Below are 57,465 nucleotides of genomic sequence, written 5' to 3'. Positions count from 1 at the left end.
GTTACTCCGTTTGTATAATAATAATCATCTTTTTCTATAGAACTTACATCGATATTATTTTCTTTTAAAAAGTTATATAAAACTTTAGTTTCACGAGCTGTTTTAGTAATAATTCCTATAGATTTAAACTTCTTTTTTGAATAAGACTTTATATCTTCAACCAGTTTTTCGTTCATAGAAAGTTTATCTGAGAAAGAAACTATAGTAGGTTCATCACCGTGTCTTTCAACGCACTCATCATCTATATTTTCACTAAGAAGATTTCTTGAAAAATTAGTGATTTCCATAGTTGAACGATAGCTCTTTGTTAGGTTTATTATGCAAGTGTCATTTTGGGATATATTATAAATGTTGTTATAGTTTCCAACATTCATAAATGGGTTAATTGATTGATTTAAATCCCCTAATATAGTCATATTAGCAGATTTAAAAAGTTGATAAAAAATTTCATACTGCAATGGAGTATAATCTTGTGCCTCATCTATAATTACGTACTTAATTTGAGAAGTAGTTGGAATATCTCCAAGTGCTCCTTTTAAGTATAAAAGTGCAACTTGATCTTCGTAATTAAGTATCCTTGCATTTAAATTATCTATTGTGTAAGTTTTTATATGATTTATAAAACTATCATCATATTCAACATTTATTTCATTTAAAAATGTATTTAAATTTTTAAATAGATCTTTGTAAATTTTAATTAAATTAAATTCTGTCATTTTATAAATAGAATCATATACATCTCTTAAATTTTCTTTTACAATTAGCGTACTTTTTTCTATCATTTCTTCTTTTTGTATAAAGTCTCCAGATTTAAAAAGTTCTTCATATATTTCATCAATCCAAGATTGTTCATATGGTTCAATAAGGAATATAATTCTTGATTTAATTTTTTCTAATCTTCTTTTAATTGGAAGATTTGAATAATCAGTAAAAAATAGGTTTTTATATCTTCAGAGGAAATTATTAACTTACCCCTTACAACAATATCTTTAAAACTTCTACCTACTGTTTCTACGTAACTTATATACTGTTTTAGAATTTCAACAAATTCTACAGATGTTTTAAATTTTATATTTTTGATTCTATCTTGATATGTTAATTTTTCATTAGAACTAAGTATATACTCCATCATTTCTGAAGGTGATTCTTTCTTAAATTCATGCACTAATTCTTTATGCATATAATCTTTAAAGGTTGTTTGATACATATTATCTTCACCAAGTTGAGGTAATACATTTGAAATATAATCATTGAAGACATTATTTGGAGAAAATATTATTATATTTTGAGGTGTTACTTTATCTCTATGTTTATATAATAGATATGCAATTCTATGAAGTGCAACAGAAGTTTTTCCACTTCCAGCAGATCCTTGAACAATTAGGTTTTTATAATTTTCGTTACGAATTACTTGATTCTGCTCTCTCTGAATAGTTGTAACTATACCTTTCATCTTATCATCAGCATTTTTGCTTAGAAGTTCTTGTAACATTTCATCATCAATACTTAGGTTACTATCGAACATATAGTCAATTTTACCATTATTGATTTTATACTGTCTTTTACCAGTGATTTCTCCAGATATTGTACCTTCTGGACATTCATAACTGGCTTGTCCAGTTTCATAGTCATAAAACATATTTGAAATAGGTGCTCTCCAGTCATACACAAGAAAATCATAATCCTCATCAACAAGATTTGATAATCCAATATAACACTTTTGAGTATCTGATTCGTTATCTTCAACAAAATCGATTCGACCGAAATAAGGAGATTCAAGCATTCTTTCATACTTTTCTTCAAGTTTTTGGGTAAATTCATGACTTCTTTTTTGATTTTTCATAATATCCATGAATGACATAAAATCTGAAAGTTGATCTAATCCATTTTCTATAGAAACAGATCCTAAATCACTCCAGAGTTCTCTTTGTGTTTCTATAGCATCTTTTTTAAATCTATCTTTAGCACTACGTTTTTCATCAAGCTGTTTCTTAGCCTCAGTAAGAACTCTTTGTAACCATTCGTTTTCAAGATTCAATTCATAATTATTTAGACTCATAATATACCCTCCTTGATTATATAAATTAGCTTGTTTAATTTGCTCTATAAATTATATAGGAATGAGGGTATATTCATAGTCTTAAAAAATTTAGTTATTTATGGTATAATTATAGTAGAGAGAGTGATACTAGCCTCTTTGATAATGAAAATGTAGTTTAAATCATTATAAAAAACACACTCAAAAATGTCTAGTAAAAAAGCCATTATAGTCCTTTATTAGGATTATAATGGCTTTTAATTTATTGTATTAATTATTAAAATTCAAATATAAACAACTTTTCAATTGGAGTATTTAATTCTTTTGATATCCTCATTGCCAGTTCAAGAGAAGGGTTGTATTTAGCATTTTCTAACCGAGCTATAGTCTCTCTTCGAACACTAACTTTATTAGCTAGTTCTTCTTGAGTTAATTCATTAAATTGACGATACTTTTTTAAATTACTAATAAACTTTGTCATAGATTTAAACCCCAACATCAAATTTGTAAGTTAAAAATGCCCATAAATTTGCTGCTAGTGCAAATGAAATGGATAATATTAATAGTTGAAGTCTATAAAGTTTTAATATATCTACTGTATATAGTCTAATTAATACACTTGCAACTATTGCTAATGGAAGGCAGACTCTAAGTGCTATATAACCTGCCTTATGCTTATTACAAATAAAGCGCTCATCTTCACAATCCCCTAATTTATACCACCAGATATTACCTAAAAATGAAAAGAATCCAAAGTATAGAAAGTCTAATGGGTCACCATTTAATCCATTAAATCCTTGTAAGCCAAACAAACAAAATAGAAATGAATATTTATTTATATATTTCATAAATTAATCCCCCTTGATAATGTGATATATTTATATCTTTATATTACATATATATCACGTTAACTTTGAGATTATTACTTAAAACTGAAAAATATAACTAACTATGAAATTAAATAAAGATATCTCAATTTTAAATTTTACAAGTACGATTCTAGTCTAGGATTACTGTTTGCAATAAATAAAAAAGGCAATAGAATCGATTCTATTACCTTTTCATTGAAATATATATGGTTATTACTATTTATAATCTTAAAATATCTATAACTTGATTTTATGAAAATAAGTTATGCAATTAAAAGTTTTCTCCAGATGGAAGTACTAAACATAGAATTATATATATTATTATACTGACACCACCTAGTACGAATAAAACTCTAATTAGTGTAGGGCTAATGCCTGTTAATTCTCCTATACCCCCACAAACACCACCTATCATACGGTTATTTTCTGATCTATATAATTTACATTTACTCAAAATTAACGCCTCCTTTTTTAATCTACAAAATAAAATATTGGTTTTAATATGCTGCGAGCATTATTTAAAAATGTATCTTGATTTAAAGTATGATCTATAATTAAACTTTTTGAAGTTACTGCAATTAAAAATATAGAAATTAATATGAACAAACCAACTCTAAATGCAGTTCTAAATAATTTCCAACATATAGCAAGTATCAAAAAGATTATACTTAGTATTATTAAAAGAATAATTGTCATATACTCACCTCTCTCTATGCTTTACAAATATTATTATAAACATAGAATCTTAATTGAATATAAAAACAACCTTAAAAAACATTAAATAATTAGATTTTAAAATTACTTTATACAGCAAAGCTATTTGAAATATACGAAAACTGATTATTAAACTGAGTATATTTCAAAAGTATATAATAAAAATATCTTCAATTTTATAAATATAGCTATAAGGGGTAAAAGCTTTTATTGTAACTAATATTTCAACTGTAGTACTATTAATTATTTATTTAATTTGCAAAAGTAGGAAAATGAGAAGCAATTAAGCTATTTTCAGGTGGCCATAAATTAATTTGATTATATAGAAAAAACCTTTAGAATCTATTAATTTTGATTTTAAAGGTTTTAACTTTACTGCTTATGTTGTTTAGCATCTTGTATTATTGATTTTAAGGAATTTATAAAAATACGTATTCCTGGTATAATTAAAATTATTGTTAAAATACTTATCGATGGTTTGCCATCTGTTATACATGCAAATAAAATACAAGCTATTCCTAGGATACTTAATATTAAATTAAGTTCGTTTGATAACATATAACTTAACCCCTTTTAATATGAAAGTATATTATACATATTATCATTTTAAACTTTATAACGTATAAATTTGGATTAATATATGAATATTCTGGATTAAAATCATAAAATTTATATAAAACTATTAGAACAGGTTTATAACTATTTCTTGATTAGAGGTTATTATAGTAACATGTGAAACCAAATTAAAAGAATTAGTATATTAAATTAAACAATAAATCTGGGCAACTAGCCAAATACAAATCAGTAATAAATTTACTAAACAACTAAGCTTTTCAACAGAAGATAATTCATTATATTGATAAGATATTTCGCTAAACACTTTAAATTCAGGAAAACTTAATTTAAGTAAATATAATAAAGAAAAAGGAATAAATATTATAGAAATTGAAATATTAAACCCTTTTTGTGAATGGAAGACAAAACTTACTAAAGTAGCGCAAATTAATAAAATTGAAAAAAGAAATCTTTTAATATTAATGCCCATAGTAAATCACCACCTTATAAAATTTAATGGACTCAAATATAGTTTATCATATTATTTTGATTATTTTCTAAATTAAATCTTAGATTTATAGTGATATAATCAACTTTTATTTTGAATATAAAGGAATTTAGAAACTGATACTGTAATAAAAATATACAATGGATATCAATTAAAAAAGGGGGACTACGATGAAAATTGCAATAGTAGGATATAGTGGAAGTGGAAAATCTACAATGGCTAAGCAACTATCAAGTTATTATAATACTCCTATTTTACACCTTGATACAATTCAATTCACACCAGGTTGGGTTGAGAGAGATAAGGATGAGGGTCGCACCTTAACTAAAGAATTCATGAAGAATGAATCTTGGGTTATAGATGGTAACTATAGAGGTTTTTATCAAAGAGAAAGATTAGAACAAGCGGATAAAATAATTTTTCTAAACTTTCCTCGTAGGATATGCTTTTTTAGAGCGTATAAAAGATATCTAAATAACAAAAACAAAACACGTGAAGACATGGCAGAAGGATGCGAAGAAAAATTCGATTTAGAATTTGGATGGTGGATTATTCATAAAGGAAGAACAAAAGAAATAGTTAATAGATATAAGCAAATAGAAGAAGAATTTAAAGATAAAGTTATAGTTTTAAAAAGTCCAAAAGAAGTTAGCGCATTTTTAGAAAATACAACTCAGATTTAAAACTATATAAAATGTATTATAAAAAAGTCATGAATATCCTAGTTATTTAGGTTTTCATGACTTTAATTTTAAAAAAGTTTAACCATAGTAAAACAGTTAATAATATTTGGATAAAAATTTATATGTTTTTATTTAGTTCTCGTTATTTATAACTAAAGTATCTCTATAAGGGAAAATCTTTATTTCTGTAGAATTTAAATCTTCCTTATTCATATCTATAGCATTTATCTGATTATTATTGTATGTATTGTAATAATAGATGCATTTATCTTGATTCATACAAGTAGTATATTGAGTCAGATCATATTTACCTTCTGGAGTTTTTACAGCGCCATTTAGCATAGCGACATTATTTAATATATGGAAAAACTCACTTACCCCACAAAATTCTATATCTGAAGACTCTAAGCTAGATTTATAGAAAGCAGCTCTTATAAATCTAGATGCAGATGAAAAATCACCAGGGATTCCAAACATACCTAGACCTTGAGATTGAGGAGATAAATTTAGTCTACTCCATTTAGTATTCTGAGGTTGATCAGCATTTAAACCCATATACTGAATTAGGTTTGTTGTATGCCAATTAAAAGTTGGTGCATTTGTTAACACCCCTACTTCATTATCATAAATGCTTAACTTTTCTTTTGTATTTTCAATAACCAAGCAATTGCCGTTTTTATCAGAAACAATCCAATGAAGTGTTGGTAATGGTGTAGATGAATTTAACTGTATATTTACTAGGTTTATATTTTCTAGTTCAGGTTTTAAATCTTCTATAGTCTCGAAATTTGATAATATCCATAGTATTAAATCATATGGAGGTAAATTATTTTTTCTATCTATTAAATTATCTGAATGATATGCAAATCCAGGAAAATTTAAACCTGCGCAAGCTAATCCTTTTTCATTCATTGCTTCAGCAAATAATGGATGATTACCTATTATAGTTGCCATACCCATAACTGCATATTTTGTAGAGTTAGTTTCATTAGTTGCTACGTTTTTATATTCAAAATTTCTAGGAACAAGATGAACAGCTTGATTAAAGTTGTACTCTATATCCATATTTCTTCCAAATAAATGTTGCCCGTCTTTTGTTTTTAATGTTAGTGCTGTACACATTTTTTACACTCCCTTTTTATCGTATAAACTAGTTTAAATATATTTATATTGTTTACCCTATTGGTTGATAAATAAACCTAGAATAAAGGGAAAGCCCTTAAAATCCATCAATTTAGATTTTAAGAGCTTATTTCTTGCTACTATCTAGTGCAGCTCCAATAGCAATGCCTACACATAAGCATAAAGCTAATTTGTCATATATCATACCAAATGTAATACCTACACACATGCAAAGTAATAAATAATTATTACTATTTTTATTATTACCATTTTCACCCATAAGAACATCTCCCATTACTAAATAGAAAAAATTTTTATATTTTTAGAATAAATCTATTTCTTTTTCAAAAACAATTTGATAACAATATGGACATGACACACCTGAATCTGGTAGGCCAGTTTTTACCTTGAAACCTCTATTAATTGGAACTTTTATAAATTTATATTAATATATAGAGTTCTCTTCCTTAATAAATTTAAGTTTAAATTAATTGTATCAGATTTATAAATTGATATATGTTCAACAAAATTGAAATTACCCCATATATGCAGTAATAATTATTATAGAAATTATCGATACTATATCTACTATAAACATTAAAATGTAATGGATGGCTAATTTAATATTTTTATTTGTAGCCCAATAAATAATAGATAAAGCACAATAAGATAAAAATGCCCCTAGAACTATCATTGGAATTTTATATGGATTAACATAAGGATTAATAACAAAAAAATAGGATGGTCCGTATAAAAAAAGATAGTTACAATTAATCCTATAACCCAATCAATCAGTTTTCTATATTTACTCATTTTTAAATCACTCCATTCGAATTAACAATAAATTAAACTGCTTACGTAAATTAAAAATAACATTGTTAATCAGCTTAAGGACAATTATACAAGAACAGTAGATAGATAAATTAAAATTGGATTAATATAGATTTATTTTGGAGTGAGATTTATAATTTTAAATATATAACTAAATGTTTTTTAAGTAGTTTAGGAGAATCTTAAGGGGGGATACTTATAAATAACTATAAATTTAAATTTGATACTAAGCAAAAAATAATCGAAATTATAAACCTATCATTATTAATTTTTATGATAGCATATTTAATCATTAACTGGAATAATATAGGAGAAAATGTGCCGATTCACTATAACTCAGCAGGTCAAAGTGACTCATTAGGAAGCAAAAGTAGTTTAATAGTACTACCTATAGTTACAATTATAGTAAATATATCTATGAGCGGAGTATTACTTTGTCCACAAGCTCTAAATGTACCTATAAAACTAACTGAGGAAAATTATGTTAAGGTTTATGACTTAACGAGAGATTTGATGAATTTTACTAAGATAGCAATTAATATTTCATTTTTATACATGACCATTATGTCAGCAAATTTTAAACCGTTAGGGACTTGGTTTTTACCAATTTTTTAACCATAATATTTATGCCAATATTTATATATTATATAAAAATAAGAAAATTATAGAAAAAATACTTTAACATTTTATGGTATAATAAAAATCAGGAATTGAAATCTATAGAGTGGTGTTCCATTAAACTTTCTAGCCTACTTCTAAAAGGAAGGAGGTGAGAAGTATGGAACTAAAGATAATTGTTAGTGCTATAAGCACTATATGTATTGGTCTTTTGACTAATTACATATATGACAAATTAAAAAACCACTCTAGTCGCCCAACTAAGAGTGGTATAGAACTTGATATAAAAATCAAATTCAAGCATTTCAAATAAATTAATTTGGAATATCACTCTACTGCGAATAGACTTCAATTCCTTTTTTATATTTATATTATATCACAATTCAACATCTTTTAAACTTAATTTTTAAAATAGATAATCAGGATTTAAAGATCTTTATAATTTATAAATTTTTCTTCTCCAGATATCATATTTTTAATTTTTATTTCATTATTATCAACTTCACTTTCCCCAATAAATATTACATTATTTATATTTAGTTTATTTGCGTAACTTAATTTTTTCTTTAAACTATCGTCTTCAAAATAAATACTTACGTTGTATCCTTTTTCATTTAAGTCTGACATAACTTTTCCGCTATATTCAAGTGTATCACCTATTGGTATTATTAAATAATCAGAACTAGACTTTATATTATATCTATCTATGAATCCAATTTCTTTTAAAACAAAGAATAATCTTGTTAATCCAATAGATATCCCAACTCCAGGTAGTATATTATTTGTATAATTCTCGGCTAAATTATCATATCTACCCCCGGAGCAAATAGATCCAAATTGTTCATTACCTATAAGGAAAGTTTCAAACACACTTCCTGTATAATAATCCAATCCTCTAATTATCTTTAAATCAACTTCAAATTCATTATCTTTCACACCTAAAATTTTCAATGTAGATACAACTTTTTTTAATTCATCTAATCCTTCAGAGAAAAACTCATTTTGAATGTTTAAATTAATCAACTTATCTAATAGAATTTCATTTGATCCTTTAAAGTTTAGTAAGTTAGTTAAGTAACTACTTTTTTCATCTCCAACAATGTCACGTAAACTATCATTAAAATTATCTTTACCTATCTTATCGTATTTATCTATCAGTGTTATAACTTCTTGGACATCGACTATTTGTAATTGAGATAACACTCCTTTTAATATTTTTCTATTACTAATTTTAAACTTATAATCGTCTAAACCAATAGACCTAAAGGCTTTAGATGCTAAACTAATTACCCATGCATCATTGTAGACACTTAGCTTATCTTTTCCAATGACATCTACATCTAACTGATAAAATTCTCTGTATCTACCCCTTTGATTTCTTTCGCCTCTATATACTTTACCTAGCTGATATTTTTTGAAAGGAAATACTAGATCGTTATAGTGTTGTACTACATATCTTGCAAAAGGCACTGTTAAATCAAATCGTAAAGATAAATCATTTTTCCCTTTTTCAAATCTATATACTTGTTTTTCTGTTTCACCACCGCTTTTAGCAAGTAATACACTTGATTTTTCTATTATAGGTGTATCAATTGCTAAACACCCATTATTTTCATATATATTTGTTATTTTGTTTACTATATCGTTAAAAATTGCTTGATCATAAGGTAGTAACTCCATGAATCCTGGTAAAATACTTGGTTTTATATAGTTGTTTTTCATATAATATCGCTCCTATTTGAATAAATTATTTTTAATATTAAAAAGCCATGTAGGCATATATCCCACATGGCTTAATAAATTATAAATACACTTAATTTATCATTCCTAGAGATACAAGCCTACGCGAACAGACTTGTATCTGCTTAAACAGACCAAGTCTCTAGAAATGGTGATGTATTAAATTCAATCTAATAAGTGTATTCATAATAATCCTCCTAAAAAATAATTTATAAAGATAATAGTCTAATAAATACAAAAAGTCAATAATAATTTTAAATTATTTATATAAAATTATAGATAATAAACTTATTCAAATTTAAAGTTTATTATCTTTACCCCAATCGCACATATTATCAAGTATTGGGATGAGGGAGAGACCTCTTGCTGAAAGAGAATATTCTACTTTAGGTGGAATTTGAGGATATTCTTTTCTATTAATTACTGAATCAGACTCTAGCTCTTTAAGGGTTTTACTTAATGTTTTATGCGAAATATTATTTATTTTTCTTTTTAGTTCACTGTATCTTACTACTTTGTATTTTGACAAACAGTACATAATTTCCATCTTATATTTTCCACCAATAATTTTTAAAGTATATTCAAAAGGTGTCCCTTTAATTGTACTGTTTTTTTGTACATCTTTTTTATTTTCTATATTAATCACTCTCCTTTAGGTTAGTATATAACTAAAATGTTAGTTCTTCACTTTTTAATAATCTTAATATAACATAAAAGTAAGTGCACTATATTTAAAATTTGTTTTTATTAGCTAATAAAAATTTAAAAAAGAGAGGGTGAATGGAGACATGAAAGAAATAAAAAATCGTAGAAGCATACGTAAATATAAAAAATATAGAAATTGAAGAAAGCAAAATAAAAAATATTAGAAAGTGCTATGCTTGCGCCTTCAGGATCTAACACTCAACCATGGAATTTTATTATAGTTAAATCCGAAGATACAAAGCAAAAGATTGCAAAAGTTAACCATAAACAAGGTTGGATGATTAATGCTCCTCTTATGATTGTGTGTGTTGCAGATATTGAAAGTAGAATAGAAGATACAACTGGAATTTATTTAGATGAACTATCACCTCAATTTGAACTAAAGCAAATTATTAGAGATACATCTATTGCTATTGAACATATGGTTTTACAAGCAGAGCATTTAGGACTTGGAACTTGCTGGACAGCATGGTTTAAACAAGACGATGTTAGACCGATTCTTAATATACCTAATGATAAATTTGTAGTATGTGTTTTAACAGTTGGTTATGCTGATGAAAATCCAAAACAACGCCCTCGTAGATCCTTAGAGCAGATGGTACGTTATGAAAAATGGGAATAAAGTGTTCAAATACTAAGAGATTTAATCTTAGTTTTATAATAAATATAAAGAATTAAGGATGTGTTAAATTATGAAATATGTATTAGTACGAGTTTCCGCATCAAACTCCGAGCAAAGACTGTAATTCATACACGAATTGTTAGGGGCTTTACTAAAAAATATAAAATGTGTGCAGTCTTTGTTCATTTGCTATAAGTAAAGCAATAGGAGCATGGATTATGAAATATAAAAAAGCACAAAATGTACTTCCAGAAGAGATATTAGAGTTAATTCAAAACTACGTAGATGGAGAGTACTTATATATTCCAAGAAAATCTAAAAATAAAAAGTCTTGGGGGGAGTTAAGTGGAACTAAATTGGATTTAAGAAATAGAAATTTAGAAATAGCTGCTAAGTATAAAGAAGGGTGTTCTATTAAAGAACTTGCTAAGATATACTTCTTATCAGAAAGCAGTATAAGACGAATAATTAGAGAATACAATTATTAAAAGTAGAGCACTTAGATTTAAGTGCTCTACTTTTAATTGATCATAAATAATTCTTAATTGTTTTTAAAATTCTAGGAGGATAATAAATATGATAAACTTTTATTATTATATAAAAAATAAGCAACTTAAAGAGGTGATTTTATGAAAGAAAATAAATATGATGATTTAAAATTTTTCGATAAATATAGTGAAATGCCAAGGTCTAAAGATGGATTAGAATCTGCAGGTGAATGGCCAATATTAAGAGAAATGTTACTAAAATTCAAAGATAAAAGTGTTCTTGATATTGGTTGTGGGTTTGGTTGGCATTGTAGATATGCTAGTGAAAAGGGAGCAAAATATGTATTAGGAATTGATATTTCAAAAAATATGATAAATAGGGCGAAAGAAACTACTCATCAGAGTAATATTGAATATAAATGTATTGCTATGGAAGATTTAGACGTTAAAGATAAATCATTTGATTTGGTAATTAGTTCATTAGCACTTAATTATGTAAAAGACTTTGAGAGCATATGTGAGAAGGCCTATAATATTTTAGAGAAAAATGGAGATTTTATATTTTCAGTGGAACACCCTATATTTACAAGTAATGAGAAACAAGACTTTGAGTACACTGATGATAATGAGATAAGCCATTGGCCAATTGATAACTATTTAGATGAAAGTATTAGACATACTAATTTTTTAGGTGAAGATGTTGTTAAATATCATAGAACAGTAGAAACTTATATAAATACGCTTATAAAAAATGGATTTATCATAAATGAGATTTCAGAGTTGTTAGCTTTAAATGATATGGTTGATGAAAATACTTATCTGATTAATGAACTTAAGAGACCTATGTTCCTTTTAATTTCAGCTAGTAAATTTAGATAAAAATCGGTTTTTAAAAATTTATGAAAAAGTTAATGCCTCTATAATATAATTTATTAAATTGTATTATAGAGGCATTAACTTTTTGAATTAAATATATTAATTTAGAGATTGAGTTAAATACTTTTAGGGGTGTATTAATTTTTTTCATTTTCCTATTTTTGTTCTAAATAAATTCTCATGCTTTGAAATTTCTAAAATTAAAACATGTATACTTTTGTAACCTAACACTATAACACCCCCACTTTAATAATCATAAATACTAACTCTAAAATTCTAAAACAACAACTGCAAATAGAACTATTGTTGATAGTGCAAAAAATATCAATGAAACTCCAGCTTTCTTTTTTCTAGATTCAATTATTTGTTTATCTGTATCACTCATATTAGACAGATATTTCTTTCTTCCTATCAAATATAATAATAAACCACTACTGTTGTTTCCACCAAGTGCAAAAAATCCCCAAGCTTTTGGATGCTTAAATCCTCTACTTTTTGCATCAAGTTCTGTCATTTTAAAAACCTGATAAGCAAGAGTTGATGCTCCTAAGAGTGAAATAAAAATCAATACAATTAAATACCATCTCATACAAACTCTCCTTAAAATTTCTTGATTATTTGGTAAAATAATGATGTTATACTTAAAATTCCAATTGATGCTGCACCTATTATAAGATAATTGTTACTTGAAATTACGCCATTGAAAAAATAAATAAAATAAAAAATATTATATTTATACCAAAGGCTATTAAAAGTTTTTTATTGCTACTAACAATATTTGTGCTTTCATCCAAATGTTTTATCATTTCAGAATCTCCTTTTAGTAATTCATCTAGACTAACATTATATAAATCACTTAGTTTAATTACACTTATGATATCGGGGTAAGATTTTTCATTTTCCCAATTTGATATAGTCTGTCTAGAAACTTGTATTTCTTCTGCTACATTTTCTTGAGTTAACTTAGATTCTAGTCGTGATTTTTTTAATTTATTTCCAATTTCCATAATGTTTCTCCTTATATCAAAATTTTGTCATATTTAATTAAATTCGTCTATCAAAATACCTTTACACAGTGTATTTTATAATGTCAAAATTATTTTACATGGCTAATTTTCAACGATTTTCAATGAATATATAAGTAAATCATAACATATAACAAAATAATATTTTATAAATAAGTTACTAGATGTATAAGCAAAAAAGATCTTTAAATCTAACAATTTGAATTTGTTTAAAGTGTAAGTAGTATATAAAAATTGTATAAAGTATAAGAGTAAGCTGTATACATGGGTTATAGAAATACTGTAAGATTAGGTACTTTATTAAACTTAAGAAAAATTATATAATAACTAAATTGTTATATATTAAGGGGAATTATATATGAAAAAATTAAAAAAATATTTAATTCATACAATCCAAATTATAGCTGTAATTAGTGTTTTCTTTTTTTTGTTTCTTAATATAAATATTGATGAGAATAAAAATAAAAAGAAGTTAAAATAGGTCTTTATTAATATGGATATTATTATTTTTTGATAAAGGATCAAAGCCTAATGGTTATTACAATGATTTATTGAAGAATTAGAGCTCTTTACTATAAAACAGAGTTGATAATAAATGAACTTAATTATAATTGACAGAAAATACTATCTATTATTAATTATATATGTTATAATAATATTTGTAGAGATACAAAAGTAAATCAAGATTAGGTCTTGATATGGTTAATAGGAGTACATTTCAATGGAAAATGGAATAGTAAAATGGTTTAACAATGAAAAAGGATTTGGTTTCATAACAGTAGATGGAGGAGAAGATGTATTCGCTCATTTCTCAGCTATACAAACTGATGGGTTTAAATCATTAGAAGAAGGTCAAAAAGTAAGCTTTAATATAGTTAAAGGTGCTAGAGGTCTTCAAGCAGAAAACATAACTATATTATAATATATATATTCATGTTAATTAAAAAGACACAAAAAAAGTGTTCTTTTTATAAAAATTTTAGATTATACAATATATAATCTATTAGGTGGTGAGCTTAATGATTAATTTTACAAACGAATTAATTTTACAAACATTAAATACATTTTTTTTAGTTGGAGTTTTATTTATTGGATATAAATTAGTCTGTTATATTGAAAAAAAGATAACTCTACTTATAGAAAAATATATATAAATTAATCCTTTCAATATTATTATTTACATGTTGAGTATCAAAGTTAACATCTAACATGGGATTTGAGAATTAACATACGGTATCTTAATACATTTCTAAAGTAACAGTCCTATTATTGTTTAAATTTATTAATTAATTTCAGTTAAAACAATAAACTTGTAATTACTATTTACTATCAATATGTTCAAATTCAAATTTTTACTATCCAAAATATGTATATGTAAATTTGCAAATTAAATTTATTCTAAATACCTTTAATCTCAGCATTTAGAATAACGTTATATTAAAAAGATTTAGAATAAATTTTTTACAAAAGTACTATTAGTATGAATTTCTAAAATGTATAATTATAATTGGGAATACTAGGATATAGCTTTATACATTAAGGGGTGAATAAAAGTGAATAAGTTTAATTGTTTAATTTGTAATGAGGAAGTGCTTTATGAAAATGAAAGTAAGGAAAGAGTATGTTATTTCTGTAAAAAAACTTACGAATCAGCTATAGTATGTAAAAATGGACACTATGTATGTGATTCATGTCATAGTAGTGATGCGCTTACGGCTATAACTAACTACTGTTTAAATAGTGATAGTATAAATCCATTAGAAATGGCAGTAGATTTAATGAAGCATCCAGCAATTAAGATGCATGGACCAGAGCATCATTACTTAGTCCCAGCAGTATTAAGCACTGCATTTTTAAATAAAACTAATGAAAAAGAAAAGTTGAAAAGTTTATTAGATGAGTGTCAAAAAAGAGCTAAGAACGTATTAGGGGGATTCTGTGGATTTTATGGAGCATGTGGAGCTGGAGTAGGTTGTGGGATTTATACTAGTTTAATACAAGAGTCAGGACCTATGAATAAAGAGGAATGGGGACTTTGTAACTTAATGACATCAAAGGCACTTGAAAACATAAGTAAGTATGGAGGGCCAAGATGTTGTAAAAGAGATTCTTTTACAGCTATAGAAACAGCAATAGATTTTACTAAAGAACATTTAAATGTAGATTTAGATAAAACTTTAGATTTAAAGTGCAATTTCAATAGTTTAAATAAAGAATGCTTAAATTCAAAATGCAAATTTTATACTGACAATGAATTAGTCTTAGAGTTGAATTAGACTATTAATATATCAATAAAAAAGTATATCCCAAAGGATATACTTTTTTATTAATTGTTTCTATTTAATAGCTGTAACTGAGGCAGACATAATATACTCACCTACGTTTAAGTTATGACCCCACTTCTCTTCATACTCTTTAGAAACAGGTTTGACATCTATTTTTATATTTTTAAATCCTGAATTTGATAAGTAAACTTCTAACTCTTCAACTGAAGAGGCTCCTGTGACTCAGCCACAATATAGTTTTTCATCTTGTTTCATTTCTTGAGTTAAATCTTTCATAAGGACTATATCTGATATAGATAACCTACCTCCATTTTTAAGCACACGATAAGCCTCATCATAGACTCTTTGCTTGTTAGGAGATAGGTTTATAACACAGTTTGATATTATAACATCAACTAAATCATTTGCTACAGGTAAGTTTTCAATTTCACCTAATCTAAAGTCGACGTTTTTATAATTGTTAGTTAATGCATTGCTTCTTGCTTGACTTAACATCTCTGGAGTCATATCAACACCTATAACAAGTCCATTATTTCCAACTTTTTTAGATGCTAAAAAGCAGTCAAATCCGGCTCCACTACCTAAGTCAAGGACAGTTTCATCTTCTTTTATATCTGCAATTAAGTGAGGGTTTCCACACCCTAAGCCTAAGTTAGAATCTTTTGGAACTGTATCCATATCCTCATTAGAATAACCTATACTTTTAGATATATCTTCCCCACAACAACTTAGATTAGATTCATTTTTTACAATTTTCTTATAGCTATCTCTAACTATATTTTTTATATCTCCGTTAGTAATATCTTTCATATTACAATCACCACCTTTTTAAGTTTAAAAATTAAAATTGTATTAGTTAGAACTGCCTTCTCGTATAAGTCTTGCAAAGTCATTTGGAAGTATTTCATTTTCTTCTATCTCATTTGCCATTTTTTCAAAATCATACTCAACTTCTATAATTTCTACTTCAACACTTGATGGAGTTTTAGCTATCTCATCTTCATTTTTTATATCTATAATTACATAGTTTGCATTAGGATTACCTGTTTTAGGCTTCCCAACACTTCCAGCATTAATAAGTAATTTTTCACCATAATACTTAACATATGGAATATGAGTGTGACCACAAACTAATATATTTTCCACTAACTCACTCATAACCTCATCTGCTTCTTTTGAATTTTCCTTTAAATATTCATTTATAAGTCTAGTACTTCCATGAACAAATCTTATAGTTTTTTTATCAAAATTAAAGATTAGTTCTTTTGGTAAGTTTCTTAAGTATTCTTTATTTTCAACTTTTGTAGTTTGACCTGTAAAGTGCATTGAAAGACCTGCTTTTTCAGCATCTTTAGGATCTGGGTAATCACATCCACAAACTATTTTTAAGTTTCCTATAGCATCATCGTAATTTCCCATTATAGTAAGTATCTTATTTTTCTTTAAAGTTTGAATAACTTCATTTGGTCTTGTTCCATAACCTACTAAATCACCTGTGCATACTATCATATCTACATCCTTAGTTTTAATGTCAGCTAATACTGAATCTAGGGCATATATGTTGCTATGTATATCCGATATTACTGCTATTTTCATATATATTTCCTCCTAAATTTTACTTTGTTATCTCTGAGATTACATCTTTAACCTGTGAAACAGTATCACAACTTAAATTAGCATTTTTATATGCTTTTAAAATTTCATAATCATATTTTAGCTTTTTATCTTTATCTAATTCATTGTCTAAGATATTTTGAATAAAACTGTATTGGGTTAAAGTCTCATGATCTAATTTATAGTAAATAAACTTTGCTTCTTTATAATAGTTAACTAAATTAGCATTAGTAAGCTTACTTAAATGTCTAGATGCATTAGACTGTGAGATTTCAAGTATTGCTTCTATTTCACAAACGCATAAAGGTCCATCTCTTAAAATATTAAGTATTCTTAATCTACTTTCATCGCTTAAAGCTTTTAAAATTTGTATAAGTTCCATAATAACTCCTTTTCATATTAACATATTCACTTATAATCATATGATATGCTAAAAAAATGATTTGTAAACTATAAAATCAAAAAATTGATTTAAATGATGATAGTAATGCTTATATATCTACCTTATAACTATTTATTCACAATTTGTTCATATTTTTTTATTATTATTAATGTGAAAATAAATATGAAAAGGAAGTGCTTATATGAAAAAATCATTAATAGGGGCATTAGCATTAGGATTAGTAATAGGAGCAGGTACGATGGGAGCAACATCATTCGCAAGTGAAAAAGAATATAGTAATAATGTAAATCCGGTAGTATCATATACGGAGCAAAGTAACATAACTCAAGGAGATTCAGAGTTTAAAGTGTTAAATCAAGAATCAAATAAGCTTGAAAAAACAGACGATAGTCAATATAGAAATTCAAACTCTAATTATAGAAATTGTTGCCCATATAGCAACTATGAAAATGGGAATATAAATTAATTTTTACAAAGAAAAAGCTAATTTCCAAGAGAGATTAGCTTTTTCTTTGTAAAAAATTTTCAATAATTAGAGTTCATATAATCATTATTAATTAAAAATTAAAATATACACTAGCAAAATTAATCCATAAACTTTTTATAAATTTTATGGTATATTGTAATTAATTTATATAGCAGATAGAAAAAGGGAGACTTACAAATGTTTAATATATTGATAGTAGATGATGAAAAGAAGATAACACAAGTTGTTAAAGCGTATTTAGATAAAGAGGGATACAATTGCATAGTAGCAAATAATGGAGAACAAGCTCTTAAATATTTAACTAACAAAAACTTTGATTTAATAATTTTAGATAGAATGTTGCCAGATATAAACGGAGAGAGTATTTGTAAAAAAATAAGAGAAACTTCTATGGTTCATATAATAATGTTGACTGCAAAAACAGAAGATGAAGATCGTATAGAAGGATTTAATATAGGTTGTGATGATTATGTTTGTAAGCCTTTTAATGTTAAAGAGTTAGTTTTAAGGGTAAAAGCGGTTTTTAGAAAACTAGATATAGAAAAGAAGGATGTACTAAAATTCTCGGATGAACTTGAAATAAATATGTCATCTCATGATGTTAAAGTAAGAGGTGAAAAAGTTGTATTAACTAATACTGAATATAAGATACTTTTACTATTTGCTAAAAATCCAAATAGGATATTTAGTAGAGAACAATTATTAGAATTAGCGATAGATGAACACTATGAAAAAGTTGATAGAATTATAGATGCTCACATAAAGAACCTTAGACAAAAAATAGAATTAGATACAAAAAAGGCTAAAATTATTCAAACAGTATATGGAGTAGGTTACAAATTTGGATTATAAATTAAAAAAACTAAAACTTAATAAAAAACTAATTCTATATTTAGTATCGTTAATAATTGTAGTAGTAATAGTTATAGCAGTATCTATAAATAGTATTTTTGAGAAAAAATTTGAAGAGTATATAATTAAAAATAATGAAAATGAGGTTTCTAACTTAATAAATTCAATAGAATCAGAATATATGGATGGTAGATGGAACTTATACAGTATAGAAAAAATAGGAGAAAATGCTATAAACAAAGGAATATTTGTAGATCTATATGATACAAATGGAAATTTAATTTGGGGAGCCACAACATATAGTCAAGATAGATGTAACAAAATCATGGGAAGTATAGAAAACAACATGAATCACACAATGGCCAACTGGCATGGAAAGTATACGGAGCAATCTTTAAATTTAAAGAATTCAAATAATCAAGTTATTGGATCAATAAAAATTGGAACATATGGATTGCTTTATTATATGGATAATGATGTTGATTTTTTAAAAGAAATAAACCAAGTAATTACTTTTATAGGTATTTTAATGATATTAATAACAATATGTATAGCCATACTAATTGCTAATAATATATCTAAGCCAATAGAGGTTGTGTTAAATATGACAAACTTAATGGGAGATGGAGGTTATTATAATAAGATTGACTATCAAAGTAATATATATGAAATTGATAATCTTATAGTCTCTATAAATAATTTAGCGTCAAAATTAGAAGAGCAAGAAAATCTAAGGAAAAGACTAACTACAGATATATCTCATGAGCTTAGAACTCCACTGACAAATGTACAAACTCACTTGGAAGCAATGATAGATGGAATATGGGAACCGAATACAGAGAGGTTAAATAGTGTAAATGAAGAGGTAATAAGGCTTACCAACTTGGTTAATCAATTAAAAAACTTAGCAAAGTTTGATAGTGAAAAAAGCAAGCTTAACTTAACTGAGATTAATATAGAGAAACTTATAAAAAATATAGTTTATAATAATCAAGGTTGTGCTTTAGAAAAAAATCTAAACATAGTATTTAACTTAGAAAATGTAAATACATATTTAGATAAAGATAAAATATCTCAGGTCATAGTAAATTTACTTTCAAATGCAATAAGATATACAAATGCTGGTGGAAATATATATATATATGCATACAAAGAAAAAGAAAATATTAAAATACACTTTAAAGACGAGGGAGTAGGGATTCCAAAAGAAAGTTTAAATCATATATTTGAAAGATTTTATAGGGTCGATGAGTCTAGAAGTAAAGATACTGGCGGCATTGGAGTTGGACTTACTATTGTTAAATCAATCGTTGACCTACACAAAGGAAAAATTGAGGTTAAAAGTAAACAAAATGAAGGAAGTGAGTTTATAATTACGTTGCCAATAATCAACAATCAAAAGATTTAAAGAATATTTAACATTAAATTCATAATTTGTTCATACTTTTAAACTATTATAAATCCATGAGAGATTCTCCTCTTTAATAATAGATTTAATTTTTGAAATAGGTAAATTCTTTATAAAGGATTTACCTATTTTTTACTAAAAATATGCTGTGATTTAGAAAAAAATTTTGAGAATTTATTCATAATTTATTCATAATTATGTAGTATTCTTTAACAAGTTACAAAAAAGTTACAAATAAATGGAGGAAGAGTAATTATGTTAAAGAGAAAATTTTTAATACCTATGACTGCTATTATGATAGTATCATCAAGTATGAGCGCTTTTGCAAATGATGATAAAGAAAGTACAAAAAGTGAAGATGAGTATAAAAAGATAATATATAAAACTGCTAAAGTTAATGCTAAAAGAGGGCTTAATATAAGAAATACCCCTAAAATAAAAGATGCAAATAAATTATATGCAGTTCCAAAAGGTACTGAATTTGAAATATTAGGGCAAGAAAATGATTGGTATAAAGTTGAACTTAAGAATGAAAAGTCAGGATGGATAAATTCAAATTATGTAGATGTAAATAATAAATCATTATATATAAGTGCTGACAATGTAAATTTTAGACAAGATAAAAACTTAAATTCTAAAGTATTTAAAGTTTTAGATGAGGACACAAAGGTAGAATTTTTAGAAGACAATGGAGAATGGATAAAGGTTAAATACGATGGTAAAGAAGGATATATATATAATAAGTACATAACAGACGAAAAGCCGGTTATAAAAGTAAAAGAGGAAGTAGTAAAAGAAATTACAAGTTCAAGTGTAAATGGAAATACTACTCAACAAATTAGTAAACCACAAGAGAATGGTAATATTGAACAAAACAATGAAAATAATGAAACTGATGTAATTCAAAATCCATCAGCAAATACTGATAAACCTGAACAAGATATAAATACTGGAGCAGAAAATAGTAAGCCTGAAGAATCACAAAATCCTCCAGTAAGTAATTCTAGTAAACAATCAGCAATAGTTAATTTAGCTTATGCTCAGTTAGGAAAACCATATGTATGGGGAGCTGAAGGACCTAACTCATTTGACTGTTCAGGTCTTATGACTTATATATTTAAAAATGCTGGAAGTATTAACTTACCGAGAACATCTAGTCAACAATCAAACTTTGGAACGACTGTAAGTAAATCTAATTTACAGCCAGGTGATTTAATCTTCTCGAGTACTGATGGAAGCGGCGGAGTGAGCCATGTTGGAGTATATGTTGGGAATGGAGAAATGATACATGCACCTAAACCAGGAGATGTTGTAAAGAAAAGTAATATAAATACAAGTTATTGGAATGGGACTTACTTATGGGCAAAGAGAGTTATATAAAAACTAAGTCTAATTATTTATAAAAAGCATCTTTACCTCAGAATTAAAACTTATTCATACATAAATTTAAGAATATAAAGAATACTATAGATAAACCTTAAAATTTTGTTCTATATTGTAACCTCATTAAATTTTAAAAAGTTATATAAATATTAAAAAATAGTTAAGGTGTATTTGTAACTAAATACACCTTAACTATTTTTATTCTGCATTATTCAAATAAAATTTTTTATTATACATTACTTAGATAAATGCTCTGATTTTACTAAATCTAGCGTAATTAAATTATCATCAATACTAATTTCTCTAAACCCAGCACTTTTATGCCCGCTTATGGCACTTTTTCTATCTAAAGGAATTACATTTCTTAAAACCTTCACATTAAAGTCATTGAATGCTGTTTCTGCAAGTTTTAACAATCCTTTTGAACAATATCCTTTGGATCTATGTTTGCTTTCGATAACTATACCTATAAGGTGTAAATCATTTTGAGAATCATAGTAAAAGCATACATCACCTACAAACTCGCCAGTTTTACTATTTACTATATATGCATAGTATCTATCTACTCTTTCAGACACCCACTTAGAATACCACTCACTCCAATATTTTCTAGAAAAATCAATGCAACCTGTTTCGTTATTATAGTTTTCAATTCCAAGATTATAACCTTTATTGTAAGACATAGTATCTTCCTGAGACAAAATTAGTTGTCTGTACTTAAGTTCTTCAAACGATGGAACATGTAAAATCAAATCGTTCATAATATAGAATTCCCCTTTTAATTAATAGTGTTTATAACTAAATGTTTATAAGCCAAAGGATGTAGAATTTTTAAAGTTATAATTATTTTTTAATAAATTATTTAGTTCTTTAGATGTTTTTGTATTATCCCACTTTGAGTAAAAATAAAAACCAATAACATGACCTATTATTGTAAGTATAAAGATCTCTAATATCCATGGTTTTATAAAGATAAACATATCCTGTGAAAATAACCATACAGCTATAATTCCTCCAAGTGTATTTATAACAGATGATATAGCAATTTTATTAAAAGCTTTAAGTGATGAGAAATTCCATAAAGCAGGATACATTACTCCAAATATAATTGCAGAAATAGCACATATACAAACTAAGTTCCAAGTATATTTAACGGATAATGATACATCTCCTAAAAATATAGAAATTAATAATAAGACCCATATAAATGTTAGTGAAAATATTTGAAAAAAGATGATTTAAACTGTTTAATCATAATAGCCTCTCCTTTATTATTTTTACATAATGTCTATTTACAAAGTGAAATGAGCCATCACTAAGTATCACTTCTAATCTTGCATTTGGAGCAGATGAAAACTCTTTAACTTCATTTAGGTTAATAATTGTTTGATTGTTGATTTTTACAAAACTCTTATAGTTTAGACCTTCTATTTCTTTTAGTCGTTTATTTATCAAATAAAGTTCTTTGGATTTCATTTCTACACAACACATATGGCCTTCTGATTGAAATTTTAATATATCATTTATATTTACTTTGATTTTGCTATCATTTTTAGTATTTATAACTGTTAGTTTTGAAATTTGTCTTATGTAGCTTTCTAAATCATGTCCAAGGTTTACATTTTCAGGACAAACCTTAATCTCTACTTCATCTCTGCTTAAAATTTTATCTATCAAAATATTAATTTTCATTGTTAACTCCTTTCTTGATTTAAATATACTATCAAAAAGTTTAATTATCTACAGATTTGTGTTTTGTTGCAGTTTTTGATAACAGAGTTACATATAATAATAATTTTTTATATATATAATAATACATTTTAAATAATGAAATTGGAGTGAAATAAATGAATATAGGATTAAAATAGCGAAGTTATAAATTAAGCGAAATAGAAAAAATAAAATTAGAGAGTATTAGAAGTTATTTTGATTATTTATAGAAATATAGGGTAGTAAAGTATACTAATATTATTTTATAAAAGGTTGGGGTGATGGTATATGTATAGTTTATTTAATGAATTTAAAGAAATAGAGTCTAATAAGTATCTTCTGAGAAAGATATCATATTCAGATTCAAGAGATATCTTGGAAATGTACTCAGATGAGGATGTTATGAAGTTTAACTCAGGTCAAAAAATTAGTTATATAGAAGATATTATAAAGCTTATTGATATTATAGATAAGGGATTTGAAAAAAAGTGGTTTATAAGATGGGGAGTAATTGAAAAAAGTACTAATGAATATTTAGGAGACCTAGCTCTACACCATTTCGATGAAAACGAAAATAAAGTCCAGATTGGCTATATGTTAAAGAAAGCTCACTGGAACAAAGGAATCATGAGTGAAGCCGCTCCATTATTAATTAACCATGTAAGTGAAAGTTCACCTGTTCAAACAATCGAAGCCCATATATATCCTCAAAATACAGCATCTATAAAGCTAGCAGAAAAATTAGGATTTAAATTTAAAGAACTATCAAGTGATGATAAGGACAAAAACAAAGTTAGAGTTATTTATTCGATGAAATTAAGATAAGATATATAATAAAATAGTGTATATAACATCATTCATATTAATATTTTTATTTATATTAATATGAATGATGTTTAATAATTAAAAATATTATCCAATTTTGCCTCCTTTAAAATTTAAATTTTGTATTTATCAAATACCTTATTACTAAAACTTACATTCGTAGAAAAGTAAATTAACCAAACTAAAAATGCTATCAAAAAACACCAATTAGATATAAATAAACATCCAATTCCTCCTATAAAAAATATTAGACCATATTTAAAAAATGTATTTCTAAAATCTTTACTTAATTTTACTTCATCATAACCTTTTCTTTTATTCTTAGAAATTGAATTATATCCGCCAATTAAAATACATGCTTTATCTTTAAAAATAAAAAATATCAATGAAATTACAAAAAGATTCCTGCCATAGATAAAGAACTATAAAACACTCTAACACCTCCTCTGATTTTATAATAGTATATACAATGATTATAGCAATTTTAAATAAGAAATAGAGTATTAAATATATTAAGAAATCTTAATATTGTTTTTATATAATAGTAGATATCTTAACAACAAATTTATATGGATTTTAATAAAATATTATTAAATAAAATATAAAGGGGGGATATCAATATGTTATCCAAAGAAACTAGGCTAGACTCATTTAAATCAAATATAAGGAATGCGATAAATAGCATAAAAAATAATCCAGCACAAATGAGAGTAAAAGTACTGGATTAAATATAATGTATAACTAAGGCACATATAATAAACCTTAGCTATACATCTTAACATATTCATTAAGTCTACTATTGATTCCTAAAACTTATGAATTTTATCGTTTACTTAAGTAACCTTAATAAGCATATTAAAAAAGAGTATATATATATAAATTGATTTATCAATTTAGATATATATACTCTTTTTTAGATACGTAGACTATAAATTTAAAACTTAAACAAATGTATATTAAATTATCTATCCTTTTGATAAAGGGTATACACATTATAAATACTTAACAAAATAGCGAAAACTAATAAAATTAATTGTTTTGCACTCATTTTACCACCTCAATAAAATATATAATTATATATTTTATTTTAAATCTATGGACAAGTAAAGGAAACAAAATGTTACACAAATTTAAAATTAACGATAAAAATATTGTATTTTCCTGTTTTGCAATTAGATTAAGTAAAATCAAATGATCTAATGTAGTATTTTCAAGTGTTGTAAGATTTTATACCCATCACTTGAAAACCCGATATAGGGTCTATAAGTGTATTTAATTGGAAAAATTGTAAATAAAAATTGGCTAAAACTGAAAATAAATATTCCATTATAAACCTTAATTAAAAAATATGATAGATGATAATTATCTAAAATTATAAAAAATCGAAAAGCAATTAATAAAGATATAAGGGGTCCAGCGGCATTCATTAAAATTGACTTTAAATTATTATACATTGGATTCCAATTTACACAACCATATGATATATCCATTAAGGATGAATAACCATTAAAATAAATAGTTAACCTACCAAATCTAAATCTCGTATTTAAACTAGACGTTCCTATGTAAATGCTTACAATATCATCGGTAAGTATTAATGCGGAAATTGCATGACCTAACTCATGAAATAAAACTAAAATTGGCATTGATAAAATATATATGATTGGATAAATTAAAAAATCTAAGCAACTTAAACTCATATTTCCACCCCTTAGATAATTATATTATCAACCATTCAAATACTATTCCATAAAAATGTAGTATAAGTATTTACATTAAGCAAAGTAAAAATTTGTATCAAATAAAAATTTGAGAATTCTAGAAAAAATGAATATAGATAATAAATGTTTTAAAAATCTTACAAAAGAAAAACATGTAAAAATACTCTCTATATTTTAAAATAAAAAACTCGCTTCGATCATGTCGCTCAAAATTTAATTTTTTTATATTCAACAAAATAGGGGATCACTGCATTTTATAAGTTATCCATAAATATAATTTACTTAAGCGTAAAAAATGCCTTAGAATCTAGTTAATTAAGATTCTAAGGCATTTTATTTATTTTTAGCAATTAGCTATGAACTTACAAAAAATTTATAATTAATTCTACTCTTCTACAATTACATTCTCTTGTGTATTCGGAATCTGTTGATTTAATTTGAATTTTTTATTTTTAATATGTCCTACAGTAAGTACTGGAATTATTACAACGAAAACACCAATTATACCAGTATATCCGTATCCAATCTTAACTATGTTTGTAAGACCGAAAAGAGATATAGCCATAGATAGTATCATACAGCATAGAGAAAGAACTCCTCTTCTAACTGTTATATTTGATGGAACTTTAATAATATTTTCAAATCTTGCAATTGCACCAAATACACACCCTATACCAGTAGATATGAATGCAAGTAAAAGTACAATAGAGTATAAGACTACAAGCCAGTTTTTACCTATTTGCTTACAAATGTAAAGAATAGGAAGTGTTTCTCCGGAATTTCCTGGAAGCCATGCAAATAACATCATGCAACTAAGTACTATCATTACACTGTTTAATACAAATCCTATTATAGTTGTTATATTGATTTCCTTATCTGTTTTAAGAGGTTGACAAACACTTACAACTATTGACCATACTATAGCCTGGAACCCAGCATATTGTAGACCTGACCATAGGGCTTCCCAAACTGATGAAGTTGCATATCCAGTTGTTGCTAATTGAACAAAATTATCAGAGTTTGCAGAAATTCCTATATAACATATCAGAGCAAGACAAACGACTATTATTATAGTCATAAATGAAGAGGCACTTCTAATTAGGTTAGCACCAAATATTGTTAGTATAAATAGTACTGATCCGGTTATCACTACACCTAGGTTGTAGCTAAGTCCAAATTCAGTAAATAATGCAGCTGCACCAGCAATAGAGCCTCCTGTAGCAAGTAAAACTATTATTAAGTAACAAATCTCAAATACGATAGGTAGTACCTTATCGTATGGTTCATAAAGTTTTTTAGCTATTGTTCTGTAGTCATAAGCTTGATGATTTTTAGCCATAATCATTGTTTCCCTATAAACTAAAGATATAATACCGATAATTAGGATTGGTATCCAGAAGGTATACCATCCATCTTCAACAAAGAAATTCATTGTCTGATTACCTGTAGCAAAGCCTCCACCGACATGAGCAGCAAACCAAACTGAAGCAACACCCAAAATACCTTTAAAGTTAGGTTTAGAATTTAATGGAGCTAAGTTATTGCTTTTCATTTTAAACATCTCCTTTGGTATAATTGTATTCACATTTGTTGTTATTATAACAACAAATATCTTGTGAATTTTGCAGAATTGTATATTTGAAAATTCTTTAAATCAAATAAGCAGGACAAATGAATGAGTTGATAAATCTATGAATGCAAGAATTCCTGCAATATAAGTATTTGATAAATGTTTACGATTTCCTTCTACAAAAAATTTAAAATTATTTTCGATTACTATTTATTTAAATGTACTTAATTAGTATTTGAAACTGTTAACAAGCTAATTAACTATAATTGTAATAGTTATATACAAGTTAGAATTTATGTGATTTTGTATCAAAAATTGTAATGAAAAATTTTATTATAAAAAATTTTAATATATAAAAACATATAGATATATTTATACTTCAATAATAAAATTTGATTATAAACTTTTCCATCTCCTACTATAGTTTTAAACAATATACCATTATTTAATTGTATGACCTTTTGGGAGCGTATATTTGTAGATTCACAATTTAATATAACTTGATTAATACCGAGTTTCTTTGCTAAAGGTAATGCAAGTTCTAATATTTTATTACCATAGCCATTACCTCTATATCGTGGAGCTATGTCATATCCAATATGACCATGTAAAGGAATTGCTTGATGTCTAATTCTAACTACTCCTAAGACATTGTTATCATCATTTACTAGCCAAAAAGTTGATGAGGGAATATACCCTTCGGGTAAATCAAGTCCTTTAGCATTATTGTTTAATTTATTTACGTATTGTTCGAAGTTATTTATTGCTGCTTTATACATATTAAAATATTCTAAATCATCGTTTGTTTTATAGTCATTTATATTTTCTAGAAAGCTATGCATATAAATCATATTTGGTATTTTTAACTCTAGTTTTTTTATCATAGTATTACTCCTTTTTAGAATTAATGGTATGTTATTTTTGTTATCATATCAATCAGTTTTTAAATAGTAGAATATTTAAGTTCAAAATTTATACATATTAATCCATTGTGTAAAAATAGATTATAAGTTGTGTTATCTTAATTAATAAAGATATTATACTTATAAGGAGATACTTTAGGAGGATGAAAGTGAATTTTGGAGATAAATTAAAGCAATTGAGAATTGAAAATGAATTTTCACAAGAAAAACTAGGTAAAATGCTCAACATATCAAGTCAATATATTGATAAATGGGAAAATCAAGAGGATATGCCCGATATTGAAAGTTTAAAATCTATTGGAAAATTTTTTGATGTAACTGTAGATTCATTAGTTTATGATGAGGAAGAAATCGAAATAAATGATGAAAAGTTTAGCTGGGAAATTATGTGTATATTTGGCTGTATTGGACTTATTGTTGGATTTTTATTCGAAGATTCAGTTCCTAGTTTAGGGATGTCAGGGATTGGATTTGCAGCAATAGGATATTTTATAGATAAACTGATATCAAAGTTTAAACTTAAGAATTAAAACTTAAAAAGTACTTACTATTACAGTAAGTACTTTTTTAATTTAGATATTCCTATTTCTTAACTTTATAACCTCAGATACTAGTTTTCCAGAAATGAGTGCTAAAGTTAAAGCTATTATTATATTAGCAATTAAAATACATTTAAAAACTGTTATATTAATTAGCATTAGAATTGGTACAAGTGAACTTAATATTATAAATTTTTCCTTTTTCATTCCATTCACCCCTTATGAATTTGATATATTTAAAGTTATTTTAACATTTAAGATATAAATGATTTGTAAAATTAGTTCGGTATAAGCATCCAGTTGTAAAATAAAAACTCTCCTAAAACAGCTAATACAAGGTAAATGACTGGTTCATGTTTAGATATAGAGACAGTATTTTATTTATATATAAACTAAATTTATTTGGATATTTGATTTATTCATAGAAACAAATATAGGGGACTTACTTACTCGTTCAACTAAATTAATTGAAGAGAACCATATTAAATATCCTAAAACAGCTCCTAATGAGTTCATCATTAAATCATCAATGTCTGTAGCCCTATGATTGAATAATTGGCAAAATTCAATTGATAATGAAAAACATAGTCCGACCAAAAATACTTTACGAAGACTCCTACACTGGTCCCAAATTAGAGGAAGTAAAAAACCTAAAGGCATAAACATTATAACATTTAGTATGTATGTAATAACACCTGATGAATTAAATGGAACTAAGTTTATCTCTTCTATCCGGATGATGTTTCCATACTGGCCTATATCCCACATACTCCCGATTCCAGCTACGTTGATTGCTAAATAAATATAAAATAAGAAAACATAAACCCATATAAAATGAAATATTAAGCCTGTTTCATCTTCTAAACTTTTAGATTTTATAGTAATTATTTGATATATGAAACAAGGTATTATGGCACAAAGAAGTGGGTAAATTATATACATAACTTAAAAATTCCTCCTTTCAAAATTTAATGGGTTAACTAATATAAATACTAACACTGTTTTAGTATTATAAATCTTAAGATTTTCTTAAATTTATGTTGAAATAATAACAATTTACAATAATAGCAGTTTGGTAATGGTATATCTAATTAACTCTTCTAAAATACTTAATCCATTTATTGGATTAAGTGATATTGTTAAGATAACCTTGAATAATGAGAAAGTAGAAAAAATTTCAGATGAACCATTGAGGTATATAAGTAGATCTTATAATGATTTTACAGAGTATATGGAATCAGAGGGATATACAGTGGAACAGATGGGAAGAAGATTTGATTTAAAAAAAGGTAACTATAGAAATTTAGTTGTTGATGAAGGGTTTAAGGGAATATATGAAATATTGAGAGAATGAAAAATGGTTGCTATTATATTAAATTATAATAGCAATCCTTTTTTATATGTAAACAACTAGTGAACTGTATTTTGCAATTTACTTTTAATATCATTTATGTCTTCTGAAAGACGAGTCAAAATATCTAATTTACATGTCATAGTTTCTATTATCTCTTGATATTTTTCCTCTCTTTGTTCTTGTAAGATATCCCTTTTTTCTTGAGCTTTTAGTATGTAAAGTATCAATCCAAATGAAAGTAAAGCCCAAGAACCTTCCTTACCAACAATATTGACAATTTCGCTGATCAATATAAATCACTACCTTTCATAAAATATCTGTTTTTTAATGCTATAAATTTTGAATTTTTATTTTTAGAGATTCAAAATCTCTTTTTAAAAATTTACTACCATTACAAATAATATTTGGTTCTTCCCCATCTTTAAATTCTTCAATTAAAACAGTATTAAATATATCTAGCATCTCCTCTATATACCCTAATACAATTAGTTTTTCATTAGTAGAAAGTTGTTTCATTGAACCCCTCCAAAATTAGATTCTATAGCAATATTATATAGAACATACGTTCTATATTCAACCTGTTTTATAAAAAAGTGATTGCACTTTTGTATTAAATAGTAAGGTTTAAATTTTTAAGTATTAAATATAATTATGTAAATGACTAAATTTAGATATGTATATTAATATTTGAATTGATTGATATAATAAATATATGATAAAATTTACTTATTAAAGTGATAACACTATTTTAAAATAAATTAAAAGACGCATCTAAATTTACACTATATTTCAAAATTGATTTTAGGAGGTAAAAATGGCAGTAAGTAAAGCGAATACAAGAACTATGGTAACAGTAAGTATGGATTTAAAAAAAGAACTTGATTTAAAGGCAGAACGAGATGGAGATAATCTAAATACAGTTATTGTTAAAGCAGTTTACGAGTATCTGAAAAAAGATCCTTTAGTAGAAAAAACAGTTTTAAAAGATACTAAACACAAGTTAGAAAGAATAGAATACCTAAAACTAAAGAAAGAACAGTTATAAGTATTAATTATAATAGAGCTAAAATAACACCCAAGTCTAAATTTTAGAGTTGGGTGTTATTTTATAAAATTCAATATATATGTTAATTATCAATATATAATTTTTGATTAGAGCTATATTCTTTTATAAGTAAAAATGGCAAGAATACTATTGAATACAATAAAATTTCATAAAAAAGAGTCTTTAGTGTATAAACTTTGCCGTGTGAATTACCAATTATAGGTGCAATCGAGTTATTTAACAAATGTACTAGCATAGGAGCCCAGAGGTTCTCGGTTTTCATGTAAGCATATCCTAAAAATACTCCAAGAGTAGTACATGCAATTATATGAGTAATAACACAGTATATTGGACTTTCAGGGCTATACAAAGTTATACAAAGAGGTAAATGCCAAATTCCCCATATTGGACCTAATAAAATAACTCCTAATCTTTTTCCGTAAAGATTTTGTAAGCGAGGTTGTAAGAAGTATCTCCAGCCAAATTCCTCTCCAAAGAATAGATTACATCCAAAGACTACATTTAAACCCACTATAAATAAAACTCTCATAATTGAATCTAAAATATTTATAGGACTAATTTGAATATATTTTAATTGTGATAAATTACTAATTGTAGTTATTGCTAAAGAAATCAATATTACAAATACAATTTTTTTTAAGTTTTTGTTAAAGCATAAATTTAAAATTTCAAAATCAGATGAATTCATAAAAATGCTAGTTATAAGATAACAAGATACTAGAACATCTACTAAAAAGATATCTTAGTGTTATAACAAAGATTCAATTATACATAAAATTATCTTTGTAATTGTAGCAATAGAAAAGATATTAAAAAATCTATATATTGATGAGGGAAAGATATAATGATGGCTTATATTTAAAATAGTAATTGCTGAAAATGCGGGAATGTACATAAATAATCCTGCAAAGCTTGATAAAAATGAAATGCTATTTGGTTTTGCAGCGCGAATAAATATGAAGATAGATATAAAAGTAATTAAGCTAAAGTTAATTATCAAGAAGTCCCTTACTTCTTTTTTTATAATCTTAATATCACTATACATTTTAATCCCCCAAGTTTAAAAATTTTATGATAAAATTATAGCACAATTTAAATGGAAAAAAATCACAATAAATATATAAAATTCGCTTCGCTCATGTAGCTAACCACTTCGTCCGTTGCTCAAAATGTTATTTTTTATTTCACTAAAGAGTCTAAATTATGATGCTCAAGATGTTATCCATAAATATTAGTTAAACATAGTTTCTTTAAGCGTAAAAAATACCTCCATAACTAAATCTATAGTTTGGAGGCATTTTTAATCGGTATATTATTAAAAGTCTAAAATTTTATTTAGGTTTTAATAATACAATTAATTTGATAAAAAATCAAATTAATTGATTATTTTTATGTTAATATATCTAAATATTACTGATAACATGTTTTATAATATATTTGTATCTGGCATTGATATATTTATAAGCTGGATACGATTTAGTTAATACTTCTCTCCATAAGGGGTTTGTCATCATTTATCACATACATATAGCTACAGAACGCAATAAATATATTGATTAAAGAAATTGATGTATTTATTGCGTTTATATTTTTTGTGATTAATAATTTTATATGTTGTATTTATGGCTAATAGGAGGTTCTGCAAACCCTAATAACGCCCAGATAATATTTCTAAAAACTTTAGATATACTTGCTAATATCAATATAAACTTTGGACTATCAAAAAAGTTAAAAACTTTTAAAGTTTTCCATATATACTTGTTTATGCTAACTTGATGTTTTGAATAATTTAACATATATAAACCCTCCTGAGCTTAAACTTTAAAATTAATTTATTATAGAATATCATAAATCACAACTTTTAATTTAAAAATGGACTAAAATCTATAAATTAGGTACTGAAATATAACTATCCTCAAAAAAATATATATATAATATTAACTATCAAAAATGTAAGATTTAGTTAAGATTTACGTCAGGCTATTTTAAAGTTGTACATGTATAATAGACTTATAAAATAAAGATAAGAAAAAGGAGGAGTTATACATGACAATACTATTAGGAAGTTTAATAATAGCTCCATTTGTACTAGCAGTAGGAGCTGCATTACTAAGTGATGAACTAGAAGTTGCAAATCAACAATAAGATTTTATATAGATAAATACGTTGTTAATTAGCTATATAACAACAAATTTAAAATAAAAATAGTATCTATTGAACAATTTCAGTAGATACTATTTTATTATTCTATTACTAATTTTATTTTAACCCAACACACCTTACTAAAGCTTATTCATTGCTTAATCTTTTTTACCCAATATATATGCACCAGCACCCATTACTAGTGCTCCACCTGCTATGTTTCCTAATGTAACTACAAATAAGTTATATATTGCACCCATAAGAGTAGCTCCTTTGATAGCACTTGAAAATAATGCTACTCCAAATATAGTCATATTAGCTACACTATGTTCAAACCCACTAGTTATGAAAGCAAATAAACACATAAATATCATTATTAACTTTGCAGTATCATCATTTGTTCTAAATGAGCATATTACAGCCACGCATACTAGTATGTTACAAAGTACTCCTCTAAAGAAAAGATCCATAAATGGAAGTGATGCTTTAGCTAATGATGTTGTAGCGAAAAACTCCATTACAGATCCTTTATTAACAAGTCCTGTACCTACAAATAATCCAGAAACCAAAAGCGATCCAAGCAAATTACCTACAAAACTATAAGCCCATACTCTGAGTAAGTCTTTAGTACTAGTGCCTTTGTTTAACGTACCAGCTGTCATTACCATGTTGTTACCTGTAAATAGTTCACTACCAGTCATTACAACTAAACTTAATGCTATAGCAAATGATACACCCATCATAATTTTTGTCATAGGAGAATTAGCTGATGTTAAAAGTCCACCTATTGTAAAAATTAATAATATTCCTATACCAACATAAAGGCCTGCAAAAGCTGATGATACAATGTATTTTAATCTACTGCTATTTAATAAATTAACTTTGTTCTTAGACGCGACTGTAAGTTTTTCAAGTGTTTCGTTATGCATAATTACCCCCTAGTTTAAGTTAATATTTGATTCCGCTCCAGTAAATATTTTCATTTACTTTTACTATATCATCTAAATTTACACCTTCTAATGCCCACTTTTTAAATTCCATAAATCCTGTTCTATCAACTATATATCCTATATGCTCTTTTCCTCCTGGAGCATCTTTAGCTATATATTGCTCTACATATTTATAAGTATTAAGTATTATTTTTATTATAGATTCTTCATCTGCCCACAATAAGAAATCTTCTGCTAGCCTTGGATTTTTCTTACCTGTTCTACCCATGATTGCTAGTCTGTAGTATTTCTTTTCATCTCTAGTCCATGCTGAAGTAGGACAGTTTAAAGTACACTCTCCACATCCTATGCATTTATCGTGATCTCTTACGATTTTATAGTTTTCCATACTTAAAGCTTTAGTGGATAGTTTTTCACATTTTTTCACACAAGCTCCACATGATATACATCTCTCTTTTCATATAAAGGACGTGTCATGCCTATTATTCCAAAGTCATGGGTTCTCGCCTTTATACAGTCATTTGGACATCCAGTTAGTGCTATCTTAAAGTGTAAATCATTTGGATAGATAGCTTTTTCTATTCTCTTTGCAAAGTTTGTTGTGTGATATTGAGCCTTTGGACAGACTTTGTTTCCTATACATGCAGATATATTTCTAGTACCTGCAGCTGGATATCCTTCTTCTTTTTCTGCCTGGTTTATATCCATTTTTTCAATTACTGGTTGTATAAGTTTGTTTACTGCCTCAATATCTTCCATCTTTATACCCAGTATTTCAAAACCTTGTCTAGTGGTAATATGTATTTCGCCATTTCCATACTCTGTAGCTATCTTAGAAATTATCATCAAACTTTCTGGATCTACACTTCCACCCGGTATTCTCACTCTAAGAGAAGTTTCATATTTAGTTTTAGTTATTCTAAAAGCATTTTTCATTACTTTCTTAGTATTTAAATCTCTTATCATAGTTATACCTCCTAATCTATTAAATTCTTTGCATAAGAATAATCAAATACAGGTCCATCTATACAAATATAAGTATCATCCATTTTACAGTGTCCACATTTACCTACACCACAGCACATTTTTCTTTCGTAAGATACCCACATGTTGTGCTCAGATAGATTTCTTTTTAAAAACTCTGCTACTGTAAATTTCATCATCATAGGAGGTCCAACAACTACTGCAGATATGTTATTTATATCATCTATCTTCAACTCTGGAATATACTTTGTAACCAATCCTATATTTCCATCATAATCACTATCAGCATTATCTACTGTTACCAATATGTCTAGTTTTTCACTCCATTTATTTAAATCATCTTTGAATAATATATCTTGAGGGCTTTTAAATCCAACTATTAACTTAAAGCTTATACATCTATCAGGATTGTTGTAAAAATGCTCTACGATACCTCTTACAGGAGCTAGACCACTTCCTCCTGCTACAATAACAATTTCTCTTCCCTCGTATAAACTTATATCAAATCCATTCCCATAAGGTCCTCTTATAAAAAAGCTATCTCCAACTGTATAATTAAATAATTCACTAGTTACCTTACCTACATTTCTTATAGTAAAATCTATATAATCTTTTCCGTATCCTGATACTGATATTGGACTTTCTCCAAATTTAGGAATTGAAATTTCATAAAACATTCCTGGTAAAACTCCTTCGGTTTTACTAGAAACCCTAAATGTCCATTCTATATCTGTATGTTTAATTATATCTATAATCTTTGAATTAACTGGTATGTATGGATTCATCTACTTTACCTCCTCATAGATATCTACTATGCCTTTTATTTTTTCTACGCACTGTGAAAAAGATATATATTGCGGACAGGCATCATCGCATCTTCCACATCCTACGCACATTTGGTATCCAAATCTTTTATCAAAGTCGTATATCTTATGCATCACTTTAAATCTCATTCTTTCACCTTGTTTTTTTCTAAAAGAATGACCACCTGCCATATCTGTGTAACCATCTATCTGACAAGACGCCCATACTCTTCTTCTTTCACCTACAGTTTCATTTTCTTTGTAGTATATATCTTGCATAGTAAAGCAAGTACAAGTTGGACAGACAAAATTGCAGCGTCCACAGCCTATACATCTAGAGTCATACTCATTCCACATTTCATGCTTTGATAGTTCTATCGGGTTTATATTTTTAGGTGACTCTACACAGAAAATGTTTTCTTTAGCGTAATTAACTTCAAACTCCGTACCTTCACCCTTAAATACATTTAGATCTTCATCTTTTATATCTAAATAAACTTCATCATTATCTATATTTAATGCCATTGAGTAGTTATCAGTTTTGTTAGACCCCATACTTACACAAAAACAATTTCTAAAACTTTCTTTACATCCAATTAAAACAAACTTTACTTTCGATCTTAATCTTTCATAAAAATAATCTTTTTCAATACCGTTATTAAGATAAATCTCGTCTAATCTTTTTACTCCATTTATATCACAAGCCCTTAAAAAGATAATCAATTTTTTATTATCTATATCACTAGTTTTATATTCTTTTTCTGTAAAATAAAATAATGTTTGAGTTATCGGTAGTATAACTTCTTTTGGTGAAAAGTTAGATTTTTTATTAAACTCTATATCCTCTATACTACTTATTTCCTCATATTTAGTTAAATCTGTATCAGAGTAAACTCCTTTAAAAGGGGTCGTTACAGGTGCAAAAATTTTATATTCCGATTTCAATAATTTAAGACCTTTATCGAAGTTTGCTCTATTCAATTTTATCTTCATAATCTCTCCTCCTATATTTTATTAAAGATATAGTAGCATACGATTTTTTGAATGTCTGTGATATATATAACAATATTGATATCTTTTTATCGAATTTATAAAAAAATACACATAACATTAATTACATTGTTATGTGCACTCTCTATTAATTACCTTTAAAGTATTTAGATAAACCTTCTTTTTTTATATAAATATTTTTATTTACAATTTTGACCAATCCATAGTCTTGCAATTGTTTCATTGTTCTTGATAAACTTTCCCTTTTACACCCAAGCATTTCTGCTATATATGTAATACTTATGTTTGCTTTAATAAGTGTCCATTCTCCCTGTTCTAATCCAAACTCTTTTCCCATTCTATATAGTTTTGCTGCAAGTTTTTTATCTATATTTATTGAAGAAGAGTTTTTTAGTTGTCTGTATAGTCTTCTATTAATATTTTGAGTATGAACTAATATATTTTTCATTAAATTAAAGTCATTTTCCATTATTTTTATGAATTCAGATGTAGGGCACTTCAATATAGTTGACTTTTCAAATATTTCACAAGCAAAAATAGTGTTTTTTTCTTGATCTAAGGAAAGATCATTTATTACATCACCATTTTTAAATATGAATATTACCTTTCTCTCACCATTTTCATTTATTTTGTATATAGATACTTTTCCTTTTTCTATAAAATACAAATTATCAATAAATTCTTTTTCTAGGAATAAAGTTTCTTTTCTTTGTGCATGAAAACTTGTCATTATATTCTCTAACTGTTCTTTACTTTCTGGTTTTATATTATCAAATATTGATATGCTATTTATTTTCATCATATTTTACAAATCCTTATATACTTAATTTTTAGTTAATTTTAATCTTTACAATTTATTTTACTACATCGAAAATAGATTAACCATTGTATTTGTTTGTTTTATTAAAAAAGATCACTCAAATGGCAATAAGAGTGACCTTTTTTATATAATTAGATTATTGTAAACAATGTTAATTAAATTATGAAAAAGCTAAAAAGTCTTGCCTAAACAACCCATATAAATTATAAATTTATATTCTGGAAGATCATCAATGATGTGTTTTGATCATAAATTTCAATAGCACAAGTACCACAATTAAGAGATTCTTATGTGATATAAAGATTTCTATGCTCACTTCTATATGGAATGGAACTCCAAGCGAAAACAGCAGAACTTTTAGATACAAAATCTTCTACAAAAGGTTGATTTGGAGTAGTCTTATTTATTTAATCAGTTAAGTTTTTATAAACAAAAGTTTATGTTTTAATGGTAAGTATCTATAAATTACATGATTTAAATTATTAACATTATTGATTATTAAATAGGTTATTAAAATATATGCTTTTCTATTCTATCCATATAACAATAGCTCAAAAAATGTACTTATTTTAAACTATTTATCCCTGTAGCACATATATGTAGGTTCAAATAATCTAAAGTAAATTAAATTATTTAAGGGAATAAACATACAGTTACTTTATTTTTTAACTATTTTTTTATTATTTTCTTAATCTTTCGAACTGTTTATGCAATTGCTAAATTTAATTTTAATCGATTTATTCCAAAATTTGGTTATATAAGCTTGAATTTTACGATTTACAAGCGCGAAATTTAATTATAATACAGAAACCGTAGTTTGATTAATATATATTTTGATGATATCATGAACGTGGCTTAAAAAAGACAAGGACAATTGCGTAGAAATGGGGGTAAAGCAACATGAACAATTTAGAACTTAAAAATTCTTTAAATTATTTTATTGATCAATACTTTAAAGGACTTGAATCGTTAGAATCTAATGAAGTAGTAAAAGTAGCTGATTCTAATCAAATAAATAAACTTAGAAACATAAATATACCTAGTCAGGGGAGACAGGTACAAGAAGTTATGGAAGAAATGATAAAAGAAGTTTATGAGTATGGAGCAAGAGTAAACCATCCAAGATTTTTTGGATTTATACCTGGGCCAGCAGATTTGAATTCTTGGATTGGAGATGTAATGTCCAGTGCTTATAACTTGCATGCTGGATGCTGGATGACAACATCAGCTGCTAGTTTTATTGAAAAAACATTAATTAAATGGCTATCTGAAAAAGCTGGATATAACACAGAACAATCGAGCGGACTATTTGTTTCAGGAGGATCTATGGCAAATCTTACAGCAATGGTAGCTGCAAGAGATAACAAACTTTCATTTGATAAATTACATTTGGGAACTGCTTATGTATCTGATCAAACTCATAGTTCAATTAAAAAAGCACTTAAAATATCAGGAATATCTCCTAAGAATATCAGAAAAATACCTTCAGATTCAAATTATAGAATGAAGATAGATGAACTAGAAAAAGCAATAAGAAATGATATAACAAATGGACTGCATCCTTTTGTTGTTATAGCTAGTGCAGGGACTACAAATACTGGAAGTATTGATCCAATACCAGAAATATCTGATATATGTTCAGAATATGGGTTATGGATGCATGTAGATGGAGCTTATGGAGCATCGATATTATTATCTGAAAACTATAATCATTTATTAAAAGGAATAGAAAATGCTGATAGCTTAAGTTGGGATGCACATAAATGGTTATTCCAAACATATAGTTGTGCAATGGTTCTTGTAAAAGACAAAAACGATTTAGCAAAAAGTTTTAGTGAAAATCCAGAGTATTTAAGAGACTTAGATATAAATGACGATGAAATAAACTATGGAAACATAGGTATTGAATTAACAAGACCGACTAGGGGTCTTAAACTTTGGTTTACATTACAAACTCTAGGAACTAGTGAAATGAGCAGAAGAATTGAATATGGTATTCATCTTGCAGAATATATTAAGAATACATTATTAGGATTTGAGAATTGGGAAATAATATCTGATCCTAAATTAGCAATTATCAATTTTAGATATGCTCCATCTGGAATGTCTGAACAAGATATAGATACACTTAACAATAATATTTCACATTTAGCACTTCAAGAAAACTATGCAGGAATATTTACAACAGTTTTAAATGGTAAAGTTGTTTTAAGAATGTGTGCTATTAATCATGAAACAACAGAAAATGATATAAAACAAACAATAAGCAAACTAGATGAATTTGCAAAACACTTATTAACTCATAACTTTAGTTTAAGTGCTGTATAATATAAAAAAATGAGTAAACCCTTAGATGTAGGGATTTACTCATTTTTGTTTAAATTTCAAGTGTATAAAAACTCATTATGATATTTGCGCACATCTGTTTTTTATACTTACTCTTATATCTTCAATTCTTCTTTTATTTACATTTTCAATTAAAAATGTAAAATTGTCTAATTCAATTTCTCGACCTTCTTCTGGGAAATCACCTAACAATGTAAGTATATATCCATTTAAAGTATCATAGTCACCTTGCTCTATATCTATATCAAATTTATTGTTAAATTCACTTATTGTCAAATATCCTTTTACAATAAAATTACTATCATCAATTTGTGTTATAGTAGATTTAGTTTTATCGTATTCATCCTCAATATCTCCCATAATTTCTTCAATTAAATCTTCCATAGTTACTAGCCCTTCTATTCCACCATATTCATCAATTAATAACGCTAAGTGGACCTTTTTATCCTTTAGAAGTTTAAATAATTCATTTGTTCTAATAGACTTTGAAACAAAATATGGGTCATGAAGCATTGTTTTTAAATTTATATTTTTAAATCCAACCTTCTTAGCTTTTACTAATAAGTCTTTTACATATAATATACCGAGGATATTATCCTTATTATCTTCATATACAGGTATTCTAGAGTATCCTGATGCTATTACTCCTTCTAGTATTTCATCCAAATCATCTTCTATGTCTACCGCAAACATATCATGTCTAGATGTCATAATTTCCTTAGCAGTCTTATCATTAAATTCAAATATGCTATATATCATCTGTTTTTCTTCATTTTCAATACATCCATCTTCTTGAGATTGTGATATTAAAGTTCTAATTTCTTCCTCAGAAACTCTTTCCTCAATATCCATATCATTATTTCTTATTATTTTTAAAACCAGGCTAGTTGAAAATGATAAAAGCTTTATAAATGGTTTTGCAATTTTAGATATAATGTAAATTGGCTTTACCGAAAATAATGATATCCTTTCTGCTTTTTTCAAAGCAATTCTTTTTGGTACTAATTCTCCAAATACTAATGTAAAATATGAAAGTATTATTGTTACTATAAACATACATAGTTCCTTATAATAAGGTATACTAAGTGGAGCTAATACATTTGAAAGATGTGTAGATATCCCTGTAGCAGCAGATGCACTTGAGAAAAATCCAGCTAAAGTTATTCCAATTTGAATAGTTGATAGGAAATTACTTGGATCTTCCATGAGTTTTTCAAGCAATTGAGCTTTTTTGTTTCCGCTTGCACTTAATTGTTTTATTTTTGATTTATTTACAGAAACTATAGCCATTTCTGCTGATGCGAAAAACGCGTTAATAGCAGTAAGTAATGCTATTAAAATTATTTGAGGCATAAAGGCCCCGGGGTCTGAATCTAAATTATTCATTTCTTCCTCCTTAAAATAATAAATAAAAAACCATCAGAAATATTTTTTAAAACTAATCAATATAGTCCTGAAGGTATTGTTACCAATCCTATTTTTGTAAATACAGTTTAAAATAAAGATTTATTAAATACTATTTGGTAACTTTTTATTTAAAGTACATTATAATCTATGAATTAACTTTTATCAATATTTATATATAATATTAATATTCCAATTAAATTAAAAAGTTGCAAAATATATAAATACCCATTAGCTACGTTCATTAATAGCCAAATGACAAATTTTTAATCAATAGTGTATTTATTCTTTTAAAGTTATTCTAAGCGTACAAGAAGATAAGTATGAGTTTAAATTAAACTGTTATTAGGATTTTACTATTAAATAAAATCTACATGAACAAACATTTATCTACTAACATTATGTAATAATAGTGTTTAATAAGAAACATTTATTAAACACTATTATTTTAAGGCCTTAAAAAGGGTTGTATCAAATAGATACAACCCTTTTTGTAATTTTCTAATTATCAATAGATACCCCGATGTCATCCTTGTTAGGTCTATATACTTTTGCAAATAAAAATGGTAAATATAATACAGATTCAAACAAAATAGCTATTAGAAGATCGTTTAATGTAATTATTGTATCTAGCCCACCACCACTTGAAAGTGTAATTAAGTTTCCAATTAAATGAATTAACATTGGGGTCCACAGATTTTCTGTTTTCATATAAGAATAACCTAAAAATACTCCCAGTGTTGTGCAGAATAATACATGATTTATAATACAATAAATCGGAGTTTGAGGACTGTAAAGAGTCATACAAAGAGGTAAGTGCCAAATACCCCATATAGGTCCTAGGATTATCACCCCTGATCTTTTCCCGTATATCTTTTGAAGCCTAGGTTGTAGGAAATATCTCCACCCAAACTCTTCTCCAAAAAACAAGCTAATACCAAATATTATATTCATCACCATCCCGACTGAAATTTGTAGTAATGCATCAATAAAATTCGCTATACTAAAGTGCATATGAATAAGGTCAGAACTACATCTAACTGTAAATATAACTAAATATATGCCTATACAGAACAATACCTTTTTAAAGTTTTTATTTAGTGATAAATTGAAAATTTTAAAGTAAGAAGAATTTACAAATACACTATACAAAATATACAAAGATACAATTGGATCTATTAAAGAAGAGATAATAACATTCTTTATTAAAAAAGGCTCAACTATAGAAAAAATAACTCTTAATATTGTCCCTATTATAAAGAAATTAAAGAACTTATTTACAACATCACTAAATTCATAATAAGAACTCTTTTTAAGCACTACCATTACTGAAAAAGCTGGAATATACATAAATGTTATAGCAAAGTTATATAAAAAATCATCACTATTTGGCCTAGAAAAGCTAATAAATACAAATATAGATAGAAACGTAATCAATCCAAAATTAATTAATAAGAAGTCTCTTACTTCTTGTTTTGTAACTCTAATATCGTTATACATTTTAACCCCTCCCAAAATTCAACTAAGATTATCTAGAAGATAAAATCCCAAAATATTTATAGCTTATTTAATGTAAAATATTATCATAAAATTAAAATTATCCAAATAGAATTCATTTGGTTGTAAATATTTGTCTTAATTTTTAGTCATAAATCGAATCAAAATATCGAATCAAGTCGAAAAAACAAAATTTTAACTTTATATAATTAATTAGTTAAATATATGCCAGAATTAATATGGAAAAAAATGTAATAAGTGTGGATAAATGGAGAAATATAATGGAAGTACAAAATGTAAATACGATACAATACAAAAATATATACGCTAAAAAATTAGGCATATTCAAATTTGAAAATGATGAGCAAAAGACAGAGAAATCAAAATCTAAAGAGTATAATTATAATACTACGGATGGAACAGAGTATCTTATGAAACTTGCTGGAAATGATGATCTTGGAAATAAAGTTGAGTTTTATTGTGACTATAGTAATAATGGAAAAGGAATTTTTAAACTTGATAATTCCCATAAACGTATAAAAAAAGATTCTAGTAAATTAAAACTTTCTTTATATGCATCAGATTCTTCTAATAATAAGTGGAAGAAAGTTGGGGAGGACTTTGATATTGATTTAAAGTAATACCAGTTGAACTTAAAAATAAACAATGTAATTAAAGTCTCTAGATTTAACTATTTGGTTTAATCTAGAGACTTTTTACTGTGACTATACTTTCTATTGTATATTGTTATTTAGCTAATTAACAATATAATTAATCATATATCTATAAAGAAGTTAACAACAAAAACTTCATTACAATAAGTACTCATTCCTCGTTAATTACCTTATTAACAAGAAAGATTAATAAAAAATATTTAAAATATGCAAGTTTTTTGTATTAATTTACGAATTAAGTAATGTAAAAGCTTTTATAGTGAGGAGGAAACAACTTGAAAGACAAGTTAATGATTAAATATATAAAAAAGAAAAATCAAAAAGGAATGGAAATTTTAATAGATCAGTATAATAGCCTTATTACTTCTGTAATTAGATACCATCTAGGATCTCTTGTTAATTATGAAGAAGAGTGTGTTAGTGATACTTTGCTAGCGATTTGGGATAATGTAGAAGGCTTTGACCAAGATAAAAATACTTTTAAAAACTGGATATGTGCAATAGCTAAATATAAAGCAATTGATTATAAAAGAAAGTATTTAAATAAAATAGAAATATCAGATTTAGATGAACAAAACTATTACATAGATAAAAATTTACTAAAAATTGAAATTCAAGAGGAATTAAATGAAACATTAAAATTCTTGTCCGAAGGAGATAAAGAAATATTTAGACGATACTACCTAAATGATGAAAGTGTAATAGATATAGCAAATGACAAAAAATTAGCTATTTCAAGTGTACATAGTAAGTTATCTAGGGGAAAGGCAAAAATAAGAAAATCTTTATTAAATGAGGGAGGGAAATAAATTGATAGATAAATATAAAGTATTAAACAACGAAAAAATTCAATTTGATAAATATGATGAAGTAAAAACTGATAATACTAAAATGAAAAATATAATGAAATCTAAGTTGAAATCAAGAAAACAAACAACTAAAAAACTAATTGCTGCAAGTGTCTCAGCAGTTCTTATACTTGGAACAGTAGCTCTAACGAATGAGACTACATGGGCATATATAAATCTTTTAGCAGGTCGTATTGAATCTTTCTTAGGTAGAGACTATAGTGAGTTTGATAAGTATAAATTTGAAGGAAATCAATCAATAACAGATAACGGATTAGTTCTTAATTTAGGAGACGTAATGTTAGATGATGGACAATTAATTATAAGTTTAAGTATGGATTATACTAATTTTGATTTTAAAAAACATGGAGTTGATAAAAAAGATTTCATGCCTGATATACCTATAATAACTATAGGAGATATCTCTTTCCCTGGACAAGGGGGAGGAATAAGCCCAAGAGATGTTAAAAATGAAAATAAAAAAGAATTTTTATATACTATTAACTTAAACAGAAAAGATACTGATGGAGATGGTATTGGAGATACAGACATTGATTTACTTGACAGTTTAAAAAAAGATAAAGATTACAACTTAAAGATTCAATTTAAAGATTTTGATTTAGGTGAGTCAAAATCTGAAAAAGGAAGGCTATTATTTAAAACTTTTGGAAACTGGGAATTTAATACGACTATAAATACTTCTAATATATCTAATGATTTAAAGGTTGTTGATGTTAATAAGTATATAAATATAAACGATAAAGTTAAGTTGAAAATTGATCAAATAAAGATATCTCCTATTTCCGTTAATATTAAAACACAATTAGAAGGAAATAAGTCTGAGGTAGCGCGTTTACAACACTTTACAGATTTCTATATAGAAGATGAAAGTGGCAATAGCTTATTAGGTGGTAATAGTGGAAGTTGTAGCAAAAACGATATGTATTACCATTTTGAACTTAAAGGTACAGAAAAGAAAATCATAATAACTCCTGGTCTTTTTATTCCTGATACAGAGACTAAGATTTTTGAAGATGAAAAATAGAAATAGATATTCCGCAATTTAATACTACAAGTAAGTAAGGTTTTTATAATTTTACATTGATATATAAAAGCTATAAAGCATTCTACCTATGCTTTATAGCTTTTTATTATTTTCTAATTTGATTTCAACTCATTTATATTAACCCATCCCTTTTTCTCAGCTATTAATTTAATAGGAAAAGAATTTACAGCATTATTATACTTAACTCTATATACTTCATTAAATTCTTTAACCATTTTATCAATAGAATATTCATTCTCTATAATTGAATCCATTGACCTTGAAATTGACTTATCCTTTTGAGCATCTTTATTTTCCTCATATGATAAAACAAACGTATCTATATTTGTATCTAACTTATTATAAACATCAATTGTTTTATTTACTAAAGTAGCATCTTCATATTTACTTCCAACTTTATCTAGTTCTTTCCTTTCTAATTTTTCAATTGCATTTAAATCATCTATAAGTTCTTGTGCCTGACTTTGTAAGTCTTTATGATTAGACATGTTCTTTTCTGCTTCAGATATTAGACTTTTTCTATCTTTATTTATATCGTGCATTCCAATTATGAACGAACCTGTATCTACCATATTATTTAAATTAGTATTTATTTTCCCCAGATAACAGTACCTGCTATTAAAACAGCTACTCCTAACCCTATTATCATTTGTACTTTTTTATTTTTAAAATCTATTTTCATTTTAATTATCTCCTTTAATTAATTTTATTATTTATCCTTGAATAGCTTTTATTGGATCAAGTTTAGAGGCTTTAGTTGCTGGAATAGCTCCAAATATAGTTCCTACAAGAATAGATACTCCTATAGCTTTCACGTATACTTTGATACTTGCTTGTGATTCCATACCAAAGTATGCACCAACTTTTCCTGCGGCTATAGTTCCAATGACTATCCCCACTATTCCACCTAATACTGCTATAACTACTGTTTCAATTAAAAACTGTATCAATATATCACTTGGTTGTGCTCCTATAGCTCTTCTTATGCCTATTTCCCTCTGTCTTTCTGATACAGACATATACATTATATTCATTATCCCTATTCCTCCAATTATCAATGATACATTAGAGAGTATAGTTGTAAATCTATTTATCTGGTTTTGGAAGAACATCATCTCATGGCTTTCTTCACTTCCTCCTTTAACCCCATATTCTCCTATTTCACCTAGTTCATCTTTTTTAAGTTCTTGTAATTTTTCTACTACACTAAAACTAATTTCATTTGAGTCATATCCATTAGCCACTAATATCTCAACTCCTGTTATAGTACTTCCAAAGCTATTTTTATTTCCTAATTCTTCTAAAGCCTTTTCTGGTATATAGCATCTAGATTGTCTATAATATTCTTCTGGATCATCAGTCGAACTTGTTGCTTTTACTTTGATAATACCTACTATTTCAAAATACTCTCCTTCTATTTTTACAAATTCCCCAATTGAATTTTTAGGACTTAAGTCAAATAAGCTATAGGCTAAACTATCTTCTATAATTACTGTTTTACGATCTAAATCATCAAGTGAAAATCCTCTTCCAAAATCAACATTTAACTTAGTTTCTTTATCTACTGGTTTAAACTCTGCAAACTCTTCTCCTATAGATGTGGACAGCATTCCACCTGTTATAACCCCGCCCTCATTGTCACCATACTTAGGGGTTATACGTTCTATTCCGGTCATAGATTTAATCATATCTACATCTCCGTTTGAAAATGCTTCGAAAAATGATGACTCTAAATTGCTTTCATAGTTAGGATCAAAAGTTATTGTTGAAGTCCTAAATTTAGGATTCATAGCTGCAATTTTACTTTGTTTTTCAATTCCCTCTCCCACACTCGAAACTACTACCACAGATGTTATTCCTAGTACTATCCAAACCATTGCTACTGCCACACGTAATTTATTACTTCTTATATTATCTAATGCATTTTTTATAATTACCATGATTAAATCTCCTCTACTATTACACCATCTTTTAATTTGATTATTTTAGAAGCGTATTTTATAAGATCATTATCATGAGTAACCATTATTACTGTTTTTCCTTTTTTATTTAAATCTTTTAAAAGGTTCATAATATCTGTACTTGTATCTGTATCTAATGCTCCTGTTGGCTCGTCTGCAAATATTATGTCCGGGTCATTTACTAATGCTCGAGCTATTGTTATACGTTGTTGTTGCCCCCCTGATAGTTCTAGTGGTTTTTGATATACTTTATCTAGAAGACCTACTATCTCTAGCTTTTCTTTAATTACTAAATCTCTCTCTTCTTTATAGTATTTATTGCTATACACCATTGGGAGTTCTACATTTTTGTATATATTTAAGTTAGGAATAAGGTTGAACTGTTGAAATACGAATCCTATATTTTTATTCCTAAACTTAGATCGTTCTTTTTCGCTTAAGTTTGTAACATCATTGCCTTTAAATAGATATTTTCCATCACTAAATTTATCTAAAAATCCTAATATATTTAATAAAGTTGTTTTTCCACTCCCTGATTTACCCATTATCATTACAAAATCTCCACTTGTTATCTCTAAATTAATAGATTTTAAAACATGAAGTTTATCCTTACCTATAGGATAATATTTTTGAATATCTTTAAGTTCTATTAGAGTTTCTTTCAAATAATTCACCTCCATCTATTTATTGTATAGATCCGAATCTATCTATATAAACTTCTTGTCCATCTTCTATTTTTTTATCTATTAAAGACTTGATTATTACGTCGTTTTCTTTAAGTCCTTTCGATATAAATGCAAACTCTCCATTTTCGCTTCTTACAGTAACATCGGTTTTATAAGCTTTATTATCTATTATCTTATATACATAACTTTTATTACCATCTATTTCCAATGATTCATAAGGAATTTTTTTATTATCTGTACCATATGAAACTACTATTTGAGCATTAAGTCCACTTTTTAAGTTGTTTTGATTATCTAATTTAATGTTTAATCCATATTTAGCCATATTTGAATCAGATCCAAAACTTTGTTCCTCATCATTCCCTTCATATGGTCTGCTAGAAATATATGAAATAGATCCATAATGCTTTTCTTTATTTGCTATAGTTGTAACTTCTGCATCTTGATGAACTTTTACTTTATATGAATCTCTTTCGTTAACTTGAGCTTTTACATAAAATTCTGTACTTTCTATTATTGCTACATAGGAACTTTCGTCTCCAATTATTTCATCATTTATATATACTAGTCCATTAAAAGGTGCATACACTGTTGAGTATGCAGTTTTCTTCAATTCTTTTATATTATTATTTATATTTTCTATTTCTAAATTTACCCTTTCTTTACTCTCACCATCAATTAAAGAAGTTAATTCTCTTTTCTTTATTAATATTTGTGACTCTAAAGATTTTATTTCTTTTAACTGTTCTTGATTTTTACAAGTGAATATAGGTGTTCCCTTTTCAACGTACTGTTCATTATTTACTTGTATCTTATCTAACTTACCATGCTCTGGATATATAAATAGTTTTTCTGATTTTGTTGGAAGAACTTTTCCATTCATAAATATCTTTTCTTTTCCGGAAACATCATACATTTCAACTGTGCTTTGCATAATTTTTTGTTCTTTTAACTGTTTGCTGTAAGAAATAGATGTTACAGTACCTCCTATAGTGACTGCAATTGTAACTATTGATAAAATTATTTTTTGTTTTTTATTTAAGTTTAAATTTGGCCTTTTCATATTAGTTTTATGCTCCTTTGCTTTTATAATTGATTAAGGTTTTTAGTATAATTCTTTATATTTTATAACTGCATATATTAATTCGAATATAAGTTATATGTTTCTATCATTTTTCTAAACTTTTTTTATTTTTTAATAAATTTATAAATAAAATTTAACCAAAATAAAAATAAAGGATGTAAATAGGCTTTGATAAGTATATTTACATCCTTTATATAATTATTTTATTTGCTTAGATCTATTGTAATTTCTGAACCAAGTTTCTTATATTTTGTAACATAATCATTATTTTCTTTTTCTAGATATGATAAATATGGAGTAACTTTCAGATATTTAGCATCTCTATTAAACGTATATTCATCTTTATTAAATCTATATTCATAAAAAGTTTTTTCTTTATCTACATCAGCTGAATGTTGTGTAAACTCAATTTTATTGCCTAAATTATCTCTACCCTTAATACAATAAATCCATTTTCCAATTCATTTTTCATACGCTTATGCTTTGTCATGCTTAAATTTATAGTCTGATTTAAGATATTTCCTCTATAACTTATTATATCCATATTAGAACCTGTATCTAATTTTAGATTTTTATTTAGATCTATATTTTTAGTATCTTTATTAAGCTTATCTCCATTAACTTTAAATTTAAAACTCCATGGTCCTATTATTCTTTTAAAGTAATTTTCATCATCTGTTTTCGTTATAGCTGCATCCATTATTCTTAACTTAACATTTATATCACCCTTGTATTCTTCTGGTAATTCATATCCTAAAACAAACTCTTGCTTACTTTTATCAACGTTTCCATAGTAACCTTTTACACTTCCATTTATCTTTTTACCATTTATATATAAGTTTTCAGAAATTAAGTCTATGTTCTCATTTGGCGCAAGTTCTTTGTCATACTCCCTACTCATATATAAGATTAATTCTTTTCCATCTAGTATAACATCATTTATTTCTACCGTTAGTTTTCTTTTAGTAACAGATTGTTGTATGTTAGTTGAATACTCATTTATTTGATTATCAACTCCTAAAGATATTTTTAAAATTTCAGCAATATCTTCTAATGCACTTTGTGCATATAGTCCTATTCTTGTTTGAGATATCAAAGCTATTGATATAATAGCTATTGATGCTACTGATATATATTTTTTATAACTTTTCATTGAAGTATTATTATTTTTTATAGATTTTCTAAATTTATTTTTTACTTTTTGCTTTTCTAAATCATTAAAATCTTCTTTTTCATATTCATTTAAGTCTACATCTATATCATTAAACATATCGTATATATTTTTCATAATTAATTTATCTACCTTTCTTTAGATTTAAATAAATCTCGTATCTTACGCTTTCCTCTAGATACTCTATTATAAATTACATCCTTATTAATTCCTGTATCATGGCTTATAGTGTCCATATCTTCTTCCTTTACATAGAGTCTTAAAAATAATTCTCTATCTTTTTCTTTAAGATGACTTAGCATTTCTTCAGTTTCTTTGCTAATTTCATTTTCAATTATGTCTCTATGTGAATTATCATCTACCTTTATATTCAATTCATCTATATTTTCATTTTCCAAATCTTTTAAGTACTTTCTTTTATAATCAATAGACTTATATTTAGCTATAGCTGCCAACCAATTTTTAAAAGAACACTTGCTTTTATCAAAACGATCTATATTATTCCATACACCTAACAAAATATCATTTATGCACTCTTCTTGATATGATTCTAAGTTATACATACTTTTTCTAACTATGGATTTTATAACCCACCCATAATTATCAATTACATATTCTAGTGCCCGTTCATCTTTTTGCTTAAGCTTTAGAATAAAATTCTCTTCTGTAATTTTCATTCATTTTCCTCCGATATCGTAACTTGAAATTCTATTCTCATATATTATTTCGTTTTTATAGTATCTTATCTATCAAATATGTGGTTTTTTTTAGAATAAATTTTTTATGTTACTTTGTAAAGAGCGTTGTTCTATTTATTGTAACAATTATCATTATATTAATTTTATAAAAATCTCTATGAAATGAGAGATAAATTAAATTATTTAATCAAGTGTAACTTAATCCAGTATATAACCATAAAATAGATATGAAACATAGTTAAAAGCTATTTAAATTTTGAAAGGACTGTTTTAAAAATGAGCAATAATTATACATCTAATGGAAGTGATAATTGCAATTGCGATTATAATGATTACTGGCTTTTTTGCAACCTTATTAATAAGTTGAAAGGCCCTCCAGGTCCTCAAGGGGCTATGGGGGAACAGGGACCTCAAGGCCCACAAGGAAATATAGGTCCAGAAGGCCCTCCAGGTCCTGGAGTGCTAGGAGGTGCTGGAGCTCCCATATCTTGTAATCCCGGAGAAACTTACTATGTTGATTTTTCAACTGGATACGTATATTTAAAAAATGAAACTCCCGTAACCCCAACTCCAAGAAATTTACCAACTCCAGGAACATTTACTCTAGTAAGTAATACTACAGAATTAGAAAATGCAATATCTGCACAAGATCCAGCTATAAAGCTTTCAGCAGGTAATTATATTTTGAATGATAATATAACAATTTCATATCCTCTATATTTACAAGGGTCCGTAGATTCAAATGGAGATCCAACTTCAATAATAACATATAGTCCTCCATCTCCATATGAACCTATAATAGTAATAGGAAGTAGTAACGTGGTTATTGATAGTATCTCATTTGTTGAATCCCCCGGATTAACACCTGTACCCGCTAACTACCCATCACTTATATACTCAAATAATGTATCATTTAATTCAATTTATATAAATAATTGTATATTTGATTATTTAAAAAATGCTATTGAACTAAATACAGGTGAGTTCCAAGTTACAAAATGTACATTTAATTATAATCGAAATTCTACAAATAAAAGATATTGTTTGTTCTTGCATAATATATCAGGAACTTGTATTACAGATAGTAATACTATTTATGGAATAGAAGGAGATAGACAACAAGGGTTTATAAGAGTTTCAAACCTTGGTGGAGGTACTCTTACTGGAGCTCTTTTAATAAGTAACATCTCTCAACCAGAACCACTAGTTCCAGCCCTTAATCCAACAGACCCAAGTACTGTATATACATCATCATTTAGAGAATTAATTTTATTTGATGAACTAAATGGAAGCGGATTTCAGCTGTATGTAAATAATAATACATTAAATGCAGATAACACTTCTCCAGTATTGTTACCAAATCTCCAAAATAGTCCTGGCTTAAGCAATTTTGCATTTATAAGTGCTTGTAATAATACATTTACAAATAGTAAAAGAAAGGGATTTATAGGACTTACAAATTCGGTTCCAATTACTAATGCTTATGGAAATACAAATATATATATTGATGGGAACAATCCACAATATACAACTGGATATACACCACCTTGGTATCAGACATGGACATCATTACAAGATCCTATAGTCGCTGGATATGAAGTAGCTATGATACAAAATAGACCTGATGTAAGATTATTTGAAAATTGTATATCAAGTGTAGATTGCTATTGGACTAGAACAGAGTATCAATTCAGTATGGTATAAAAAATATAGAATTATTTATTTTTTAATATAAATTGGCTATAAATTAAAAGCGACTGAGATTATTTATTAATTCCAGTCGCTTTAATTTATTAAAAAACTATTCTGATTTTCTTCTACCTTTTAATTTGTTCTTATTATTATATATATCTACATTCTTCTTACTTATTTCAACGTCTTCAAGTAATGGAGTAAGTAGATTTTCAAACAATTTAGACATAGTTATATTTGAATCTATAACTACTGTTTTTAACTTGTCTACTATATCTTTATCTAAAGTAACTCCAACTTGCTCTTTAGACTTCTTCTTTTCCTTTTTAACTATATCATATATAGATAATGAAGATTTTGTTTCATTTGTTTCATTAACAATAGTTGATTTTCTAGTTGTAGGAACTTCTTCATTTAATAAATTCATATCTATCTTAGGCATCTAAAGCACATCCTTTTCTTTTAATTCTTTTATCATATTTTCAACTTCTTCTTTACTGAAATGAGTTTGTCCATTTTTCTTTAAATAATCACTTATGCTTAATTTGCTTAATAATGCTTTTTCAACGAAAGTATTTCTTCTTATAAATGACTCTAGCATCATGTCTTTTAATTCTTCAAACTTTTGAAGATACTGATCAAATAAATCAGACACTTGCGTTCTTTGCTTTTCATATCCAACTAATACAGTAGCTTTTATATCATTATCTTCTTTTTCTAAATAGTACTTGTCTCTAGTCCATAATTCTTTAAATAATGCAGCTCCTCTTAAAGAAGATATATTTTTATCCATTATAGGAACTATTATAGAATCTGCTAAATAAAGTATGTTTTTAGCTGTTAAATTGTAACTAGGTGATAAGTCACAAATTATGTAATCATATTTTTCTAGTACATCAATATTTTGCATATACCATCTTGCAAGAACTTTTTCCCTAGCTGGTTGTAAGCTTATTTTTTCATCTAACATAGCTAATCCTATATCAGAAGGTATTATGTCTATATTAGGGTAATTTGGATTTGGACACTTAACGATAACCTCTTCAGCACCTAATCCATCAACTATATCTATAGTTGTTTTATCTTCATGGTTAACCTTATATACATATTGAGTTAAGTTTTCTTGTAAATCTAAGTCCCATAAGAGTATATTTGTATTTTTATCTTTTGCTAATTCATATGCAGTTATTATAGACATAGAAGTCTTGTAAATGCCGCCTTTTATATTAAAATAAGTTATTAACTTAGTTTGCATTAGTTTTCCTCCAAGTTTATTATATATTATATTTATATAATATCATAAATTAAACTATTTTTAAATAAAATTAAAACGATAATAAAACTATAAAATAACTAAGTTATTTTATAGTTTATTATCGTTTTAATTTAACATTATTTACATAAAAACAACTTTTCAACTTAAAAATATCTATTTTCTAAATTTACATAAATAATTTAATTTTATGCCATTCCATATGAATTTAGTATATTTTATAAAAACACATTAATTTTTAAGTTCTCTGAAGTTATTTTTAATTTTTTAAAATTACACTATAAATTATTACATGTATTATAGTTATTTAAAAATTATATATAAATTCTTATCTATCCATTGTTTTTCAACAATTTTTACGATATTATTAAAATAAAAGTCAAATAAATCTCAATTTTTTTTTGACTACACTTTTATACCCTTAATTTAAATTATTATCATAAATAAGGAGGAGATTTATTAAAATGAGTAAAAACTTAATATATATGATATTTAACTCTAAGGATACTAAAAACTCCTTATATAATATAATTAATCCTAGATTATTATATTATTCAAATAAAACAGAAGATATCATGCTTGTAGGGGATGAATTATTTTTACTAGAACATAAAAACAGATGCATTTTCAAATTAGTTGATTTTAAAAATTATCTATATTTAAAAAGATCACCTTTTAATAGCAATTATTTATATAGAAACCGTCAAAATTTGTGCGATATAAAACATCCAAAACTTTTTCCAAAGGCCTTAGAATGGAATTTAAGAGGTCGATTAAAAATCAATAATTTTAGTAAATTAATAGTTAAACTATGAAAAAGTAGTAGGATATCTTAGGATATCTACCGCATCACAAATTGACAACACATCTATAGAAATGCAACGTGAAAAGATAGAGCTTTATTGTAAATTAAATAATATAGAATTAGTAAACACTTATGTTGACGAAGGTTGGTCGGCAAAAGACTCTGACAGACCGTCCTATAATAAAATGATTGAATTTGTATCAAATAAAGAAAATGATGTAGATACAATTATAGTCTACAAAGCAGATAGAATTCATAGAAGTCTTAAAAACTTAATGATCATGGTTGACTACCTTCAAGAAATAGGAGTAGGATTTATATCACTTACAGAACAATTTAACACTAATACAGCTCAAGGATTGCTATTTCTACAAATGATTGGTAGTTTCTCTGAATTTGAGCGAAAACTAATTTCAGAAAGAACTCATTCTGGTAGAGTTGCTAAAGGAAAGAAAAATCTATTCCCTGGCGGTAGAATACCTCTTGGATACAAATTAGTTGAAAATGATATGTTAATGATTAAAGAGGATGAGGCAATAATAGTAAAAGATATATTCAAGCTTAGAAGTAAAGGGGTTTCATACGAAAGAATTGGCCGTAAATATAATTTTACAAAACAAAGGATAGCTTATATTCTTTCAAATCCTATTTACACAGGAGTATATAAGTATGATGGTAAAATAGAAAAAAATAGAATTAACCTCCAAGTTCCACCTATAATCAGTCGTTATATGTGGAATAAGGTTAATTCAAAAAGCAGTTAGATATGTTTTTTATTGTCGAACATTTTTATAAACTTTTGTAAGCTTTATTCTTATATATCGCTTACAATTATATTATAGTTATATTACATATATCTTACAGGCATATTTTTAAGTACTTACAATAAGTAATCTCTGAAAATATGCTTGTAAGCTCATTGTAAGATTTATGTATTTTTTAAGCAACAGACGTAGTCGTTTGAGTAACGGGACGCGAGTTTACCGAGTGGACGTTGACGATATGAAATTTGAGCGATATGAGCAAAGCGAATTTTTATTAGGGGGGAATTAGTTTGACTAAGGACGAATTTAACAAATTGGGTATAGACAAGCAAATAGATTATTTGAATACAAACCTGACCGAGGGAATCTCACTAACTATATTATGCAAAAACATTGGAATAGCAAGGAGTACAGTTGCTGGAAGAGCTCTAAAACAAGGGTATATATTTAATAAAGAAATTAACCAGTACGTCTTAAATAATAAAATTGATACCGGACGAACTTACAGTAAGCTTACAGTAAGCAATCCGATTACATACGAAAATAAAATGACATCAGAAATTGACAAACCTAACTTTTCAAACAATGATCTTAATAGTTTAAATCAAACTATATCAACTAGCACTGCTAATCATAATGGACTTATTTTAAATTCATCTGACTCAGACAACCTTAGTTACTTACTTAAAAATATAGATATACTAAAAGAATTTATAGAGAGCAATAAAATAAATCTCCTAAAAATGAAGTATCTAGTTTAGAAGATATAGTAAACGATATTTATAAGTTTAAGCAAGAAAAAAGAAATTATAAAGTTAAAAGTCTAAGAATTGACGAAACTATCCTTAGTGAATTTGAATCTATAGCTAGTGAATTATCTAGTAAAGGTATAAATCAACAAGAGTTTTTAAACTATATATTAGAGTCTTACATTGGTTTTTATAAAAATTTTAAATTGTAATGTTATTATAAATCTATACACAGAAAAATAAGACTTTAAGTATTAACTTAGAAGTCTTTTTTTCTGTTATCGCAAAATATTTAGTTTTGGTTTTGGGGGATAAATAAAATCCCCTAATAAATATGAATCTTTAAAGTATACAAAATTTAATTCAACTATTCGGGGTGTTTTATTTATGTTTATATTTTAATATAAATAAAATATAAAGTAAAATTGAAATATAAAATGAATATAATAAGATTAGACAATCATTAGATTATCACTTCAAGTATCCCTTAAAACTAGATTTAA

At 26.3% G+C, this 57,465-nt stretch carries 68 protein-coding genes and 2 pseudogenes (1 of these 70 only partly in view); 26 read left to right on the top strand and 44 right to left on the bottom strand.

All coding sequences use genetic code 11. From position 1 onward, the window contains the following. The 7 genes from LEQ07_RS20840 to LEQ07_RS05545 form a co-directional block, all read right to left on the bottom strand. A protein-coding gene (locus tag LEQ07_RS20840; RefSeq protein WP_332842944.1) for a 3'-5' exonuclease crosses the window boundary here: on the bottom strand, positions 1–782 show its 5' portion. The gene continues 178 nt to the left of window position 1, outside the view; 782 of the gene's 960 nt are visible here — the first part of the coding sequence; the start codon lies at positions 780–782; its stop codon lies beyond the left edge, outside the window. Between the two features lie 110 nt (positions 783–892). Beyond that, a complete protein-coding gene (helD, locus tag LEQ07_RS20835) occupies positions 893–2,059 on the bottom strand; it encodes an RNA polymerase recycling motor HelD (protein ID WP_332842943.1) in 1,167 nt (388 codons plus the stop codon). A 256-nt stretch (positions 2,060–2,315) separates the two neighbouring features. After that, entirely contained in the window at positions 2,316–2,519 is a 204-nt protein-coding gene (locus tag LEQ07_RS05565; protein ID WP_021428797.1) for a helix-turn-helix transcriptional regulator, read from the bottom strand. Positions 2,520–2,523: 4 nt separating this feature from the next. Beyond that, entirely contained in the window at positions 2,524–2,886 is a 363-nt protein-coding gene (locus LEQ07_RS05560; RefSeq protein WP_046823017.1) for a DUF3796 domain-containing protein, read from the bottom strand. A gap of 292 nt (positions 2,887–3,178) precedes the next feature. After that, positions 3,179–3,361: a PspC domain-containing protein gene (locus LEQ07_RS05555; protein ID WP_021428839.1), complete on the bottom strand. Its 183-nt coding sequence runs from the start codon at positions 3,359–3,361 to the stop codon at positions 3,179–3,181. A gap of 17 nt (positions 3,362–3,378) precedes the next feature. Then, positions 3,379–3,603, bottom strand: coding sequence for a hypothetical protein (locus tag LEQ07_RS05550; RefSeq protein ID WP_263329836.1), 225 nt, complete (start codon positions 3,601–3,603; stop codon positions 3,379–3,381). Positions 3,604–3,993: 390 nt separating this feature from the next. Beyond that, positions 3,994–4,179 (bottom strand): hypothetical protein, encoded by a 186-nt coding sequence (locus LEQ07_RS05545; RefSeq protein ID WP_046823015.1) that lies wholly within the window; start codon positions 4,177–4,179, stop codon positions 3,994–3,996. Positions 4,180–4,854: 675 nt separating this feature from the next. Here LEQ07_RS05545 and LEQ07_RS05540 point away from each other — a divergent pair. Next, positions 4,855–5,367 (top strand): DNA topology modulation protein, encoded by a 513-nt coding sequence (locus LEQ07_RS05540; RefSeq protein WP_263329835.1) that lies wholly within the window; start codon positions 4,855–4,857, stop codon positions 5,365–5,367. Between the two features lie 132 nt (positions 5,368–5,499). Here the strand turns inward: LEQ07_RS05540 and bsh are convergent, their stop codons facing one another. Beyond that, entirely contained in the window at positions 5,500–6,489 is a 990-nt protein-coding gene (bsh, locus tag LEQ07_RS05535) for a choloylglycine hydrolase (protein WP_263329834.1), read from the bottom strand. A gap of 127 nt (positions 6,490–6,616) precedes the next feature. Beyond that, positions 6,617–6,769 carry a hypothetical protein gene (locus tag LEQ07_RS05530; RefSeq protein WP_263329833.1) on the bottom strand — a complete coding sequence of 51 codons (153 nt, stop codon included), beginning with the start codon at positions 6,767–6,769 and terminating at the stop codon, positions 6,617–6,619. Between the two features lie 824 nt (positions 6,770–7,593). On the opposite strand from LEQ07_RS05530, the gene LEQ07_RS05525 reads away from it, so the two are divergent. Together LEQ07_RS05525 and LEQ07_RS05520 are read left to right on the top strand one after the other, a co-directional pair. Then, entirely contained in the window at positions 7,594–7,935 is a 342-nt protein-coding gene (locus LEQ07_RS05525; RefSeq protein WP_263329832.1) for a DUF1648 domain-containing protein, read from the top strand. Between the two features lie 163 nt (positions 7,936–8,098). Further along, entirely contained in the window at positions 8,099–8,251 is a 153-nt protein-coding gene (locus tag LEQ07_RS05520) for a hypothetical protein (protein WP_156317219.1), read from the top strand. A 113-nt stretch (positions 8,252–8,364) separates the two neighbouring features. Here LEQ07_RS05520 and hisS read toward each other — a convergent pair whose 3' ends face one another. Further along, positions 8,365–9,660 (bottom strand): histidine--tRNA ligase, encoded by a 1,296-nt coding sequence (gene hisS, locus LEQ07_RS05515; protein ID WP_263329831.1) that lies wholly within the window; start codon positions 9,658–9,660, stop codon positions 8,365–8,367. Positions 9,661–9,976: 316 nt separating this feature from the next. After that, positions 9,977–10,321 carry a winged helix-turn-helix transcriptional regulator gene (locus LEQ07_RS05510; protein WP_334307500.1) on the bottom strand — a complete coding sequence of 115 codons (345 nt, stop codon included), beginning with the start codon at positions 10,319–10,321 and terminating at the stop codon, positions 9,977–9,979. A gap of 234 nt (positions 10,322–10,555) precedes the next feature. On the opposite strand from LEQ07_RS05510, the gene LEQ07_RS05505 reads away from it, so the two are divergent. The 3 genes from LEQ07_RS05505 to LEQ07_RS05495 all read left to right on the top strand — a co-directional run bounded on the left by LEQ07_RS05505 (position 10,556) and on the right by LEQ07_RS05495 (position 12,372). Then, positions 10,556–11,005 carry a nitroreductase family protein gene (locus tag LEQ07_RS05505; protein WP_263329830.1) on the top strand — a complete coding sequence of 150 codons (450 nt, stop codon included), beginning with the start codon at positions 10,556–10,558 and terminating at the stop codon, positions 11,003–11,005. A 218-nt stretch (positions 11,006–11,223) separates the two neighbouring features. Further along, complete coding sequence (locus LEQ07_RS05500) at positions 11,224–11,493, top strand: CD3324 family protein (protein ID WP_263329829.1); 270 nt, start codon at positions 11,224–11,226, stop codon at positions 11,491–11,493. Between the two features lie 141 nt (positions 11,494–11,634). Continuing rightward, positions 11,635–12,372 (top strand): class I SAM-dependent methyltransferase, encoded by a 738-nt coding sequence (locus LEQ07_RS05495; RefSeq protein WP_263329828.1) that lies wholly within the window; start codon positions 11,635–11,637, stop codon positions 12,370–12,372. A gap of 265 nt (positions 12,373–12,637) precedes the next feature. Here LEQ07_RS05495 and LEQ07_RS05490 read toward each other — a convergent pair whose 3' ends face one another. Both LEQ07_RS05490 and LEQ07_RS05485 read right to left on the bottom strand, forming a co-directional pair. Further along, a complete protein-coding gene (locus tag LEQ07_RS05490) occupies positions 12,638–12,958 on the bottom strand; it encodes a hypothetical protein (protein ID WP_046823003.1) in 321 nt (106 codons plus the stop codon). 103 nt (positions 12,959–13,061) lie between these two features. Further along, entirely contained in the window at positions 13,062–13,376 is a 315-nt protein-coding gene (locus tag LEQ07_RS05485; protein ID WP_332842942.1) for a helix-turn-helix transcriptional regulator, read from the bottom strand. Between the two features lie 739 nt (positions 13,377–14,115). On the opposite strand from LEQ07_RS05485, the gene LEQ07_RS05480 reads away from it, so the two are divergent. The 3 genes from LEQ07_RS05480 (at position 14,116) to LEQ07_RS05470 (ending at position 15,670) form a co-directional block, all read left to right on the top strand. Next, a complete protein-coding gene (locus tag LEQ07_RS05480; RefSeq protein WP_021428710.1) occupies positions 14,116–14,316 on the top strand; it encodes a cold-shock protein in 201 nt (66 codons plus the stop codon). Positions 14,317–14,413: 97 nt separating this feature from the next. Further along, complete coding sequence (locus LEQ07_RS05475) at positions 14,414–14,548, top strand: hypothetical protein (protein WP_021428880.1); 135 nt, start codon at positions 14,414–14,416, stop codon at positions 14,546–14,548. Positions 14,549–14,947: 399 nt separating this feature from the next. After that, a complete protein-coding gene (locus LEQ07_RS05470) occupies positions 14,948–15,670 on the top strand; it encodes a DUF5714 domain-containing protein (RefSeq protein WP_263329825.1) in 723 nt (240 codons plus the stop codon). A gap of 60 nt (positions 15,671–15,730) precedes the next feature. On the opposite strand, the gene arsM is transcribed toward LEQ07_RS05470, so the two are convergent. From arsM to LEQ07_RS05455, 3 genes are read right to left on the bottom strand one after another with little or no spacing between them, the layout of a single operon-like run. Next, on the bottom strand, positions 15,731–16,489 hold the full coding sequence (arsM, locus tag LEQ07_RS05465) for an arsenite methyltransferase (RefSeq protein WP_263329823.1): 759 nt from the start codon (positions 16,487–16,489) through the stop codon (positions 15,731–15,733). A 42-nt stretch (positions 16,490–16,531) separates the two neighbouring features. Continuing rightward, complete coding sequence (locus LEQ07_RS05460; RefSeq protein ID WP_046823945.1) at positions 16,532–17,275, bottom strand: metallophosphoesterase family protein; 744 nt, start codon at positions 17,273–17,275, stop codon at positions 16,532–16,534. 19 nt (positions 17,276–17,294) lie between these two features. Continuing rightward, positions 17,295–17,675, bottom strand: coding sequence for an ArsR/SmtB family transcription factor (locus LEQ07_RS05455; protein WP_263329821.1), 381 nt, complete (start codon positions 17,673–17,675; stop codon positions 17,295–17,297). Between the two features lie 202 nt (positions 17,676–17,877). On the opposite strand from LEQ07_RS05455, the gene LEQ07_RS05450 reads away from it, so the two are divergent. From LEQ07_RS05450 to LEQ07_RS05435, 4 genes are all read left to right on the top strand, one after another. Further along, positions 17,878–18,162 carry a hypothetical protein gene (locus LEQ07_RS05450; protein WP_263329819.1) on the top strand — a complete coding sequence of 95 codons (285 nt, stop codon included), beginning with the start codon at positions 17,878–17,880 and terminating at the stop codon, positions 18,160–18,162. 198 nt (positions 18,163–18,360) lie between these two features. Beyond that, a complete protein-coding gene (locus LEQ07_RS05445; RefSeq protein WP_046823947.1) occupies positions 18,361–19,035 on the top strand; it encodes a response regulator transcription factor in 675 nt (224 codons plus the stop codon). Then, the gene (locus LEQ07_RS05440) at positions 19,025–20,443 is read left to right on the top strand and encodes a sensor histidine kinase (RefSeq protein WP_263329818.1); all 1,419 of its coding nucleotides are present in this window, start codon (positions 19,025–19,027) and stop codon (positions 20,441–20,443) included. Before LEQ07_RS05445 ends, LEQ07_RS05440 begins: the two co-directional genes overlap by 11 nt. 255 nt (positions 20,444–20,698) lie before the next feature. After that, positions 20,699–21,823: a C40 family peptidase gene (locus LEQ07_RS05435; RefSeq protein WP_263329817.1), complete on the top strand. Its 1,125-nt coding sequence runs from the start codon at positions 20,699–20,701 to the stop codon at positions 21,821–21,823. A 239-nt stretch (positions 21,824–22,062) separates the two neighbouring features. On the opposite strand, the gene LEQ07_RS05430 is transcribed toward LEQ07_RS05435, so the two are convergent. The 3 genes from LEQ07_RS05430 to LEQ07_RS05420 form a co-directional block, all read right to left on the bottom strand. Then, positions 22,063–22,587: a GNAT family N-acetyltransferase gene (locus LEQ07_RS05430; RefSeq protein ID WP_046823949.1), complete on the bottom strand. Its 525-nt coding sequence runs from the start codon at positions 22,585–22,587 to the stop codon at positions 22,063–22,065. A 45-nt stretch (positions 22,588–22,632) separates the two neighbouring features. After that, positions 22,633–22,920: a hypothetical protein gene (locus LEQ07_RS05425; RefSeq protein WP_263329815.1), complete on the bottom strand. Its 288-nt coding sequence runs from the start codon at positions 22,918–22,920 to the stop codon at positions 22,633–22,635. Positions 22,921–23,077: 157 nt separating this feature from the next. Further along, complete coding sequence (locus tag LEQ07_RS05420; protein ID WP_046823951.1) at positions 23,078–23,518, bottom strand: LytTR family DNA-binding domain-containing protein; 441 nt, start codon at positions 23,516–23,518, stop codon at positions 23,078–23,080. Positions 23,519–23,824: 306 nt separating this feature from the next. Between LEQ07_RS05420 and LEQ07_RS05415 the strand changes: the two genes are divergently transcribed. Continuing rightward, positions 23,825–24,361: a GNAT family N-acetyltransferase gene (locus LEQ07_RS05415; protein ID WP_052952095.1), complete on the top strand. Its 537-nt coding sequence runs from the start codon at positions 23,825–23,827 to the stop codon at positions 24,359–24,361. A 113-nt stretch (positions 24,362–24,474) separates the two neighbouring features. Here the strand turns inward: LEQ07_RS05415 and LEQ07_RS05410 are convergent, their stop codons facing one another. The 4 genes from LEQ07_RS05410 to LEQ07_RS05400 form a co-directional block, all read right to left on the bottom strand. Beyond that, positions 24,475–24,753 carry a DUF3784 domain-containing protein gene (locus tag LEQ07_RS05410; RefSeq protein ID WP_332842952.1) on the bottom strand — a complete coding sequence of 93 codons (279 nt, stop codon included), beginning with the start codon at positions 24,751–24,753 and terminating at the stop codon, positions 24,475–24,477. An 804-nt stretch (positions 24,754–25,557) separates the two neighbouring features. Continuing rightward, complete coding sequence (locus LEQ07_RS22875) at positions 25,558–26,007, bottom strand: hypothetical protein (protein WP_442952400.1); 450 nt, start codon at positions 26,005–26,007, stop codon at positions 25,558–25,560. 460 nt (positions 26,008–26,467) lie between these two features. Beyond that, positions 26,468–27,634 carry a YkvI family membrane protein gene (locus LEQ07_RS05405; RefSeq protein ID WP_263329814.1) on the bottom strand — a complete coding sequence of 389 codons (1,167 nt, stop codon included), beginning with the start codon at positions 27,632–27,634 and terminating at the stop codon, positions 26,468–26,470. Between the two features lie 326 nt (positions 27,635–27,960). After that, a complete protein-coding gene (locus LEQ07_RS05400; RefSeq protein ID WP_263329812.1) occupies positions 27,961–28,536 on the bottom strand; it encodes a GNAT family N-acetyltransferase in 576 nt (191 codons plus the stop codon). Between the two features lie 188 nt (positions 28,537–28,724). On the opposite strand from LEQ07_RS05400, the gene LEQ07_RS05395 reads away from it, so the two are divergent. Next, positions 28,725–29,105 carry a helix-turn-helix domain-containing protein gene (locus LEQ07_RS05395; RefSeq protein WP_263329810.1) on the top strand — a complete coding sequence of 127 codons (381 nt, stop codon included), beginning with the start codon at positions 28,725–28,727 and terminating at the stop codon, positions 29,103–29,105. Positions 29,106–29,147: 42 nt separating this feature from the next. Here LEQ07_RS05395 and LEQ07_RS05390 read toward each other — a convergent pair whose 3' ends face one another. Both LEQ07_RS05390 and LEQ07_RS05385 read right to left on the bottom strand, forming a co-directional pair. Continuing rightward, the gene (locus LEQ07_RS05390) at positions 29,148–29,321 is read right to left on the bottom strand and encodes a hypothetical protein (RefSeq protein WP_161794415.1); all 174 of its coding nucleotides are present in this window, start codon (positions 29,319–29,321) and stop codon (positions 29,148–29,150) included. A 174-nt stretch (positions 29,322–29,495) separates the two neighbouring features. Further along, the gene (locus LEQ07_RS05385) at positions 29,496–30,056 is read right to left on the bottom strand and encodes a VanZ family protein (RefSeq protein ID WP_263329807.1); all 561 of its coding nucleotides are present in this window, start codon (positions 30,054–30,056) and stop codon (positions 29,496–29,498) included. A 136-nt stretch (positions 30,057–30,192) separates the two neighbouring features. Here LEQ07_RS05385 and LEQ07_RS05380 point away from each other — a divergent pair, with 136 nt between their 5' ends. Next, positions 30,193–30,468 carry a hypothetical protein gene (locus LEQ07_RS05380; protein ID WP_263329806.1) on the top strand — a complete coding sequence of 92 codons (276 nt, stop codon included), beginning with the start codon at positions 30,193–30,195 and terminating at the stop codon, positions 30,466–30,468. Between the two features lie 56 nt (positions 30,469–30,524). On the opposite strand, the gene LEQ07_RS05375 is transcribed toward LEQ07_RS05380, so the two are convergent. After that, a complete protein-coding gene (locus LEQ07_RS05375) occupies positions 30,525–30,758 on the bottom strand; it encodes a BhlA/UviB family holin-like peptide (protein WP_263329805.1) in 234 nt (77 codons plus the stop codon). A 40-nt stretch (positions 30,759–30,798) separates the two neighbouring features. Beyond that, positions 30,799–30,984, bottom strand: coding sequence for a hypothetical protein (locus LEQ07_RS05370; RefSeq protein ID WP_025162898.1), 186 nt, complete (start codon positions 30,982–30,984; stop codon positions 30,799–30,801). Between the two features lie 298 nt (positions 30,985–31,282). Between LEQ07_RS05370 and LEQ07_RS05365 the strand changes: the two genes are divergently transcribed. Beyond that, positions 31,283–31,513, top strand: a complete 231-nt coding sequence (locus LEQ07_RS05365; RefSeq protein WP_021431878.1) for a hypothetical protein — start codon at positions 31,283–31,285, stop codon at positions 31,511–31,513. An 82-nt stretch (positions 31,514–31,595) separates the two neighbouring features. Here the strand turns inward: LEQ07_RS05365 and LEQ07_RS05360 are convergent, their stop codons facing one another. The 7 genes and pseudogenes from LEQ07_RS05360 to LEQ07_RS05330 all read right to left on the bottom strand — a co-directional run bounded on the left by LEQ07_RS05360 (position 31,596) and on the right by LEQ07_RS05330 (position 38,226). Further along, positions 31,596–32,222 carry a CPBP family intramembrane glutamic endopeptidase gene (locus LEQ07_RS05360; RefSeq protein ID WP_263329804.1) on the bottom strand — a complete coding sequence of 209 codons (627 nt, stop codon included), beginning with the start codon at positions 32,220–32,222 and terminating at the stop codon, positions 31,596–31,598. 919 nt (positions 32,223–33,141) lie between these two features. After that, the gene (locus LEQ07_RS05355) at positions 33,142–33,330 is read right to left on the bottom strand and encodes a hypothetical protein (protein WP_263329803.1); all 189 of its coding nucleotides are present in this window, start codon (positions 33,328–33,330) and stop codon (positions 33,142–33,144) included. Positions 33,331–33,834: 504 nt separating this feature from the next. Further along, the gene (locus LEQ07_RS05350; protein WP_263329802.1) at positions 33,835–34,605 is read right to left on the bottom strand and encodes a formate/nitrite transporter family protein; all 771 of its coding nucleotides are present in this window, start codon (positions 34,603–34,605) and stop codon (positions 33,835–33,837) included. A 19-nt stretch (positions 34,606–34,624) separates the two neighbouring features. Further along, positions 34,625–35,592 (bottom strand): annotated as a pseudogene (gene asrC / locus LEQ07_RS22405) (sulfite reductase subunit C). An 11-nt stretch (positions 35,593–35,603) separates the two neighbouring features. After that, the gene (gene asrB, locus LEQ07_RS05340; RefSeq protein ID WP_263329801.1) at positions 35,604–36,395 is read right to left on the bottom strand and encodes an anaerobic sulfite reductase subunit AsrB; all 792 of its coding nucleotides are present in this window, start codon (positions 36,393–36,395) and stop codon (positions 35,604–35,606) included. Beyond that, positions 36,396–37,406, bottom strand: a complete 1,011-nt coding sequence (gene asrA, locus LEQ07_RS05335; protein ID WP_263329800.1) for an anaerobic sulfite reductase subunit AsrA — start codon at positions 37,404–37,406, stop codon at positions 36,396–36,398. Positions 37,407–37,551: 145 nt separating this feature from the next. Beyond that, positions 37,552–38,226 carry a Crp/Fnr family transcriptional regulator gene (locus LEQ07_RS05330; RefSeq protein WP_263329799.1) on the bottom strand — a complete coding sequence of 225 codons (675 nt, stop codon included), beginning with the start codon at positions 38,224–38,226 and terminating at the stop codon, positions 37,552–37,554. 918 nt (positions 38,227–39,144) lie between these two features. Between LEQ07_RS05330 and LEQ07_RS05325 the strand changes: the two genes are divergently transcribed. Further along, a complete protein-coding gene (locus LEQ07_RS05325) occupies positions 39,145–40,572 on the top strand; it encodes a pyridoxal phosphate-dependent decarboxylase family protein (protein ID WP_046822959.1) in 1,428 nt (475 codons plus the stop codon). Between the two features lie 75 nt (positions 40,573–40,647). On the opposite strand, the gene LEQ07_RS05320 is transcribed toward LEQ07_RS05325, so the two are convergent. Further along, entirely contained in the window at positions 40,648–41,976 is a 1,329-nt protein-coding gene (locus LEQ07_RS05320) for a hemolysin family protein (RefSeq protein WP_263329798.1), read from the bottom strand. A 519-nt stretch (positions 41,977–42,495) separates the two neighbouring features. After that, the gene (locus tag LEQ07_RS05315; RefSeq protein ID WP_263329797.1) at positions 42,496–43,494 is read right to left on the bottom strand and encodes a CPBP family intramembrane glutamic endopeptidase; all 999 of its coding nucleotides are present in this window, start codon (positions 43,492–43,494) and stop codon (positions 42,496–42,498) included. A gap of 236 nt (positions 43,495–43,730) precedes the next feature. Between LEQ07_RS05315 and LEQ07_RS05310 the strand changes: the two genes are divergently transcribed. The 3 genes from LEQ07_RS05310 to LEQ07_RS05300 all read left to right on the top strand — a co-directional run bounded on the left by LEQ07_RS05310 (position 43,731) and on the right by LEQ07_RS05300 (position 46,058). Further along, the gene (locus LEQ07_RS05310) at positions 43,731–44,132 is read left to right on the top strand and encodes a hypothetical protein (RefSeq protein WP_263329796.1); all 402 of its coding nucleotides are present in this window, start codon (positions 43,731–43,733) and stop codon (positions 44,130–44,132) included. Between the two features lie 308 nt (positions 44,133–44,440). After that, on the top strand, positions 44,441–44,974 hold the full coding sequence (locus tag LEQ07_RS05305; RefSeq protein ID WP_046822955.1) for a sigma-70 family RNA polymerase sigma factor: 534 nt from the start codon (positions 44,441–44,443) through the stop codon (positions 44,972–44,974). 1 nt (position 44,975) lies between these two features. Next, positions 44,976–46,058, top strand: coding sequence for a DUF4179 domain-containing protein (locus LEQ07_RS05300; RefSeq protein WP_263329795.1), 1,083 nt, complete (start codon positions 44,976–44,978; stop codon positions 46,056–46,058). A gap of 113 nt (positions 46,059–46,171) precedes the next feature. On the opposite strand, the gene LEQ07_RS05295 is transcribed toward LEQ07_RS05300, so the two are convergent. From LEQ07_RS05295 to LEQ07_RS05270, 6 genes are all read right to left on the bottom strand, one after another. Further along, positions 46,172–46,651, bottom strand: coding sequence for a hypothetical protein (locus tag LEQ07_RS05295; RefSeq protein ID WP_263329794.1), 480 nt, complete (start codon positions 46,649–46,651; stop codon positions 46,172–46,174). 141 nt (positions 46,652–46,792) lie between these two features. Continuing rightward, positions 46,793–48,019, bottom strand: a complete 1,227-nt coding sequence (locus LEQ07_RS05290) for an ABC transporter permease (protein ID WP_263329793.1) — start codon at positions 48,017–48,019, stop codon at positions 46,793–46,795. A 2-nt stretch (positions 48,020–48,021) separates the two neighbouring features. Then, a complete protein-coding gene (locus LEQ07_RS05285) occupies positions 48,022–48,720 on the bottom strand; it encodes an ABC transporter ATP-binding protein (protein ID WP_263329792.1) in 699 nt (232 codons plus the stop codon). A gap of 4 nt (positions 48,721–48,724) precedes the next feature. Beyond that, entirely contained in the window at positions 48,725–49,789 is a 1,065-nt protein-coding gene (locus LEQ07_RS05280) for an efflux RND transporter periplasmic adaptor subunit (protein WP_263329791.1), read from the bottom strand. A 439-nt stretch (positions 49,790–50,228) separates the two neighbouring features. Continuing rightward, positions 50,229–51,098 carry a DUF4179 domain-containing protein gene (locus tag LEQ07_RS05275; RefSeq protein ID WP_263329790.1) on the bottom strand — a complete coding sequence of 290 codons (870 nt, stop codon included), beginning with the start codon at positions 51,096–51,098 and terminating at the stop codon, positions 50,229–50,231. A gap of 11 nt (positions 51,099–51,109) precedes the next feature. Next, positions 51,110–51,658: a sigma-70 family RNA polymerase sigma factor gene (locus tag LEQ07_RS05270; RefSeq protein WP_263329789.1), complete on the bottom strand. Its 549-nt coding sequence runs from the start codon at positions 51,656–51,658 to the stop codon at positions 51,110–51,112. Positions 51,659–51,955: 297 nt separating this feature from the next. Here LEQ07_RS05270 and LEQ07_RS05265 point away from each other — a divergent pair, with 297 nt between their 5' ends. After that, positions 51,956–53,383 carry a hypothetical protein gene (locus tag LEQ07_RS05265; protein WP_263329788.1) on the top strand — a complete coding sequence of 476 codons (1,428 nt, stop codon included), beginning with the start codon at positions 51,956–51,958 and terminating at the stop codon, positions 53,381–53,383. A 97-nt stretch (positions 53,384–53,480) separates the two neighbouring features. On the opposite strand, the gene LEQ07_RS05260 is transcribed toward LEQ07_RS05265, so the two are convergent. Then, a complete protein-coding gene (locus LEQ07_RS05260) occupies positions 53,481–53,813 on the bottom strand; it encodes a hypothetical protein (protein WP_035117912.1) in 333 nt (110 codons plus the stop codon). Then, positions 53,814–54,626, bottom strand: a complete 813-nt coding sequence (locus LEQ07_RS05255; protein ID WP_263329787.1) for a ParA family protein — start codon at positions 54,624–54,626, stop codon at positions 53,814–53,816. It lies immediately after the preceding gene. 482 nt (positions 54,627–55,108) lie between these two features. On the opposite strand from LEQ07_RS05255, the gene LEQ07_RS05250 reads away from it, so the two are divergent. From LEQ07_RS05250 to LEQ07_RS05235, 4 genes and pseudogenes are all read left to right on the top strand, one after another. Then, positions 55,109–55,459: a hypothetical protein gene (locus LEQ07_RS05250; protein WP_263329786.1), complete on the top strand. Its 351-nt coding sequence runs from the start codon at positions 55,109–55,111 to the stop codon at positions 55,457–55,459. Between the two features lie 16 nt (positions 55,460–55,475). Further along, positions 55,476–55,892: pseudogene (locus tag LEQ07_RS05245) on the top strand (recombinase family protein); the annotation flags it as partial. 66 nt (positions 55,893–55,958) lie between these two features. Next, on the top strand, positions 55,959–56,213 hold the full coding sequence (locus tag LEQ07_RS05240) for a recombinase family protein (protein WP_317852022.1): 255 nt from the start codon (positions 55,959–55,961) through the stop codon (positions 56,211–56,213). 290 nt (positions 56,214–56,503) lie between these two features. Continuing rightward, a complete protein-coding gene (locus LEQ07_RS05235) occupies positions 56,504–56,974 on the top strand; it encodes a hypothetical protein (RefSeq protein ID WP_263329784.1) in 471 nt (156 codons plus the stop codon). The last annotated feature ends 491 nt before the right edge of the window (positions 56,975–57,465 follow it).

The sequence above is a fragment of the Paraclostridium sp. AKS73 genome (assembly GCF_025671395.1).
Lineage (GTDB): Bacteria > Bacillota > Clostridia > Peptostreptococcales > Peptostreptococcaceae > Paraclostridium > Paraclostridium benzoelyticum.
Note: the sequence above shows the minus strand (reverse complement) of the source record. Positions and strands in the feature narration are given on the sequence as shown.

Excerpts from the sequence above, each read along its gene's own strand:
- LEQ07_RS05540 (WP_263329835.1), top strand. The coding sequence starts at position 4,855 with ATGAAAATTGCAATAGTAGGATATAGTGGAAGTGGAAAATCTACAATG.
- LEQ07_RS05315 (WP_263329797.1), bottom strand. The coding sequence starts at position 43,494 with ATGTATAACGATATTAGAGTTACAAAACAAGAAGTAAGAGACTTCTTA.
- LEQ07_RS05355 (WP_263329803.1), bottom strand. The coding sequence starts at position 33,330 with ATGTTAAATTATTCAAAACATCAAGTTAGCATAAACAAGTATATATGG.
- LEQ07_RS05330 (WP_263329799.1), bottom strand. The coding sequence starts at position 38,226 with ATGATGAAAATAAATAGCATATCAATATTTGATAATATAAAACCAGAA.
- LEQ07_RS05495 (WP_263329828.1), top strand. The coding sequence starts at position 11,635 with ATGAAAGAAAATAAATATGATGATTTAAAATTTTTCGATAAATATAGT.
- helD (WP_332842943.1), bottom strand. The coding sequence starts at position 2,059 with ATGAGTCTAAATAATTATGAATTGAATCTTGAAAACGAATGGTTACAA.
- LEQ07_RS05455 (WP_263329821.1), bottom strand. The coding sequence starts at position 17,675 with ATGGAACTTATACAAATTTTAAAAGCTTTAAGCGATGAAAGTAGATTA.
- LEQ07_RS05480 (WP_021428710.1), top strand. The coding sequence starts at position 14,116 with ATGGAAAATGGAATAGTAAAATGGTTTAACAATGAAAAAGGATTTGGT.
- LEQ07_RS05460 (WP_046823945.1), bottom strand. The coding sequence starts at position 17,275 with ATGAAAATAGCAGTAATATCGGATATACATAGCAACATATATGCCCTA.
- LEQ07_RS05545 (WP_046823015.1), bottom strand. The coding sequence starts at position 4,179 with ATGTTATCAAACGAACTTAATTTAATATTAAGTATCCTAGGAATAGCT.
- LEQ07_RS05530 (WP_263329833.1), bottom strand. The coding sequence starts at position 6,769 with ATGGGTGAAAATGGTAATAATAAAAATAGTAATAATTATTTATTACTT.
- LEQ07_RS05290 (WP_263329793.1), bottom strand. The coding sequence starts at position 48,019 with ATGGTAATTATAAAAAATGCATTAGATAATATAAGAAGTAATAAATTA.
- LEQ07_RS05275 (WP_263329790.1), bottom strand. The coding sequence starts at position 51,098 with ATGAAAAATATATACGATATGTTTAATGATATAGATGTAGACTTAAAT.
- LEQ07_RS05265 (WP_263329788.1), top strand. The coding sequence starts at position 51,956 with ATGAGCAATAATTATACATCTAATGGAAGTGATAATTGCAATTGCGAT.
- LEQ07_RS05280 (WP_263329791.1), bottom strand. The coding sequence starts at position 49,789 with ATGAAAAGGCCAAATTTAAACTTAAATAAAAAACAAAAAATAATTTTA.
- LEQ07_RS05370 (WP_025162898.1), bottom strand. The coding sequence starts at position 30,984 with ATGAAACAACTTTCTACTAATGAAAAACTAATTGTATTAGGGTATATA.
- LEQ07_RS05390 (WP_161794415.1), bottom strand. The coding sequence starts at position 29,321 with ATGAAAAAGGAAAAATTTATAATATTAAGTTCACTTGTACCAATTCTA.
- LEQ07_RS05420 (WP_046823951.1), bottom strand. The coding sequence starts at position 23,518 with ATGAAAATTAATATTTTGATAGATAAAATTTTAAGCAGAGATGAAGTA.
- LEQ07_RS05485 (WP_332842942.1), bottom strand. The coding sequence starts at position 13,376 with ATGGAAATTGGAAATAAATTAAAAAAATCACGACTAGAATCTAAGTTA.
- LEQ07_RS05490 (WP_046823003.1), bottom strand. The coding sequence starts at position 12,958 with ATGAGATGGTATTTAATTGTATTGATTTTTATTTCACTCTTAGGAGCA.
- LEQ07_RS05240 (WP_317852022.1), top strand. The coding sequence starts at position 55,959 with ATGTTAATGATTAAAGAGGATGAGGCAATAATAGTAAAAGATATATTC.
- hisS (WP_263329831.1), bottom strand. The coding sequence starts at position 9,660 with ATGAAAAACAACTATATAAAACCAAGTATTTTACCAGGATTCATGGAG.
- LEQ07_RS05520 (WP_156317219.1), top strand. The coding sequence starts at position 8,099 with ATGGAACTAAAGATAATTGTTAGTGCTATAAGCACTATATGTATTGGT.
- LEQ07_RS05450 (WP_263329819.1), top strand. The coding sequence starts at position 17,878 with ATGAAAAAATCATTAATAGGGGCATTAGCATTAGGATTAGTAATAGGA.
- LEQ07_RS05435 (WP_263329817.1), top strand. The coding sequence starts at position 20,699 with ATGTTAAAGAGAAAATTTTTAATACCTATGACTGCTATTATGATAGTA.
- LEQ07_RS05365 (WP_021431878.1), top strand. The coding sequence starts at position 31,283 with ATGGCAGTAAGTAAAGCGAATACAAGAACTATGGTAACAGTAAGTATG.
- LEQ07_RS05500 (WP_263329829.1), top strand. The coding sequence starts at position 11,224 with ATGAAATATAAAAAAGCACAAAATGTACTTCCAGAAGAGATATTAGAG.
- LEQ07_RS05385 (WP_263329807.1), bottom strand. The coding sequence starts at position 30,056 with ATGTATATAATTTACCCACTTCTTTGTGCCATAATACCTTGTTTCATA.
- LEQ07_RS05560 (WP_046823017.1), bottom strand. The coding sequence starts at position 2,886 with ATGAAATATATAAATAAATATTCATTTCTATTTTGTTTGTTTGGCTTA.
- LEQ07_RS05430 (WP_046823949.1), bottom strand. The coding sequence starts at position 22,587 with ATGAACGATTTGATTTTACATGTTCCATCGTTTGAAGAACTTAAGTAC.
- LEQ07_RS05250 (WP_263329786.1), top strand. The coding sequence starts at position 55,109 with ATGAGTAAAAACTTAATATATATGATATTTAACTCTAAGGATACTAAA.
- LEQ07_RS05260 (WP_035117912.1), bottom strand. The coding sequence starts at position 53,813 with ATGCCTAAGATAGATATGAATTTATTAAATGAAGAAGTTCCTACAACT.
- LEQ07_RS05475 (WP_021428880.1), top strand. The coding sequence starts at position 14,414 with ATGATTAATTTTACAAACGAATTAATTTTACAAACATTAAATACATTT.
- LEQ07_RS05425 (WP_263329815.1), bottom strand. The coding sequence starts at position 22,920 with ATGTATCCTGCTTTATGGAATTTCTCATCACTTAAAGCTTTTAATAAA.
- LEQ07_RS05525 (WP_263329832.1), top strand. The coding sequence starts at position 7,594 with ATGATAGCATATTTAATCATTAACTGGAATAATATAGGAGAAAATGTG.
- LEQ07_RS05360 (WP_263329804.1), bottom strand. The coding sequence starts at position 32,222 with ATGAATTCATCTGATTTTGAAATTTTAAATTTATGCTTTAACAAAAAC.
- LEQ07_RS05415 (WP_052952095.1), top strand. The coding sequence starts at position 23,825 with ATGTATAGTTTATTTAATGAATTTAAAGAAATAGAGTCTAATAAGTAT.
- LEQ07_RS05295 (WP_263329794.1), bottom strand. The coding sequence starts at position 46,651 with ATGGTAGATACAGGTTCGTTCATAATTGGAATGCACGATATAAATAAA.
- LEQ07_RS22875 (WP_442952400.1), bottom strand. The coding sequence starts at position 26,007 with ATGCCAATTTTAGTTTTATTTCATGAGTTAGGTCATGCAATTTCCGCA.
- bsh (WP_263329834.1), bottom strand. The coding sequence starts at position 6,489 with ATGTGTACAGCACTAACATTAAAAACAAAAGACGGGCAACATTTATTT.
- LEQ07_RS05445 (WP_046823947.1), top strand. The coding sequence starts at position 18,361 with ATGTTTAATATATTGATAGTAGATGATGAAAAGAAGATAACACAAGTT.
- LEQ07_RS05350 (WP_263329802.1), bottom strand. The coding sequence starts at position 34,605 with ATGCATAACGAAACACTTGAAAAACTTACAGTCGCGTCTAAGAACAAA.
- LEQ07_RS05400 (WP_263329812.1), bottom strand. The coding sequence starts at position 28,536 with ATGATAAAAAAACTAGAGTTAAAAATACCAAATATGATTTATATGCAT.
- LEQ07_RS05565 (WP_021428797.1), bottom strand. The coding sequence starts at position 2,519 with ATGACAAAGTTTATTAGTAATTTAAAAAAGTATCGTCAATTTAATGAA.
- LEQ07_RS05310 (WP_263329796.1), top strand. The coding sequence starts at position 43,731 with ATGGAAAAAAATGTAATAAGTGTGGATAAATGGAGAAATATAATGGAA.
- LEQ07_RS05325 (WP_046822959.1), top strand. The coding sequence starts at position 39,145 with ATGAACAATTTAGAACTTAAAAATTCTTTAAATTATTTTATTGATCAA.
- asrA (WP_263329800.1), bottom strand. The coding sequence starts at position 37,406 with ATGAAGATAAAATTGAATAGAGCAAACTTCGATAAAGGTCTTAAATTA.
- LEQ07_RS05320 (WP_263329798.1), bottom strand. The coding sequence starts at position 41,976 with ATGAATAATTTAGATTCAGACCCCGGGGCCTTTATGCCTCAAATAATT.
- LEQ07_RS05550 (WP_263329836.1), bottom strand. The coding sequence starts at position 3,603 with ATGACAATTATTCTTTTAATAATACTAAGTATAATCTTTTTGATACTT.
- asrB (WP_263329801.1), bottom strand. The coding sequence starts at position 36,395 with ATGAATCCATACATACCAGTTAATTCAAAGATTATAGATATAATTAAA.
- LEQ07_RS05405 (WP_263329814.1), bottom strand. The coding sequence starts at position 27,634 with ATGAAAAGCAATAACTTAGCTCCATTAAATTCTAAACCTAACTTTAAA.
- LEQ07_RS05285 (WP_263329792.1), bottom strand. The coding sequence starts at position 48,720 with ATGGAGGTGAATTATTTGAAAGAAACTCTAATAGAACTTAAAGATATT.
- LEQ07_RS05270 (WP_263329789.1), bottom strand. The coding sequence starts at position 51,658 with ATGAAAATTACAGAAGAGAATTTTATTCTAAAGCTTAAGCAAAAAGAT.
- LEQ07_RS05255 (WP_263329787.1), bottom strand. The coding sequence starts at position 54,626 with ATGCAAACTAAGTTAATAACTTATTTTAATATAAAAGGCGGCATTTAC.
- LEQ07_RS05505 (WP_263329830.1), top strand. The coding sequence starts at position 10,556 with ATGCTTGCGCCTTCAGGATCTAACACTCAACCATGGAATTTTATTATA.
- LEQ07_RS05380 (WP_263329806.1), top strand. The coding sequence starts at position 30,193 with ATGGTATATCTAATTAACTCTTCTAAAATACTTAATCCATTTATTGGA.